The organism is Micromonospora sp. NPDC005979, from assembly GCF_040614415.1.
Classification (GTDB): domain Bacteria; phylum Actinomycetota; class Actinomycetes; order Mycobacteriales; family Micromonosporaceae; genus Micromonospora.
In genome coordinates this window covers 1-57,198 of record NZ_JBEXUR010000003.1, presented here as the reverse complement: position 1 = coordinate 57,198, position 57,198 = coordinate 1, and the positions used below count along the sequence as shown (strand labels likewise).

The 57,198-nt window shown below is 72.3% G+C and carries 52 protein-coding genes, 1 tRNA gene and 2 pseudogenes (1 of these 55 only partly in view); 37 read left to right on the top strand and 18 right to left on the bottom strand.

Features of this window, described 5'->3' with window-relative positions; translation table 11 throughout:
* Positions 1-253, top strand: partial view of an amino-acid N-acetyltransferase gene (locus ABZ272_RS06380; protein ID WP_355048847.1) — the final stretch only. 269 nt of this gene lie to the left of the window's left edge; the window shows 253 of its 522 coding nt (coding positions 270-522); its start codon lies off the left edge, out of view; the stop codon is at positions 251-253.
* A 53-nt stretch (positions 254-306) separates the two neighbouring features.
* Positions 307-1,233 carry a Ppx/GppA phosphatase family protein gene (locus tag ABZ272_RS06375; protein ID WP_355049305.1) on the top strand — a complete coding sequence of 309 codons (927 nt, stop codon included), beginning with the start codon at positions 307-309 and terminating at the stop codon, positions 1,231-1,233.
* A 97-nt stretch (positions 1,234-1,330) separates the two neighbouring features.
* Here the strand turns inward: ABZ272_RS06375 and ABZ272_RS06370 are convergent, their stop codons facing one another.
* Complete coding sequence (locus tag ABZ272_RS06370; RefSeq protein WP_355048846.1) at positions 1,331-1,522, bottom strand: hypothetical protein; 192 nt, start codon at positions 1,520-1,522, stop codon at positions 1,331-1,333.
* Positions 1,523-2,109: 587 nt separating this feature from the next.
* Between ABZ272_RS06370 and ABZ272_RS06365 the strand changes: the two genes are divergently transcribed.
* The 11 genes from ABZ272_RS06365 to ABZ272_RS06315 all read left to right on the top strand — a co-directional run bounded on the left by ABZ272_RS06365 (position 2,110) and on the right by ABZ272_RS06315 (position 11,660).
* Positions 2,110-2,442, top strand: a complete 333-nt coding sequence (locus tag ABZ272_RS06365) for a PadR family transcriptional regulator (RefSeq protein WP_007455685.1) — start codon at positions 2,110-2,112, stop codon at positions 2,440-2,442.
* Positions 2,439-3,431: a hypothetical protein gene (locus ABZ272_RS06360; protein WP_355048845.1), complete on the top strand. Its 993-nt coding sequence runs from the start codon at positions 2,439-2,441 to the stop codon at positions 3,429-3,431. Before ABZ272_RS06365 ends, ABZ272_RS06360 begins: the two co-directional genes overlap by 4 nt.
* 131 nt (positions 3,432-3,562) lie before the next feature.
* On the top strand, positions 3,563-4,090 hold the full coding sequence (locus ABZ272_RS06355; RefSeq protein ID WP_355048844.1) for a hypothetical protein: 528 nt from the start codon (positions 3,563-3,565) through the stop codon (positions 4,088-4,090).
* 201 nt (positions 4,091-4,291) lie between these two features.
* Positions 4,292-4,975, top strand: a complete 684-nt coding sequence (locus ABZ272_RS06350; RefSeq protein ID WP_355048843.1) for a dienelactone hydrolase family protein — start codon at positions 4,292-4,294, stop codon at positions 4,973-4,975.
* A complete protein-coding gene (locus ABZ272_RS06345; protein WP_355048842.1) occupies positions 4,968-5,708 on the top strand; it encodes a uracil-DNA glycosylase in 741 nt (246 codons plus the stop codon). The genes ABZ272_RS06350 and ABZ272_RS06345 overlap by 8 nt, the downstream gene beginning before the upstream one ends.
* 20 nt (positions 5,709-5,728) lie before the next feature.
* Positions 5,729-6,532, top strand: a complete 804-nt coding sequence (locus tag ABZ272_RS06340) for a DUF4129 domain-containing protein (protein WP_355048841.1) — start codon at positions 5,729-5,731, stop codon at positions 6,530-6,532.
* A complete protein-coding gene (locus ABZ272_RS06335) occupies positions 6,529-7,113 on the top strand; it encodes a hypothetical protein (protein ID WP_355048840.1) in 585 nt (194 codons plus the stop codon). Before ABZ272_RS06340 ends, ABZ272_RS06335 begins: the two co-directional genes overlap by 4 nt.
* Complete coding sequence (locus ABZ272_RS06330) at positions 7,113-8,120, top strand: MoxR family ATPase (RefSeq protein ID WP_355048839.1); 1,008 nt, start codon at positions 7,113-7,115, stop codon at positions 8,118-8,120. The genes ABZ272_RS06335 and ABZ272_RS06330 overlap by 1 nt, the downstream gene beginning before the upstream one ends.
* Complete coding sequence (locus ABZ272_RS06325; protein WP_355048838.1) at positions 8,120-9,550, top strand: DUF58 domain-containing protein; 1,431 nt, start codon at positions 8,120-8,122, stop codon at positions 9,548-9,550. The genes ABZ272_RS06330 and ABZ272_RS06325 overlap by 1 nt, the downstream gene beginning before the upstream one ends.
* A 114-nt stretch (positions 9,551-9,664) precedes the next feature.
* Positions 9,665-10,225, top strand: a complete 561-nt coding sequence (locus tag ABZ272_RS06320) for a hypothetical protein (RefSeq protein ID WP_355048837.1) — start codon at positions 9,665-9,667, stop codon at positions 10,223-10,225.
* Positions 10,226-10,328: 103 nt separating this feature from the next.
* Positions 10,329-11,660 (top strand): NAD(P)/FAD-dependent oxidoreductase, encoded by a 1,332-nt coding sequence (locus ABZ272_RS06315; RefSeq protein WP_355048836.1) that lies wholly within the window; start codon positions 10,329-10,331, stop codon positions 11,658-11,660.
* Positions 11,661-11,750: 90 nt separating this feature from the next.
* Here ABZ272_RS06315 and ABZ272_RS06310 read toward each other — a convergent pair whose 3' ends face one another.
* Positions 11,751-13,592 (bottom strand): hypothetical protein, encoded by a 1,842-nt coding sequence (locus ABZ272_RS06310; protein ID WP_355048835.1) that lies wholly within the window; start codon positions 13,590-13,592, stop codon positions 11,751-11,753.
* A 101-nt stretch (positions 13,593-13,693) separates the two neighbouring features.
* Here ABZ272_RS06310 and ABZ272_RS06305 point away from each other — a divergent pair.
* The 4 genes from ABZ272_RS06305 to ABZ272_RS06290 all read left to right on the top strand — a co-directional run bounded on the left by ABZ272_RS06305 (position 13,694) and on the right by ABZ272_RS06290 (position 15,952).
* Positions 13,694-13,777: transfer RNA gene (locus tag ABZ272_RS06305), tRNA-Leu, on the top strand.
* A gap of 107 nt (positions 13,778-13,884) precedes the next feature.
* Entirely contained in the window at positions 13,885-14,700 is an 816-nt protein-coding gene (locus ABZ272_RS06300; protein WP_355048834.1) for a Bax inhibitor-1/YccA family protein, read from the top strand.
* Between the two features lie 137 nt (positions 14,701-14,837).
* A complete protein-coding gene (locus tag ABZ272_RS06295; RefSeq protein ID WP_355048833.1) occupies positions 14,838-15,596 on the top strand; it encodes a Bax inhibitor-1/YccA family protein in 759 nt (252 codons plus the stop codon).
* Between the two features lie 35 nt (positions 15,597-15,631).
* Entirely contained in the window at positions 15,632-15,952 is a 321-nt protein-coding gene (locus ABZ272_RS06290) for a hypothetical protein (protein ID WP_355048832.1), read from the top strand.
* Positions 15,953-15,997: 45 nt separating this feature from the next.
* Here ABZ272_RS06290 and ABZ272_RS06285 read toward each other — a convergent pair whose 3' ends face one another.
* From ABZ272_RS06285 to ABZ272_RS06275, 3 genes and pseudogenes are all read right to left on the bottom strand, one after another.
* A complete protein-coding gene (locus ABZ272_RS06285; protein ID WP_355048831.1) occupies positions 15,998-17,260 on the bottom strand; it encodes an acetyl-CoA C-acetyltransferase in 1,263 nt (420 codons plus the stop codon).
* Between the two features lie 78 nt (positions 17,261-17,338).
* Entirely contained in the window at positions 17,339-18,151 is an 813-nt protein-coding gene (locus tag ABZ272_RS06280; RefSeq protein ID WP_355049304.1) for an SGNH/GDSL hydrolase family protein, read from the bottom strand.
* A pseudogene (locus ABZ272_RS06275) lies at positions 18,128-19,197 on the bottom strand (SGNH/GDSL hydrolase family protein); the annotation flags it as partial. The pseudogene ABZ272_RS06275 and the gene ABZ272_RS06280, both read right to left, overlap by 24 nt.
* A 150-nt stretch (positions 19,198-19,347) precedes the next feature.
* Here ABZ272_RS06275 and ABZ272_RS06270 point away from each other — a divergent pair.
* The 4 genes from ABZ272_RS06270 (at position 19,348) to ABZ272_RS06255 (ending at position 22,448) form a co-directional block, all read left to right on the top strand.
* A complete protein-coding gene (locus ABZ272_RS06270) occupies positions 19,348-19,704 on the top strand; it encodes a YkvA family protein (protein WP_355048830.1) in 357 nt (118 codons plus the stop codon).
* 72 nt (positions 19,705-19,776) lie between these two features.
* A complete protein-coding gene (locus ABZ272_RS06265) occupies positions 19,777-21,147 on the top strand; it encodes a cystathionine beta-synthase (protein WP_355048829.1) in 1,371 nt (456 codons plus the stop codon).
* A 51-nt stretch (positions 21,148-21,198) separates the two neighbouring features.
* Positions 21,199-22,074 (top strand): IS5 family transposase, encoded by an 876-nt coding sequence (locus tag ABZ272_RS06260; protein WP_355048828.1) that lies wholly within the window; start codon positions 21,199-21,201, stop codon positions 22,072-22,074.
* 62 nt (positions 22,075-22,136) lie between these two features.
* The gene (locus ABZ272_RS06255; protein WP_355048827.1) at positions 22,137-22,448 is read left to right on the top strand and encodes a hypothetical protein; all 312 of its coding nucleotides are present in this window, start codon (positions 22,137-22,139) and stop codon (positions 22,446-22,448) included.
* A 297-nt stretch (positions 22,449-22,745) separates the two neighbouring features.
* Here ABZ272_RS06255 and ABZ272_RS06250 read toward each other — a convergent pair whose 3' ends face one another.
* The 4 genes from ABZ272_RS06250 to ABZ272_RS06235 form a co-directional block, all read right to left on the bottom strand.
* The gene (locus tag ABZ272_RS06250; protein ID WP_355048826.1) at positions 22,746-23,255 is read right to left on the bottom strand and encodes a GNAT family N-acetyltransferase; all 510 of its coding nucleotides are present in this window, start codon (positions 23,253-23,255) and stop codon (positions 22,746-22,748) included.
* On the bottom strand, positions 23,252-24,181 hold the full coding sequence (locus tag ABZ272_RS06245) for a ribonuclease Z (protein ID WP_355048825.1): 930 nt from the start codon (positions 24,179-24,181) through the stop codon (positions 23,252-23,254). Before ABZ272_RS06245 ends, ABZ272_RS06250 begins: the two co-directional genes overlap by 4 nt.
* A gap of 323 nt (positions 24,182-24,504) precedes the next feature.
* Positions 24,505-25,164, bottom strand: coding sequence for a peptide-methionine (S)-S-oxide reductase MsrA (gene msrA / locus ABZ272_RS06240; protein ID WP_355048824.1), 660 nt, complete (start codon positions 25,162-25,164; stop codon positions 24,505-24,507).
* A gap of 74 nt (positions 25,165-25,238) precedes the next feature.
* Entirely contained in the window at positions 25,239-25,661 is a 423-nt protein-coding gene (locus tag ABZ272_RS06235; protein ID WP_355048823.1) for an HIT family protein, read from the bottom strand.
* A 103-nt stretch (positions 25,662-25,764) separates the two neighbouring features.
* Between ABZ272_RS06235 and ABZ272_RS06230 the strand changes: the two genes are divergently transcribed.
* The 5 genes from ABZ272_RS06230 (at position 25,765) to ilvA (ending at position 31,652) form a co-directional block, all read left to right on the top strand.
* The gene (locus ABZ272_RS06230) at positions 25,765-26,814 is read left to right on the top strand and encodes a hypothetical protein (protein WP_355048822.1); all 1,050 of its coding nucleotides are present in this window, start codon (positions 25,765-25,767) and stop codon (positions 26,812-26,814) included.
* A 112-nt stretch (positions 26,815-26,926) separates the two neighbouring features.
* Positions 26,927-28,069, top strand: a complete 1,143-nt coding sequence (locus ABZ272_RS06225; RefSeq protein WP_355048821.1) for a cystathionine gamma-synthase — start codon at positions 26,927-26,929, stop codon at positions 28,067-28,069.
* A 30-nt stretch (positions 28,070-28,099) separates the two neighbouring features.
* On the top strand, positions 28,100-29,491 hold the full coding sequence (locus ABZ272_RS06220; RefSeq protein WP_355049303.1) for an amidase family protein: 1,392 nt from the start codon (positions 28,100-28,102) through the stop codon (positions 29,489-29,491).
* A gap of 47 nt (positions 29,492-29,538) precedes the next feature.
* Positions 29,539-30,435 (top strand): DUF4328 domain-containing protein, encoded by an 897-nt coding sequence (locus tag ABZ272_RS06215; protein WP_355048820.1) that lies wholly within the window; start codon positions 29,539-29,541, stop codon positions 30,433-30,435.
* The gene (gene ilvA, locus ABZ272_RS06210) at positions 30,432-31,652 is read left to right on the top strand and encodes a threonine ammonia-lyase (RefSeq protein WP_355048819.1); all 1,221 of its coding nucleotides are present in this window, start codon (positions 30,432-30,434) and stop codon (positions 31,650-31,652) included. Before ABZ272_RS06215 ends, ilvA begins: the two co-directional genes overlap by 4 nt.
* Before the next feature lie 48 nt (positions 31,653-31,700).
* Here ilvA and greA read toward each other — a convergent pair whose 3' ends face one another.
* Positions 31,701-32,198: a transcription elongation factor GreA gene (gene greA / locus ABZ272_RS06205; RefSeq protein WP_355048818.1), complete on the bottom strand. Its 498-nt coding sequence runs from the start codon at positions 32,196-32,198 to the stop codon at positions 31,701-31,703.
* A gap of 157 nt (positions 32,199-32,355) precedes the next feature.
* Positions 32,356-32,796: a DUF4307 domain-containing protein gene (locus tag ABZ272_RS06200; RefSeq protein ID WP_355048817.1), complete on the bottom strand. Its 441-nt coding sequence runs from the start codon at positions 32,794-32,796 to the stop codon at positions 32,356-32,358.
* Between the two features lie 201 nt (positions 32,797-32,997).
* On the opposite strand from ABZ272_RS06200, the gene mca reads away from it, so the two are divergent.
* The 6 genes from mca to purE all read left to right on the top strand — a co-directional run bounded on the left by mca (position 32,998) and on the right by purE (position 40,734).
* Entirely contained in the window at positions 32,998-33,879 is an 882-nt protein-coding gene (gene mca / locus ABZ272_RS06195; protein WP_355048816.1) for a mycothiol conjugate amidase Mca, read from the top strand.
* A 48-nt stretch (positions 33,880-33,927) separates the two neighbouring features.
* Positions 33,928-34,221 carry a hypothetical protein gene (locus tag ABZ272_RS06190; protein WP_355048815.1) on the top strand — a complete coding sequence of 98 codons (294 nt, stop codon included), beginning with the start codon at positions 33,928-33,930 and terminating at the stop codon, positions 34,219-34,221.
* A gap of 229 nt (positions 34,222-34,450) precedes the next feature.
* Positions 34,451-36,931, top strand: a complete 2,481-nt coding sequence (locus ABZ272_RS06185; protein ID WP_355049302.1) for a bifunctional diguanylate cyclase/phosphodiesterase — start codon at positions 34,451-34,453, stop codon at positions 36,929-36,931.
* A gap of 40 nt (positions 36,932-36,971) precedes the next feature.
* Positions 36,972-39,008: a thioredoxin domain-containing protein gene (locus tag ABZ272_RS06180; RefSeq protein WP_355048814.1), complete on the top strand. Its 2,037-nt coding sequence runs from the start codon at positions 36,972-36,974 to the stop codon at positions 39,006-39,008.
* A gap of 27 nt (positions 39,009-39,035) precedes the next feature.
* The gene (locus ABZ272_RS06175; protein ID WP_355048813.1) at positions 39,036-40,211 is read left to right on the top strand and encodes a 5-(carboxyamino)imidazole ribonucleotide synthase; all 1,176 of its coding nucleotides are present in this window, start codon (positions 39,036-39,038) and stop codon (positions 40,209-40,211) included.
* Positions 40,212-40,242: 31 nt separating this feature from the next.
* Positions 40,243-40,734, top strand: coding sequence for a 5-(carboxyamino)imidazole ribonucleotide mutase (gene purE, locus ABZ272_RS06170; protein ID WP_355048812.1), 492 nt, complete (start codon positions 40,243-40,245; stop codon positions 40,732-40,734).
* A 176-nt stretch (positions 40,735-40,910) separates the two neighbouring features.
* Here the strand turns inward: purE and ABZ272_RS06165 are convergent, their stop codons facing one another.
* Together ABZ272_RS06165 and ABZ272_RS06160 are read right to left on the bottom strand one after the other, a co-directional pair.
* Complete coding sequence (locus ABZ272_RS06165; protein WP_355048811.1) at positions 40,911-45,812, bottom strand: permease; 4,902 nt, start codon at positions 45,810-45,812, stop codon at positions 40,911-40,913.
* A gap of 153 nt (positions 45,813-45,965) precedes the next feature.
* The gene (locus tag ABZ272_RS06160) at positions 45,966-47,393 is read right to left on the bottom strand and encodes a UDP-glucose/GDP-mannose dehydrogenase family protein (protein ID WP_355048810.1); all 1,428 of its coding nucleotides are present in this window, start codon (positions 47,391-47,393) and stop codon (positions 45,966-45,968) included.
* A 250-nt stretch (positions 47,394-47,643) separates the two neighbouring features.
* Between ABZ272_RS06160 and ABZ272_RS06155 the strand changes: the two genes are divergently transcribed.
* A complete protein-coding gene (locus tag ABZ272_RS06155; protein WP_355048809.1) occupies positions 47,644-48,813 on the top strand; it encodes an acyl-CoA dehydrogenase family protein in 1,170 nt (389 codons plus the stop codon).
* A 153-nt stretch (positions 48,814-48,966) separates the two neighbouring features.
* On the opposite strand, the gene ABZ272_RS06150 is transcribed toward ABZ272_RS06155, so the two are convergent.
* From ABZ272_RS06150 to ABZ272_RS06140, 3 genes are read right to left on the bottom strand one after another with little or no spacing between them, the layout of a single operon-like run.
* Positions 48,967-50,877, bottom strand: a complete 1,911-nt coding sequence (locus ABZ272_RS06150) for an EAL domain-containing protein (RefSeq protein ID WP_355048808.1) — start codon at positions 50,875-50,877, stop codon at positions 48,967-48,969.
* The gene (locus ABZ272_RS06145) at positions 50,874-51,452 is read right to left on the bottom strand and encodes an RNA polymerase sigma factor (RefSeq protein WP_355048807.1); all 579 of its coding nucleotides are present in this window, start codon (positions 51,450-51,452) and stop codon (positions 50,874-50,876) included. Before ABZ272_RS06145 ends, ABZ272_RS06150 begins: the two co-directional genes overlap by 4 nt.
* Positions 51,449-51,688 carry a hypothetical protein gene (locus ABZ272_RS06140; protein ID WP_355048806.1) on the bottom strand — a complete coding sequence of 80 codons (240 nt, stop codon included), beginning with the start codon at positions 51,686-51,688 and terminating at the stop codon, positions 51,449-51,451. Before ABZ272_RS06140 ends, ABZ272_RS06145 begins: the two co-directional genes overlap by 4 nt.
* 409 nt (positions 51,689-52,097) lie before the next feature.
* Between ABZ272_RS06140 and ABZ272_RS06135 the strand changes: the two are divergent.
* A pseudogene (locus tag ABZ272_RS06135) lies at positions 52,098-52,305 on the top strand (acyl-CoA dehydrogenase family protein); the annotation flags it as partial.
* Between the two features lie 161 nt (positions 52,306-52,466).
* Positions 52,467-52,916, top strand: a complete 450-nt coding sequence (locus tag ABZ272_RS06130; protein ID WP_355048805.1) for a hypothetical protein — start codon at positions 52,467-52,469, stop codon at positions 52,914-52,916.
* Positions 52,917-52,995: 79 nt separating this feature from the next.
* Here ABZ272_RS06130 and ABZ272_RS06125 read toward each other — a convergent pair whose 3' ends face one another.
* Entirely contained in the window at positions 52,996-54,285 is a 1,290-nt protein-coding gene (locus ABZ272_RS06125) for a helix-turn-helix domain-containing protein (RefSeq protein WP_355048804.1), read from the bottom strand.
* A 257-nt stretch (positions 54,286-54,542) separates the two neighbouring features.
* Between ABZ272_RS06125 and ABZ272_RS06120 the strand changes: the two genes are divergently transcribed.
* The gene (locus tag ABZ272_RS06120) at positions 54,543-55,808 is read left to right on the top strand and encodes a multidrug effflux MFS transporter (RefSeq protein WP_355048803.1); all 1,266 of its coding nucleotides are present in this window, start codon (positions 54,543-54,545) and stop codon (positions 55,806-55,808) included.
* A 53-nt stretch (positions 55,809-55,861) separates the two neighbouring features.
* Here ABZ272_RS06120 and ABZ272_RS06115 read toward each other — a convergent pair whose 3' ends face one another.
* Positions 55,862-56,527, bottom strand: coding sequence for a hypothetical protein (locus ABZ272_RS06115; protein ID WP_355048802.1), 666 nt, complete (start codon positions 56,525-56,527; stop codon positions 55,862-55,864).
* Positions 56,528-56,550: 23 nt separating this feature from the next.
* Here ABZ272_RS06115 and ABZ272_RS06110 point away from each other — a divergent pair, with 23 nt between their 5' ends.
* Positions 56,551-57,069 (top strand): hotdog domain-containing protein, encoded by a 519-nt coding sequence (locus ABZ272_RS06110; protein ID WP_355048801.1) that lies wholly within the window; start codon positions 56,551-56,553, stop codon positions 57,067-57,069.
* Positions 57,070-57,198: the final 129 nt, after the last annotated feature.

Genomic DNA, 57,198 nt, shown 5'->3' with positions numbered 1-57,198 from the left:
GATCGGGTACCGGCTGGTGCGCGAGCTGATCGACGCGGCTCGCGAGTTGGGCATCGCACGGATCTTCGTCCTGACCTTCGAGACCCGGTTCTTCGGCTCGTTCGGTTTCCGCGAGATCGACGGCGCGCCGGTGCCGCAGCCGGTCTACGAGCAGCTGCTGCGCTCGTACGACGAGGGCGTCGCGGAATTCCTGGACCTGGAGCGGGTCAAGCCCAACACGTTGGGCAACACCCGGATGCTGCTGCGGTTGTAGTGCTCACCGGCGTCGGTGGCGGGCTGTCGTAGGGTTGCCGGGTGACGACGCGTGTGGCGGCCATCGACTGCGGGACCAACTCGATCCGACTCCTGGTCGCCGACCTGCCGGAGGAGTCGGCCGGGCCGCAGGCCCCGCTCGTCGACGTGACCCGGCGGATGGAGATCGTCCGGCTGGGGCAGGGCGTGGACCGGACGGGCCGGCTGGCGCCGGAGGCGATCGAGCGGACCCGGGTGGCGCTGGCGTCGTACGCCGCCGACATCGAGAAGTTGGGCGCCCAGCGGGTACGGATGTGCGCGACCTCGGCCTCGCGGGACGCCGCCAACGCCGCCGACTTCACCGAGATGGTGCGGCAGACCCTCGGCGTCGCGCCCGAGGTGGTGAGCGGCGACGAGGAGGCCCGGCTGTCGTTCACCGGCGCGGTGCGCGGGCTGCCGGCCGACGCGAAGGAGCCGTTCCTCGTCGTCGACATCGGCGGCGGCTCGACCGAGTTCGTGGTCGGTGACCGGGCCGGTGTGCGGTCGGCGATCTCGGTGGACATCGGCTGCGTCCGGATGACCGAACGGCACCTGGCGGGTGATCCGCCGACGCCGGAGCAGGTCGCGGCGGCGGAGGCCGACATCGCCGCCGTCGTGGACCGGGCGCTCGCGGCGGTGCCCGGCCGCGAGGCGGCCACCCTCGTCGGCCTCGCCGGTTCGGTCACCACCGTGGTGGCCATCGCCGAGGGACTGCGGGGGTACGAGCCGGAGCGCATCCACCACGCGCGGGTGTCGTACGAGGCGGTCGCGCGGGTGACCGCGGACCTGCTGGAGCGGACCAGCGCGCAGCGGCTGGAGATCCCGGTGATGCACCCGGGGCGGGCCGACGTGATCGGCGCGGGGGCGCTGGTGCTACGCGTGATCATGGAGCGGGCCGGCATGCCGTCGGTGGTGGCGTCCGAGCACGACATCCTCGACGGCATCGCCTGGAGCCTCCGGTAGGCCGCGCCCGACCCTGATCGACACCGACATCGCCGATATCGCGGTATCCGGGCCACCTGGACACCCCGATATCAGCGATCTCGTGTTGATCTAAGGCTCAGTCCGTCGCCAGGTCCGGCCGGTGCTGCCGAATCCACTCTTCGACGTCGGTGCGTCGCCAGATCTGACCCATCCGCAACACCTGGTGGGGTGCGGGGAAGTCGCGCCGGGAGGCGACCACGGAAGCCCGAGCGCGCGAAACGCCGCCGAGCATGTCTCGTATCTCCGCGATTCCCACGAACTCGCCCATGGGTTGACGGTAGGTACCAGCGATAGTCGGACGATCGCTAACAGCGATCGGGGTTGACGATCGTATACGGAAGTAGCACGATCGAGGGATGGCGACACCTAACGTTTCCCCTGATCGCGATCGCCAGCGTCGGGCGGTGCGCCCGCACCTGCCGATGCGGCCCCTCTGGTTGTGCCGCGTCTGCGCGGCCGCCTGGCCGTGTCAGCCCGCGCGTTTGTCGTTGAGCATCGAGTACCGCCGTGACCGGGTCGGCCTGAGTGTCTACATGGCTGGCCTGTTGTTCGAGGCCACCGCGGATCTGATCAAGCTCAATCCGAACCCCGCGCCATCCCCGGCCGACCTGTTCGCCAGATTCGTGAGCTGGACCGCGAGGGGGTCCGAGTCTGACCCGACGAGCCTTGCGCGTCGTACCGCTGATCCCGCAGGCCATGACGAACCCCCGTCCCCTCGATGATCCACTCCACATCGTCGATGTCGCGGTGACCTGCTGGCCGGATGCCCCCACGTCGGCGACCCGGAGTCGATCGTCACCCCTGGTATCGGCGAGTCGTTGACGCTACTTCGCATTGCACACTAGTGTGCAGTGCGTGGACACCACACAGTTGTTGAAGGGCGTGCTCGATCTGGCCGTCCTGGCCGTCCTGCGCGAGGAGGACGGTTACGGCTACGACATCCTGCGCCGGCTCCGCGAAGCCGGCCTGGAGGAGATCGGCGACGCCTCGGTCTACGGCACGCTGCGTCGTCTCTTCGCCGCCGGCCTGCTCACCACGTACGTCGTGCCGAGCGAGACCGGCCCGCACCGCAAGTACTACTCGCTCAACGCCGCCGGGCGTGACCAGTTGACCCGCTCCGGCAAGCTCTGGCGCTCGTTCGCCACCACCATGGACACGCTGCTCGACGATCGGGGGCTGGCGGCATGACCGTCACGGAGCAGGAGATCACCGACTACGTGGCGCGGGTCCGCGCCGCCCTGGCCGACGTGCCGCCCGACCGGCGCACCGAGCTGACCGAGGACCTCGCCGACCACCTCACCGAGGTCGCTGCCGAGGGTGAGGGCACCCTCGTCGAGCGACTGGGTGAGCCGGAGACGTACGCCGCCGAGCTGCGCGCCGCTGCCGGCGTCGGTGTCGGCGGCGGTCGCAACCTGGACCACCGGGTCGCCGCCGCCGTGGTCCGGGTCCGCAGCCGCCTGCGCGCGATCGACTCCCGGCTCGGCCCACCCCTGGGGTACGCGACGGCGAGCGACTTCCTCCGTCTGCTGCGCCCCGGCTGGTGGGTGCTGCGCGGCTACCTGGCGGCCATGCTGCTCACGGTGATCAGCACCGGCGGCAGCTTCGGGGTGCTGCCCCGCTTCGGTGGGGAGTTGCTCGCCGGTCTGATCATGCTGGTGGGCTTCGTGCTCGCCTCGATCTGGCTCGGCCGCCGTTCGGCCCAGCTCACCCGCTGGCCGCGCTCGGCGGTGCAGGTCGGCAGCGCGGTGCTGGTCGTCTTCGCGCTGTCCGCCCTCGTGCAGGCGGAGGACCGGATGCGGTACGGCGACTACGGCTACAACCCGACCTCGGTGGACAACCCGTACGACCGGATCCGGGACGTCTTCGTCTACGACAGCGACGGTCGGCTGGTGGAGAACGCCCGCCTCTTCGACGAGAACGGCAACCCCATCCGGCTCGGCTACCCGGACTGTCTCGACCCCGCCGAGGCGTACAACAATCCGCTGTTGCGGCCGTACCCGTACTGCCCCGACCGGGCGCCCTTCGGGCCGCCCCGGGGCCCGGACATGCCCGGGGCGCCAGCGGTGCCGACCAGCACGCCGTCGGCAAGCGAGTCACCGACCGTGGCGACGCCGACGGCGAGTCCGAGCGCGACGTCGAGTGACGAGCCGACCCCGACTCCGACCCGGACGAGCTGAGAGGGCGATGTGAACCAGATCATGCACACGATGCTGGGAAATAGCTGAACGGACGAGGCGAGCGGGACGGCACCGGAAATCAATGATCGTTACGGTGTCGTCTGCTCATTCATCCCTCGGAAGGAACCCCCGTGTCAGAGCAGGTCGCACCGCCCCCCGCGTCCGACGAAGCGCCGGCCCAGCCGGCCGCCGAGACGCCGGCCCAGCCGGCCGTCGGCACGCCGGCCCAGCCGGCCGTCGAGACGCCGCCGCCGGCCGAGCCGGAGGGTAAGTCCGGTGGGAAGAAGGCGCTCGGCATCATCGGCGCGATCGTCATCTTCCTCGTCATCGCCGGCCTGAAGTTCGGCCTCGGCGCGGCCATCGGCAGCTTCCTGAACAAGGACGAGACCGCCGACGCGAAGGCCGGCGACTGCATCGCCGAGCTGCCCGAGATCAAGGGCGACAAGGAGGAGGAGGTCGACGGCGCCAAGGTCGTCGAGTGCACCTCCACCGACGCCGCGTACAACGTGGTCGGTCGGCTCGACGGGCAGACCGAGACGCAGGCCAAGTCCGAGACCACCTGCAACGAGTTCTTCAAGGAAGGCGAGGAGGGGTACGTCTTCTACAGCATCGAGTCGGGCAAGAAGGGCTACGTCCTCTGCCTGACCAAGAAGGCCTGATAACACGCCTGAAGCACCGATGACGGCGGCGGGGAACATTCCCCGCCGCCGTCGGCGTACCCGCGGTCACCAGCCGGCGAACGGGAGGTGAATGCCACTGTTCCGACGTCTTCCCGGCCGGGGTCACGGCGTGGCAGGCTACCGGCACGTAGGACCACTGGGCGACCAGCCAACGATGACTGACCGCTAGGAGGACGGCCGATGGGCGACATGGTGAGCTACCGCAGCAACGGGGGCACGAGCGAGGGGTATCTCGCGATACCCGCGAGCGGCACGGCCAGCCCCGCCGTCATCGTCCTGCAGGAGTCGTGGGGCCTGGTCCCGCACATCCGGTCGGTCGCGGACCGGTTCGCCGAGGCCGGCTTCGTCGCCCTCGTCCCGAACTTCCGGCACGACACGGAGACCAGCCAGGCGGCCGAGGCGCAGCACGAGTTGGCGACGCGGGTGGCCGAGGCGGCGAAGGACGTCGCGGACGCCGCCGACTACCTCGCCGGGCGTCCCGAGGTCACCGGCAAGGTCGGCGCGGTCGGGTTCGGCGCCGGTGGCAGCCTGGCTCTCAGGTCGGCGACCCGCTCCGAGCGGATCGTGGCCACCGCGGGCTTCTATCCCGCCCTGTCGTGGGAGTCGATGCGTTCCGACTGGGTCGACTACGCCGGCAAGGCGGCCATCGTCCACTGCTCCGATCAGGACGGCACCTCCACCGACGAGGGCGTGCAGGCCGTACGTCGGGCCGTCGAGGAGGCCGGCGGCACCTGCCAGCTCTACGACTACCCGGGCACCTCGCACGGGTTCTTCGACGACGACCGGCCGGAGGCGTTTGACCAGCGCGCCGCCGCCAGCGCGTGGGCGCGCACCCTCGAACTCTTCCGGGCCAAGCTTGGCTGAGTCCCGTACCCCCGATCAGGTCGTCGCCCGTGCCGAACGGGCGGCGGACCTGGCCGATCTCGACGCGGCGGTCAGCGACTGTTTCGCCTGCCCCCGACTGGTCGGATGGCGGGAGGAGGTGGCCCGCACCCGGCGGGCCGCCTTCCGCGACCAGGAGTACTGGGGTCGCCCGGTGCCCGGATTCGGGCCCGGCGACGCGCGCATCGCCATCCTGGGCCTCGCGCCCGCCGCGCACGGCGGCAACCGCACGGGCCGGATCTTCACCGGCGACCGCTCGGGCGACGTGCTCTTCGCGGCCCTGCACCGGGCCGGACTGGCCAACCAGCCGACCAGCGTCGCCGCCGACGACGGGCTCACCCTGCGGGACACCCGGATCTTCTCGGCCGTCCGCTGCGCGCCGCCGGACAACAAGCCCACCCCGGACGAACGGGACACCTGCGCGCCCTGGCTGCACCGTGAGGTCACGCTGATCCGACCCACCCTGCGCGTCGTGGTCGCGCTGGGCGCGTTCGCCTGGGCCGCGTGGTGGCCGGTGCTCCGCCACGTGTACGGGCAGCGCCCGCCCAGCCCGCGACCCGCGTTCGGCCATGGGGCACACTGGTCCGGCGCGGCCGTGCCGGAGTTGCTCGGTTGCTACCACGTCAGCCAGCAGAACACCTTCACCGGGCGGCTGACACCGGGGATGTTGGACGACGTCTTCGGCCGGGCCAAGCAGCTGGCCGAAGTGGACTGAGGACGCGTGGGGTGGTGGCGATGACGACCGGAACACGCCCGCCCGCGCCGTCGCCGCCCGCCGCGTCGGGTGTGGTCCGTCCGGTGCTCGGCCTGCTACGCCGTTGGTGGCCGGTGGGTGTGGTGGCGGCCCTGCTCGCGGCGGCCGCGCTCGCGTCCGCCCACTCGTCGATCGGCGCGAGCCGGATCCCGCCGGCCGCCGAGAACGTGCCGTGGGTACCGGAATATCCGACGGACGTGCCGTCGCCGTCGATCCCCGTCGAACCGAGGGACGCCGGCGAGGCCACCGAGGCGCACATCCCGCAGTGGATCGCGACCGTGGCGATGGTCCTGCTCGGGCTGGCGATCCTCGCCGTGCTCGGCTACCTCACCTGGATCCTGCTCCGTGGCGCGCTGCGCCGCACCTCGCGGGCCCTACCGGCGCAGCGGGCCCGGCGTACGGCCGAGGGCACGGCCCGCGAGGTGGTCGCCGCCCTGGACGCCGGCCTGGTGGAGCTGGACGACCAGTCCACCGATCCCCGGGTCGCGGTCATCGCCTGCTGGGTACGCCTGGAGGAGGCCGCCTCCGCCGCCGGTGTGCCCCGGCATCTCGGCGACACACCGACCGACCTGGTCACCCGGTTGCTGCGGGGCGACGAGTCGACAGGTGTCCCGGCGATCGTCAGCGCCGACGTGCTCGCCGAGTTCGCGCACGTCTACCGCGAGGCCCGGTACGCCACGCGTGAGGTCGGTGCGGGCACCCGCGACCAGGCCCGTGCCGCGCTACGGCGGTTGCGTGGCGAACTCACCATCGTCACGACTGGCCCGCCCGGGGTGCCGGCATGAGCGGCAGCGCCAGCATCGACGACCTGCTCACCTTCGAGGAGGAGCGGCCGAGGCACGACGACGGGCGGCCCGGTGGCCGGGCCGGGCGGGTGTTCCGGGCCCTTCTCGGCAACGCGGCCCTGGTCGCCGTACTCGTCGTCGGTCTCCGGGCGGTCGGCCTGCAGATCTCCCTGGCGATCCTGATCGCCGGGGTGTTCGCCGTGTCCGCGGTACGCCGGGTCGCCGCCGCGCTCGCCCCGCCACCCGCGGCGAGGTCCCGTACCCGGCTCGCCCAGGATGACGACGGCACCTGGAACTGGGGTGCCCGGGACGCGCTGCGCGCCGCGATCAACGGCTGGGAATTGCCGCTGGACTGGTCCACCACCCGACCCGAACGCTTCACCGGGGTGATCCTGCCCCGGCTCGCGGAACTGGCCGACGAGCGGCTTCGCCTGAAGCACTCCGTGACCCGTGAGTCGGATCCGGTCCGGGCCCGCGCCCTGCTGGGCGACCGGCTGTGGACGTTCCTGGAAACCCCGCCCCGACGCCCCCCGTCGCCGCGCGATCTCGCGGTGATCGTCGCCGAACTGGAGAAGATCTGATGAACGACGTGGACCGGAGCATGCCCGCCACCGAGGTGGGTCGCCTGGCGCGGGCCGTCCTGGACGCGGTCGGTACCGTCGTGGTCGGCAAGCGCGACGCGTTGGAGCTGGTCCTCGCCGGGATCCTGGCGGGTGGGCACGTGCTCCTGGAGGATCTGCCCGGCCTCGGCAAGACGCTCACCGCGCGCTCCTTCGCGCAGGCGCTCGGGCTGGACTTCCGCCGCCTCCAGTTCACCCCCGACCTGCTCCCCGCCGACGTCACCGGCTCCTTCCTCTACGACCAGCGCAACGGCGACTTCACCTTCCGGGCCGGGCCGGTCTTCACCAACCTGCTCCTCGCCGACGAGATCAACCGGACACCGCCGAAGACCCAGTCCGCGCTGCTCGAGGCCATGCAGGAAAAGCAGGTCTCGGTCGAGGGCGTCACGTACAAGCTGGACGAGCCGTTCCACGTGCTGGCGACCGCCAACCCCATCGAGTACGAGGGCACCTATCCGCTGCCCGAGGCGCAGCTCGACCGGTTCCTGCTGCGGGTCTCGTTCGGCTACCCCCACCAGGAGGAGGAGTGGGAGGTGCTGCGCCGCCGGATGGGCCGCCGCCGCGAGGAGGCGGACATCAAACCGGTGGTGGACGCCGCCACCCTGCGGGCCATGCAGGCCGCCCTGGAGGACGTGGTGGTGGAGGACTCGATCGGCCGGTACATCGTGGCGCTCACGGCGGCCACCCGGGAACACCCGTCGGTGCTGGTCGGCGCCTCGCCGCGCGGCTCGTTGGCGTTGCTGCTGCTGTCCCGGGTACGCGCGGTGTTCGACGGCCGGGACTACGTGGTGCCGGAGGACGTCAAGGCGGTCGCCGCCCCCGCGCTGGCCCACCGGATCACCCTGCGCCCCGAGATGTGGCTGCGCCGCGTCGACCCGGCGTTCGTGGTCGGAGAGGTGTTGGAGGGGACGCCGGCTCCGGCCAGCGGCGCCCTGCCCAGCTACGCCGCCGGCGGGCCCCGGCACTGATGACCGGTCCGACCGCGTCCGCGCCGCGATCCACCGAGCCGGAGTCGAGCGCCGGCTGGGCGCCCACCCCCGCGCTCGGCCGCGCCGTGCTGCTCGCCGGCCTGTTGCTGGTGGCGGGGGTGCTGCTCGGCCGGGTCGACCTCGTCGTGCTGGCGGCGCCGATCGCGCTGGGCACCGCGTACGCGCTGCGTCGCCGGCCCACCGCGCTGCCGCAGGTCTGGATCACCAGTGCCGAGGACGGACCGCTGGTCGAGGGCGGCGAGGTGTCGGCGGCGGTGAGTGTCGGCAACCCGGACACGGTCGACTACGACCTCGTGGTGGTGCGGTCGCGGGTCTCGCCGTGGCTGCGGATCGCCCGTGCCGGTTTCGCCGGTGTCGAACCCGTCGCCGCGCCGCCGGCCACCGCCACCTCGCCCGCCTCCGGCCGGGGACGTTCGGCCGCCGACCGGCCGTTCGTGACCTCGGTGCCCAGCGGCGCGGCGGTGGACCTGGAACTGGCCGGGCGGGCTCTGCGGTGGGGTCGGCACCCCGTCGGCCCGGCCGGGGCGCGGGTCGCCGCGGCGGGTGGCCTGCTGGTGTCCCGGGCGGTGATCACCGAACCGGTCGGGGTGCGGGTCTACCCGCGTACCGAGCCGTTCGAGGCGGTGGAGGCGATGCCCCGCGCCGCCGGTCTGGTGGGCGCACACCACTCCCGCCGTCCGGGAGAGGGCGGTGAGCTGGCCGGAGTGCGGGTCTTCGCCCCGGGCGACCGACTCCGCCGCGTCGACTGGCGGGTGTCGCTGCGCGCTCGGCAGTTGCACGTGGCGGCGACGCTGTCGGACCGTGACGCCGAGGTGGTGGTGCTGCTCGACGTGCTCGCCGAGGCGGGCCGTTCCGGCGGTGTGGACGGCGCCGCGTCCGTACTGGACACCACCGTGCGGGCCACCGCCGCGATCGCCGAGCACTACCTGCACCGGGGCGACCGGGTGTCGTTGCTGGAGTACGGGCCGGGCGCCCGCCGACTGCGGCCCGCCGCCGGCCGCCGGCAGTACCTGACGGTGCTGGAATGGCTGCTCGACGTACGCGCCGACGCGGCCCAGCACGAGCCGTACGACCAGGTCTTCGGCCCGCAGCTGCTCTCCTCGGACGCGTTGGTGGTGGTCCTCACCCCGCTGCTGGACGAACGGTCGGCGCAGATGCTGGCACGGCTGGCGCGCGCCGGCCGGTTCGTGGTGGCGGTCGACACGTTGCCGGCCGACCTGACTCCGCCGAAGGACCGGGGGTGGGCCGAGGTGGCGTACCGCCTGTGGCGACTGGACCGGGAGACGATGATCGGGCAGCTCCGGGAGCACGGCGTGCCGGTGGTGCGCTGGGCCGGCGCGGGCAGCCTGGACCAGGTGCTGCGGGACGTGGCCCGGCTGGCGACGGCCCCGCGGGTCGGTGGCCGGTGAGCGCGAGGAGTGAGCCGGGTTTGCGAGCCCCGCAGTCGCGAACGACAGGAGCACGGTGAGCGCGAGGAGTGAGCCGGGTTTGCGAGCCCCGCAGTCGCGAACGACAGGAGCACGATGAGTGCGATCGGGGAGCGGGTTCGGGCTGTTCAGGACGCCGTGACCCGGATCAGCGCCGTACCACTGCTGGTGCGGGTCGCCATCTTCGTCACGACGCTGGCCGGTTTCGCGGTGGCGTTTCCCGCCGAGGTGTTGACCGGTCGGCCGCTGCTGTTCCTGGCGGTGGCCGCGCTGCTGCCGGCCGTGGGTCCGCGCCGGTTGTGGCCGACGTTCGCGGCGCTGGTGATGGCTGGTGGCTGGCTGCTCGCGACCGACGGGTACGGCCGGCCGGTGGCGTTGTGGCGGTTGCTCGCCGTCGCCGCGCTGCTGTACCTGGGGCACTCCCTGTGCGCGCTGGCGGCGCTGCTGCCGTACGACGGGGTGGTGGACGCGGGACTGATCACCCGGTGGTTGTCGCGGGTGGCCGCGGTGCTCTTGGGTACGGCCGTGCTGGGGGTGCTGCTGTTGCGGGTGGCGGGTCTTGGTGGCGAGACCGGTCACCAGTGGGTCACCGTGCTCGGGTTGCTGGTGGCGGTGGGTGTCGCCGCGTTGCTGGGTTGGCTGCTGCGACGTCGGTGAACCCGTGATGCAAGAGGGTTACGCAGGTCACAGGGGTTGTGTTCCGTCACAGATGGGGGGCGCGAGCGGGATTACCTGAGCAGGGCGGGGAAAGATAGACGACGTGAATCCGAAGCGGATCCTTGTGGTGGGTGCCGGGCACGTCGGTCTCTACGCCGCCCTGCGCCTGTCGAAGAAGCTCAGCTCCCGTGAGGCTGAGGTCATCGTCGTGGACCCCCAGCCCCACATGACCTATCAGCCGTTCCTCCCCGAGGCCGCGGCGGGGAACATCTCCCCCCGGCACGCCGTGGTGCCGCTGCGCCGTGAGCTGCGCCGGTGCACGGTGGTGGCGGGAACTGTCACGCGGGTCGAGCACGACCGCAAGGTGGCGACCGTGCAGCCGATCGCCGGCCCGGCCCGGGAGATCGCGTACGACCACGTGATCGTGGCCCCGGGCTCGGTGTCCCGGACGCTGCCGATTCCGGGCCTGCACGAGCAGGGCATCGGGTTCAAGACGATCGGCGAGGCGATCTACCTCCGCAACCACGTGCTGGACCGGCTGGACATCGCGGCCGCGACCCCGGACGCGGAGGTCCGCCGTTCGGCGTTGACCTTCACGTTCGTCGGCGGTGGGTACGCCGGCATCGAGGCGCTCGCCGAGATGGAGGACATGGCTCGGGACGCCCTGCGCTACTACCCGGAGCTGAAGCCGGAGGACATGCGCTGGGTGCTCGTCGAGGCGACCCAGCGGGTGCTGCCCGAGGTCGACCGGGACATGGGCGCCTACACGGTGCAGCAGCTCACGAAGCGCAACATGGACATCCGGCTGGACACCCGCCTGGAGTCCTGTGTCGACGGGGTAGTGAAGCTCTCCGACGGGGACAGCTTCCGGTCCGACACGATCGTGTGGACGGCGGGTGTGAAGCCGTCGCCGATGCTGGACGCGACGGACTTCCCGCGCGACGATCGCCGGCGGGTCACCTGCATCCCCACCCTTCAGGTGGTCGACGGTGACCGGGTGATCGACGGCGCGTGGAGCGCGGGTGACTGCGCCGCCGTGCCGGACCTGACCAAGGAGCCGGGCAACTTCTGCTCGCCGAGCGCGCAGCACGCGGTGCGTCAGGCGGCGCGGATGGCCGACAACATCGTCGCGGTGATCCGGGGTCGCGAGCCGGTCGACTACAAGCACAAGCACGCCGGCAGCGTGGCCAGCCTCGGCCTGCACAAGGGCGTCGCCCAGGTGTACGGCATCAAGATGACGGGTTGGCCGGCCTGGTTCATGCACCGGACGTACCACATGAGCCGGATCCCCTCGTTCAACCGCAAGGTCCGGGTCGTGGTGGACTGGTCGCTGGCGTTCTTCCTCAAGCGTGAGGTGGTCGCGCTGGGCCAGTTGCACGACCCGCGCGAGGAGTTCGTCGAGGCCTCCCAGCCGGTCGGCGCTCCGCGCGTCTGACCCAGCCGTTAGGAAGGGCCCCTTCTTATCGTTTTCGATAAGAAGGGGCCCTTCCTAACGCCTGCCTGACGTGAGTTGAACCCGGCGGCGTCAGACCTTCCAGGTCCAGGCGTCGGCGATTCTGGTCGCCGGGCCGTAGAGCTGTTCCAGGGTGGCCTTCAGGCTCGCTGCGTGCGGGGCGTCGTCGGTCAGTGCCACGCAGGACGCGCCCCAGAAGTCCGCGTCCTTCGCGGCCTGCCGGCGCTGCTCGTCACCGATGGCCGGTTGGTCGCCGCGGCGGGCGACGTCGGCCAGCAGAGCCGAGGTGGGCTGCTTGAAGGTCCCCATGGCGGCGGTGCCACCGCGCCCGTAGGGGCCGATGAAGAACCCCTCGGGCAGGCCGAAGCCGGCGTCGGCGGCGGCCGCCCAGCGCATCGGCCACGGCTCCTTGGGGGTGGGCAGCGGCACCGGGACCAGCACACCACCGGGCTCGACGCACTGCCGCCAGTGTCCGCCGGTGACGAACTCCGGCAGAGCGGGCCGCCCGGCGGTCGGCAGCGGGGTCGGGAAGATCGGCAGGAGAGCCGCGACGACGGCCAGCGGCACCAGCCGACGCGCCCGCCCGGTGCTGCCCAGTGCCCGGTCGACGGCGAGGGTCAGCACCGTCGCGACGATCGGCAGCAGTGCCAGCCCGAACCGCATCGGCAACGCGCCGTCCACCACCGGCAGGCCGGCCAGCAGGGCGTACGGGCCGGGCAGCGCGGTGCGGGTGCCGCCGAGCACCACCTCCGGGCCGAGCGAGAGAGCGCCCATCACGAGGGCCGCCGCCACACACGCCAGGACCAGCCGACGTCGCCCGGCCCAGATCGCGCAGACGGCGGTGACGAGCAGCAGCGGCCAGCCGAGGAAGGTGTTGTACTCGGCCGGGCCGGTGGTGAGGCGCGACGCCTGGTCGCTGCCGGCCACCGACAGCGGTGAGACCGCCCACCAGCTGCTCAGGTCGGCCGAGAAGTAGGCCGGGCTGAACATCCCGTCGGCGACACCCTGCGGTCCGGCGAACTGGAACCACAGCGGGTAGCCGAGCACCAGCATCGCCAGACCAGCGGCGATCGCCAGTCCGCCCGCGAACCCGGGCAGCGCTCTCCGGGTGAGGTTCCGGTCCGTGAGGGCGTACGCGATCGCCATCACCAGCAGCGTGACGGCGCTGAGGAAGAGCACCTCCTCGCCGATGAAGACCTGTGCGGTCACGGCGACCGCCAGCCCGGCCGCGGAGCTGATCATCCGCCGTCGGTCCGGGCCGGCGGGCCGGCCGCGACCCTCGCCGGGGTCGGACGCCCGCAGCAGCCGTACCACCAGCCAGACGATCACCGGCACCAGCCACTGCGCCGTCATGTGCAGGTGGCTGTTGGTCTGCGAGACCATGCCGGGACCGAAGCCGCACAGACCTCCGCCGACCGCGGCGGCGAGCCGGCGGACGCGCATCGTCCGCTGGAACAGCAGGTACCAGGCGAGGGCGGTGCCGGCCAGGTTGGCGGCGGCGAGCAGCGCGAAGGAGGTGGGCGCACCGAACAGCAGGGTGACCGGGGCGCAGAGCACACCGAGCGCGATGATCGTGGTGTTGGCCATCAGGTTGACGCCGTCCGGAGCGTTGAGCCGGTCGGTGAGCAGGTGGAAGTCACCGAGCAGCGCCCGTGCGTCGACGGCCAGGAACCATTCGTAGAGCGTCTGGTCCTCGGGGTTGAGCGCCAAGGTGCGCCCACCCGGGTCGGGCCACAGCCCGTGGGTCAGCCAGCCGGCCAGCGCCATCCAGGCGAGGGCGACCAGTAGATCAGTCCGGTGGTGGCGGACGGCCGTGCGCAGCCGTACGGCCCCGCTCGCGCGCTCGACCGGATCGGCGAGGCGGACCGCCTGGTCAGGGGCGGCATCGGGGGCCGTGGGGGCTGCGCTGCTCACGGCATCGACCCTAATGTGGCCAAGCCGACGGGGTACGCCGGGTCGCCGCAGACCGGCTACGGTGACACTGCACCGTGCGTGTCGACGCGCGGGTGCCACCCGCCCGGGTGGTGGAACGGCAGACACGGCCGCCTTAAAAGCGGCTGCCGAAAGGCGTGCGGGTTCGACCCCCGCCCCGGGCACCATCCGCCACGGCCTCGCGTTCCCATTCGTGATCACCAGGAGTGGGCCGGGCAGTTTACTCTTGGGGGGCACGTTCACGTGCAAACGACCCCCTGAGGGAGGCCAGAAAGTGAAGACCTCGAACCCGGTGCTCGCCCGGCTCGGCCAGGCGGCCGAGCGGGAGCGCTCCGCCGGGTACGCACCGACCGGGCCGTACGGACAGCCCGGCATTCCGCAGCAGTACCCGTCCCAGACCGGCTACCCGGCCGCGCCGCCCGCCGTGGCGCCGATGACCGTCGACGACGTGGTCGTCAAGACGGTCGCCCTGCTCGGCATCCTCGGCATCACCGCCGCGGCCGCCTGGGTGCTCGTGCCCGACGCGCTTCTCGGTCTCGCCTGGGGCGCCGCGGCAGTCGTCGGCCTGGTCCTGGGCTTGATCATCTCGTTCTCCCGGATGGCCAACCCGGCGCTGGTCATCGCGTACGCGGTGGTCGAGGGCGTCTTCGTCGGCATGGTCAGCAAGGCGTTCGAGACCTTCTACGACGGCATCGTGCTCCAGGCCGCCGTGGCGAGCTTCGGCATCTTCTTCGTGATGACGATGGTCTACAAGGCGAAGATCATCCGGGCCACCCCGATGTTCGTGAAGATCGTGTCGACGGCCATCATCGGCCTCGCCGCGGTGATGCTGATCAACCTGGTGCTGGCGCTGTTCGGCGTCAACACGGGTCTGCGTGACGGCAGCCCGCTCGCGATCGGCTTCAGCCTCGTCTGCATCGTGGTCGCGTCGCTGAGCTTCGTGCTCAGCTTCAAGGAGATCGAGGACGGCGTCCGGATGGGCCTGCCCCAGCGCTACTCCTGGGTCGCCGCGTTCGGCATCCTGGTCAGCCTGGTCTGGCTCTACATCGAGATCCTGCGCCTGTTGAGCTACTTCCAGGGCGACGACTGACCTCGTCCGCCCCGCTGACCGGCGCCCGCTCCCGCTTCCTGCGGGGGCGGGCGCCGTCGTCCGTGCCGTTTCGCCGCCACCGCCGGGCCGTCCGGGGCAGAGTGAATCTCCTGGGGGTACGGGCGGAGGAGGCGACGGTGCGCAGCGACAACCCGGTGCTCAAGCGGCTGGACGAGACCGGCCGGTTGGAGTCCCGGGTGGTCAGCTCCCGCGACGTCGAGCCGATGACGGTCGACGACGTCGTGGTGCGTACCGTCGGACTGCTCCTGCTCACCGGCGCGACCGCCGCGGTGTCCTGGGCCGTGGTGCCCGACGCGGTGTGGTTGGGTGCGGCCCTGGCCGGCACCGCCCTGGCCTCGATCGTGCTGGTCCTGGTCATCTCGCTGCGGGCGATCACCAATCCGGTGCCGATCACCGGCTACGCGCTGCTCCAGGGGCTGCTGCTCGGGGTGGCCAGCCGGGCCTTCGAACAGGTCTACCCGGGGATCGTCGTGCAGGCGGTGGCCGGCACCTTCGGCGTCTTCCTCGGCATGGCCGCGCTGTACCGGGCCCGGGTGATCCGCGCGACCCCCCGACTGGCCCGGCTCGTGATCGGCACGCTCCTCGGCATCGCCGTGCTGAGCGTGGTCAACCTCGTCTCCTACCTGATCTCCGGCCGGTCGGGGTTGGCGGTCTACAGCGTCAGCGGGGAGGTCGGCTGGTTGCCGTACGCCTTCTCGGTGGTGGCGATCATCGCGGGCGCGTTCAGCTTCATCCTCGACTTCGACCTGGTCGAGCGTTCGGTGCGCGACGGCCGACCACGCCGGTACGCGTGGCTGAGCGCCTTCGGTCTGCTGACCGGCCTGGTGTTCCTCTACTGGCAGTTGCTGCGGTTGCTCAGCTACCTGCGCCGCTGACCGAACGCCCGCCGTCCGGCCGTAGACTCGGCGCGGTGAGCGTAACGGAGTTGGAGCAGGCCGTGCGGTCGCTGGTCGGCCAGGTCGGGCACTGGGAACAGCCGCGCTGGGCCGCGACCGCGACCACCGGCAACGTGCCCCGCGCCGACCTGGTGCACCGTCTGGTGCAGGAGGTCGCCAACCTCGCCGCCGACGCCGAAGGGCAACCACGTCGCACCGTGCCCCGGCTCGACAACGACCTGGCCCTGCCCGACCAACTGCGGGTGGTGACCGCCGACCTGCTCGCCGCCGGGGCCGACGCCGAGGTGCTGGCGCGGGCCGCCGCCGAGGTGACGGCGACCCGCAACGCGCTCTGAGCCGCCGGGCGCACCCGGTGCCGCGCGCCCGGCGCGCTCGAATCGTCAGCTCAGCCGTTCGAGGACCATCGCCATGCCCTGGCCGCCGCCGACGCACATGGTTTCCAGACCGATCGTCTTGTCGTGCCACTCGAGGGCGTTGAGCAGGGTGCCGGTGATCCGGGCGCCGGTCATGCCGAAGGGGTGCCCGACCGCGATCGCGCCGCCCATCACGTTCAGCTTCTCCTCCGGGATGCCCAACTGGCGGTAGGAGGGGATGACCTGCGCGGCGAACGCCTCGTTGATCTCGACCAGGTCGACGTCATCGATGGTCATGCCCGCCCGGCGTAGTGCCTGCCGGGACGCCTCGACCGGTCCGAGGCCCATGATCTCCGGCGACAGCGCGGTCACGCCGGTGGAGACGATCCGGGCCAGCGGGGTCAGACCCAGTTCCTCGGCCCGCTGGGCGCTCATCACCACGACGACGGCGGCCCCGTCGTTGAGCGGGCAGCAGTTGCCCGCGGTGATCCGGCCGTCCGGGCGGAACACCGGCTTCAGCCCGGCGACCGCGTCGAGGGTGACGCCGGCCCGGGGACCGTCGTCGGTGCTCACCACGGTGCCGTCCGGCGTGGTGACCGGGGTGATCTCCCGGGCCCAGAAACCGTCGGCGATGGCCTTCTCGGCGAGGTTCTGGCTGCGTACGCCGAACTCGTCCATGTCGGCGCGGGTCACGTCGTACACCTGGGCCAGGTTCTCCGCGGTCTGCCCCATGGTCAGGTAGATGTCCGGCAGGTCGCCGCTGTCGCGCGGGTCGGCCCACACCTCGGCGCCGCCCTGGGCGCGGCGCTTCGAGCGCTCGGCCGCGGACGCGAAGCGCGGGTTCTCCCAGCCGCCGCCGACCAGCGCCTGCGCCTCCGGCGGCAGACCGTCGGAGCTGCCGCGCGCGTACCGGGAGACCATCTCGACCCCGGCGGAGACGAACAGGTCGCCCTCCCCGGCGCGGATCGCGTGCAGGGCCATCCGGGTGGTCTGCAACGACGAGGCGCAGTAGCGGGTCAGCGTCGCGCCGGGCACGGTGTCCAGGCCGAGCAGGGTGGCCACCACCCGGGCCATGTTGAAGCCCTGTTCACCGCCGGGCAGGCCGCACCCGAGGTAGATGTCGTCGATGGTGCTCGCGTCGAGCTGGGGGATCTTGTCCAGGGCGGCCTGGACGATGGTCGCGGCGAGGTCGTCGGAGCGGACATCGCGCAGAGACCCCTTGTGGGCCCGGCCGATGGGGGAGCGGGCGGTAGCGACGATGACGGCGTCGCGGGACGACTCAATCGGCATGGGCCAACGTTAACCCGCCGGTAACATGGCGCGGAAGAAGCGGGCGCGGCGGGAAATGTCACCCTCGCCGGGCGCGCGTCACCGCCGGGAGGCGACCGCCGCGGCGGCCACGATGGCCGGTAGCAGGGCGTGCGCCCACACCCGGTAGCCGTCGGCCGACGGGTGGAAACCGTCGTGGCACAGGGTGCCCGCGTCGGCCCGGAACACCGGCCCGGTCTCGGTGGCCAGGTCGACCACCGTCCCGCCCGCCTCCAGCACCGCCGTGGTCTGCGCGCGGGCCATCCTCCGACCGGACCAGCCGACGAGCTGCCGCAGCGGCGGCGCGATGGCGCGTACGGCCCCGAGGTCGGGGCAGGTGCCCACCACCACCTCGACGCGCGCCTCCCGCAGCCGGTGCACCGCTGCCCCCAGGTACGCGGACGCGTCGCCGGGCCGGCGCAACCCGGTGGCGTCGTTCGCGCCGATCAGGATCAGCGCCACGTCGGGTCGCTCGCCGAGCAGGGCCCGGGCGACCTGGGTGGTCAGGTCGGTGGAGCGGGAGCCCGAGACGCCGACGCTGGACAGGTGTACCCGGCGGCCGGACGGTCCCTCCGCGAGCAGGTTGGCCAACTGCCCGCCGATGGTGTCGTCGAGGCGGTCGACGCCGACACCCAGCGCCGACGAGTCACCGAGCAGCACCAGGCGCAGCGGCGCGGCGTCGGCCCGGCCGATCGTGGCGCGCAGGGCCAGCCCCAGCTCCGGCTGGGCGTAGCGCCGGTGCCGCGCGACGAACGCCTCGCCGGCCAGGACGGCGGCGCCGCCCACCGTGCCGGCCAGCAGCGAGAGCACCGCCGCCCGACCCAGCCGGCCGGGGAAGCCGGCGGTCACGCCTCGCTCGCTGCGCTCGTTCATGCCAGTCCCTCCACTGTCGAGGTGTCCGCGGAACCTGCCTGCGGCACCGCGTGCACACCGAAGAACGCCCGGCGACGCAACTGCGCCCACCGGCCGGCCGGCCCCCGGTCGCGACCCCGGACCTGGGCGCCGCTGACCTCGGTGCCGGCGTGCCGGGCCGCCTCCTGTGCGGCCTCTGGCAGCGACCGTACGCCCTCGCCCCGCGCCGGTGTGACCCGTCGTTCCTGCCCCGCGCCGAGCGCGGACAGCATCGTCGGTAGCAGGGCGGCGGCGGCCATGGCGTACCCCTCGGCGGAGGGGTGGAACCGGTCCCAGGCGAACATCCGCAGCGGCTCCGCCGCGAACCGGGGGCCGAGCAGGTCGCCCAGGGACACCGTCCAGCCGCCCGCCTCGACCACGGCAACCGTCTGCGCGGCGGCGAGCTGGCGACTCCACCGGTGCGCCAGCCAGCGCAGCGGTGGCTGGATCGGCCGGATCGCGCCGAGGTCGGGGCAGGTGCCGACGACCACCTCGCAGCCGGCGGCGCGCAGCGAGCGGACCGCCTCGACCAGGTAACGCACGGCCAGGCCACGCGGAGTGCGGTTGGTGATGTCGTTGCCGCCGATGAGGATCACCGCGATGTCCGGGGAGCACTCGAGCGCCGCTTCCACCTGGTGACGCAGGGCCGCGGAGATGGCCCCGACCACCGCGAACCGGCGCAGCTGCACCGGCCGGTGCAGCCGCCGGGAGAGGCCGGTGGCGAGCAGCGCTCCGGGCGTCTCCCGGCGGCGGTGCACGCCGTAGCCGGCCGCCGACGAGTCACCGAGCACGACCATGGTGAGCGCGGGGCCGGGGAACTTCGCGCCGTACGTCCCGTCGCAGCGCGGCGGGGGCGCCTCGGCCATCGGAATGGTGCGCCGGGCCTGGCGGGCCTGGCCGAGCAGCACGCCGCCGGTCGCCATGGCGGCCGCCGCGGTGGCGCCCGTGCCGATCGCCGCCAGTCGGGCGATCCGCCAGGCCTGCCGCCAGCGCGGACCAACGGGTACGACAGAACCAGCCACCCCCATATGGCGACATTATCGCGCCGGCCCGACACACCGCTGTCGTCGTCACGGCTCGCGAATGCCTGGAAACCGACGCGACGGGGTACCTGTCCGGTGGAGGCCGGCCGACTTGCGCCGACCCGCCACGCTGATCCGGCGGAGAGGAGCGCGACGATGGGGAAGACACTGAAGCGCAGCGCGGCGTTCGCGGCCCTGGCGCGGGCACTGATGGCGGGGGCGCGGGGCGGACCGTCGCTGGGCGCCCGGCTGGCGGCGCTGCCCCGGATGATCCGTGCCACCACCAGGGGCGAGTACGACGGTGGCCTCCGGCTGGCCCTCATGACGGCGGCCACGGCGTACATCGTTTCGCCCATCGACTTCCTGCCGGAGATCCCGCTGGCGATCTTCGGGCTGGCCGACGACGCCGTCATGGTGACCTGGCTGGCGGGCAGCGTGCTCTCGGAGACCGACCGCTTCCTGGAGTGGGAGGCCCGGCGCAGCTCGGTCATCCCCGGGGGTCTGGTGCACTGACGGCACGTACGCTGGGCGGCGAGGATACGTCTGCCCGGCCGCCGTCGCCGGCGCCGCAACGAAGGGCACACCGTGCAGTACTACGACAACGTCGTCGACATGATCGGCAACACTCCGCTGGTCCGCCTGCGGAGCGTCACCGAGGGCATCCGGGCCACCGTGCTCGCCAAGGTGGAGTACGTCAACCCGGGCGGCTCGGTGAAGGACCGGATCGCCCTGCGCATGGTGGAGGACGCCGAGGCGGCCGGCCTGCTCAAGCCCGGCGGCACCATCGTCGAGCCGACCAGTGGTAACACCGGCGTCGGGCTGGCCCTGGTGGCCCAGCTCAAGGGCTACCGGTGCGTCTTCGTCTGCCCCGACAAGGTCAGCCAGGACAAGCAGGACGTGCTGCGGGCGTACGGCGCCGAGGTGGTGGTCTGCCCGACGGCGGTCGCCCCGGAGGACCCGCGCTCGTACTACAACGTGTCCGACCGGCTGACCCGCGAGATCCCCGGCGCGTGGAAGCCCGACCAGTACAGCAACCCGGCGAACCCACGCTCGCACTACGAGACCACCGGTCCGGAGCTGTGGAAGCAGACCGAGGGCGGGCTCACCCACTTCGTGGCGGGCGTCGGCACCGGCGGCACGATCTCCGGCATCGGGCGGTACCTCAAGGAGGCCTCCGACGGCCGGGTGAAGATCGTCGGCGCCGACCCGGAGGGTTCGGTCTACTCCGGCGGCACCGGCCGGCCGTACCTGGTGGAGGGCGTCGGCGAGGACTTCTGGCCCGAGACGTACGACCGGGGCGTCGCCGACGAGATCATCGAGGTGTCCGACAAGGCGTCGTTCGAGATGACCCGGCGGCTGGCCCGCGAGGAGGGGCTGCTGGTCGGTGGCTCCTGCGGGATGGCCGTGGTGGCCGCGCTGGAGGTGGCGCGCAGGGCTGCCCCGGACGACGTCGTGGTGGTGCTGCTGCCGGACGGCGGCCGGGGCTACCTCTCGAAGATCTTCAACGACTCGTGGATGGCCCGGTACGGCTTCCTCGACAATTCCGGCGCCGAACCCACCGTTGCCGACGCGCTGGCCAGCAAGCCGGGCGGCCTGCCCGAGTTGGTGCACGTGCACCCGACCGAGACGGTCCGCGACGCGATCGACTACATGCGCGAGTACGGCGTCTCGCAGTTGCCGGTGCTCAAGGCCGAGCCGCCGGTCGTGACCGGCGAGGTCGCCGGCTCGATCGCCGAGCGGGACCTGCTCGACGCGCTGTTCACCGGCCAGGCTCACCTGCACGACACCATCGAGCGGCACATGGGCGACCCGTTGCCGATGATCGGTGGCGGCCAGCCGGTCAGCGAGGCCGTGGGCCTGCTGGAGAAGTCCGACGCCGCCCTCGTCCTGGTCGACGGCAAACCCAAGGGCGTGCTGACCCGCCAGGACCTCCTCTCCCACCTGGGCGCCCACTAGGGTCTGTTTCAGAAGTTGATCCATGGGCTCGTCTCCGTCGATGATCTTGCGGTGGGTCGTGGTGATCTGACCGATGAGCAGTGGGCGGTGTTGGAGCCGCTGCTGCCCGCGTCGGTAGGGCGTGGGCGGCCAACGGTGTGGTCGCGTCGGCTGTTGATCAACGGGATCAGGTGGCGGGTGCGGACGGGGTGTCCGTGGCGTGATCTGCCGCCGGAGTACGGGCCGTGGCAGACGGTGTATGGGCTGTTCCGGCGGTGGCAGCGCTCAGGGGCGTGGGCGCGGATCCTCACGGCGTTGCAGGCCAGGGCGGACGCGGCCGGCTTGGTCTGCTGGGAGGTCAACGTCGACTCGACGATCTGCCGGGCTCATCAGCATGCCGCCGGCGCCCGACGCGACGGCGACGCGCAGCGGGAGCCAGCCGGTGGGGTCGTGTCTGAGCCTGCCGATCACGGACTCGGCCGGTCCCGCGGTGGCCTGACCACGAAGATTCACCTGGCGTGTGAGCAGGGCCAGAAGCCGCTGTCGATCCTGGTCACCGCCGGGCAGCGCGGGGATTCGCCGCAATTCGTGCCAGTACTGCAGGGCATCCGGGTGCCCCGGCTGGGACCAGGCCGACCACGGCAGCGGCCGGATCGCGTGCGCGGCGACAAGGCGTACTCGTCGCGGGCCAACCGTGAATATCTGCGCCGCCACGGGATCAAGGCCACCATCGCCGAGCCCGCCGACCAGGCCCGCAACCGTAAGAAGCGCGGAGCAGCCGGTGGCAGGCCACCAGTGTTCGACGTCGAGGACTACAAGGCCCGTCACGCCGTGGAGTGCGGCATCAATCGGCTCAAACGACACCGAGCCGTGGCCACCCGCTACGACAAACTCGCCGTCCGCTTCGAAGCTGCCGTGCACGTCGCCGCGATCAACGAGTGGCTCTGACCAGCCAGGCATGACCTCATGCGAAGCTGGGCAGGCTGACCAGCAGAGCAGGGAGACACCGGATGGCCGCCGATTACTACTACGCCGACACCGAGAACGGCGACCACATCGACGACCCCTCCGAAGACGCCCTGTTCATGCTCATCGACGAGCTGAACCGCGCTGACAACACCTTCGTCACGATCAACCCCGCCGACGACGACCCGGCCTGGTACGCCTCGATCTCACTGCTCGACGACGACACCTACGAAGTCGAACGCCGTGACGCCCACCAGCACATCCACGACCTCACCACTGAGACCGACCCCGGCCACATCGCCAAGGACCTCACCATCTGGCTGGCCGGCCGCCACTACCCCAACCGACCAGCCTGAACCTCAGTCCGTACTTCTGAAACAGGCCCTAGCTGCCTCCTGCGCCACACACCGCCCGCTCGCCCGCCCGCTCGCCCGCCCGCCCGCTCGCCCGCCCCGCCGGCGGGTGGCGGGTAGCCGGGTGGGCGCCGGACCCCCACCCCCTCGCGCCTCCTTTGCTCTGCTTCAACCCAGGCAACACAAACGCCCGGTAACTGTCGCCTCTGTTGAAGCAGAGCAAAGGGGCCGAGGTGGGGGTGGCCGCCTGCTGCCGGGTCGTGTTCAGGGGCGTTGGGCGGGCCTGCCGCCAGGACTTCGTTAGAGGGGTCGGGTGTAGCGGAGTTGGGGAGCCAGGGCGGTGCCCATGTGCTCCTCGCGTTCCGCTCCCGTCGACGTCCAGCCGCCGCGTTCGTAGAAGGAGCGGGCGTGGGCGTTGTCCCGCAGCACCCAGAGCACCGCGCGACGCCAACCACGGTCACGCATGGCGTCGAGCGCGTCCACCATCAACGCACGGCCGGTGCCCCGCCCCTGCTCGGCCGGGTCCAGGTGGATCGCGTTGAGCAGCCCGGTCGCCGGGTCGTCCTCGTCGTCCGGCCCCACGTAGCTGAACCCGACGAGCGCGCCGACGCGTTCCGCCACGGTCAGCCGGTGGGTGTCGCGCTCCCAGCTCCACCGCTCGACCCAGTACCGTCCCATCGCCTCCCCGGTCGGTTCGGCCAGCGCCTCGGCCGGCAGGAACGAGGAGTACGCGGCCACCCGGGACCGTTGGTGCAGGGCACCGACCCCCATCATGTCGTGGTCGGTGGCGGGGCGGAGCGTGACAGTCACCCGGCCGAGGCTACCCGGCGCGGCGGGACCTGGACGGTGGTCAGATCCTCGGCGACAACCAGATCGCCGTCGAAGTGCGCGCGAGCCTCGTCATGGTACCGGCGCGGGTCGGGATAGCGCTGGGAGAAGTGCGTCAGCACCAGCGTGCGTACCCCCGACTCGGTCGCCACCCGCGCGGCCTGCGCCGCGGTCAGGTGGCCGACCTCGGCGGCCAACGCGGCCTCCGACTCCAGGAACGTCGACTCGATGACCAGCAGGTCGGCGTGCTCGGCCAGGGCGTACACGCCGTCGCAGAGGCCGGTGTCCATGACGAAGGCGAACCGCTGCCCCGGTCGGGGCTCGCTCACCTCGTCCCGGGTGACGCGACGCCCGTCGAGGTCCAGGTGGCCGACGCGGATCAGCTCGCCGACAGCCGGGCCGGCGATGCCGTACGAGGCCAGCCGCTCCGGCAGCATCCGGTAGCCGTCCGGCTCGACGAGCCGATAGCCGTACGTCTCGATGGGGTGCCGCAACCGGCGGGCCTCCAGCGTCCCGCAGCGCAGGGCGATCCGCTGCCCATCGGTCTCGATCGGCGTTACCGCCAGCTCGGCGCTCTCGTAGAAGGAGGTGGCGTGCCGCAGCCGGGCGAAGTACTCGGCGCCGCCGGCGGGAAAGTGCACGGCGACCGGATGCGGGACCCGGTCCAGCGAGAGCCGCTGGATCGTGCCGGGCAGACCGAGGCAGTGGTCGCCGTGGAAGTGCGTGACGCAGATCCGGGTCAGGTCGCTGGCGGTGACGGTGGTGTGCAGGAGTTGGCGCTGACTGCCCTCGCCCGGGTCGAAGAGGATCACCTCGTCGTCCCAGCGCAGCACGTAACCGTTGTGGTTGCGCTGCCGGGTGGGGGTCTGGCTGGCCGTCCCGAGAATCACCAGCTCGCGCATCGACACGCTGATCTCCCACCGAGATAAAGCGACCCCCGGGGCGCTCCACGCTGTCGCGTGGGCCGGCTGGACTAAGCCGGCACCCCGGGGGTCGGGTGGCTGTCGTGGTTTTCGCCGCACCGCTGCCACACGGTCTCGACGGTCGTACTGGTTGCCCGCCTCGCGGCGGACGATCACTGTCGAGGACAGCGGCTAGCGGACAGCCACCTCACGAGTCCGATTGCTATACAAGTCTGGACCACCTCCTTTCACGTGTACCGCCACGCTATCGAGTCCCCGAGGGGCTCGGCAACGGATTTCGATCACAGGGCCAAACGGGAATGCTGCGGTCAGGCGGTACGGGCCACGCCGACCGGGCAGCTCATCCCGTTCGGGCCGTGGTTGCAGTACCCGTTCGGGTTCTTGGTCGGTGCCAGGTACTGCTGGTGGTAGTCCTCGGCAAAGAAGTAGCTGCCGAGCGGGGCGATCTCGGTGGTGATCTCACCCTTGCCGGCCCGGGTCACGATCGGCTGGAAGGCGTCCCGCGACGACTCCGCGATGGCCCGCTGCTCGTCGGTGGTCGTGTAGATCGCCGACCGGTACTGGGTGCCCACGTCGTTGCCCTGGCGCATGCCCTGGGTCGGGTCGTGGTTCTCCCAGAAGACCTTCAGCAGGTCCTCGTACGTGATCTTGCTGGGGTCGTACACCACCTGGACGACCTCGGCGTGCCCGGTGCGGCCGGAACACGTCTCCTCGTACGTCGGGTTGGTGGTGAAGCCGCCCGCGTAGCCGGCGGAGGTCGTGTATACGCCGGGCAGCGTCCAGAACAGCCGCTCGGCGCCCCAGAAGCAGCCCATGCCGAAGACGGCCACCTGGAGGCCCTCCGGGAACGGACCCTTCAGCGGGGTGCCCAGAACCTCGTGGCGGTCGGCGACCGGCATCGAGATCGGGCGGCCCGGCAGGGCCTGCTCGGGCGTGATCATCTCGGCGTTCATACGGCGCAGGAACACGGTGGGACTCCTCTCATGCGTCTCCCAGCGTGTAACACCGGTGGGTTCTGCTTCCTTACCCGCGCCACTGTGACTCAGGCCCCGTCGTCGAGGGCGGTGGCGATCCGGTCGGCGTAGGTCTGCGCCTCGGCGTCGTCGGCGTACCGGGTGCGCGGCCAGAAGAAGCCACGCAGCCCGTCACCCTTGGTGCGGGGGACCACGTGGGTGTGCAGATGGGGGACGGACTGGGACACCCGGTTGTTCATCGCCACGAACGTCCCACCGGCCCCCAGACCGGCCTCCACCGCCACGGCCAGCCGCTGAACCAGCGCGAAGTAGCCGGGTAGCAGGTCGGCCGGCAGTTCGGCCAGGGTCACCAGGTGCGTCCGGGGCACCACCAGCACGTGTCCCGCGAAGACCGGGCGGGTGTCCAGGAACGCCACCCCGTCCGGCTCGTCGGCGACCCGGAACGCCGGAACGTCGCCCGACACGATCCCGCAGAACACACACCCGCTCATCGCGCCAGGCTATAGCGCCCATCTGCGCTGACGTGCCCCCCACGTACGCATCGACTGTGGTACTCATTTACGAGTCTGGATCAAGAACATGGGGGGAACGCACGTGCACAGCAAGAGAGGCACGACCCTGGCACTGGCCGTACTGGCCGCCGGGTTGCTCACCGCCGGTCTGCCGGGCCCCGCCCAGGCCGCCCCCGCGCCGACGGCCACCCCGCTGTCGTTGCCGGCGGTGGCCGACGTGGTCTCGGCCGGTGACCGGGTCTTCGTCAGCGGCGGGCCGTCCTCGACCGACGTCGTGGTGGCCAGCGCGACGGGTGCGGTCGTGGGCACCCTGTCCGGCCTGCCCGGCCCGTCCGACCTGCTGCTCAGCGCCGACCGGCAGACCCTCTACGTGGCGCTGCCGACCGCCAACGCCATCGCCGCCTTCGACACCGGCACGCTCGTCGAGTCGGCCCGGTACGACACCGGCGCGGGCGAGTGCCCGTCGTCGCTGGCGCTGACCGGGCGGTACCTGTGGTTCGGGTACGGCTGCGGCGGCTGGGACGGCAACATCGGCCGGATCGACCTGGGCCGCCAGCCGGCGCGGGTGACCACGGGTCTGGACACCGGTAGCGGCTTCTACGGCGCTCCGCTGCTGACCGCGGCCAGCCAGAACCGTTCGGTGCTGCTGGCCGGGCAGCCCGGCCTGAGTCCCGCGTCGGTGTACACGTACACGATCGGCGCGGGGGGTGCGCTCAGCGCGCCGGGCACCAACGAGTTCATGGCGATCGGCAGCAACCTGCGCGACATCGCCCTCGACCCGACCGGCGCCACCGTGTTCACCGCGTCCGGCGCCCCGTACGAGGTGCAGGCGTTCCCGTTCGCCGACATCACCACCCCGTCGGCGACCTACCGCACCGGCGCGTACCCCAATGCCGTCGAGGTCTCGCGCGACGGCACCCGGATCGCCGGCGGCGCGGACGCCTCCTACGACCCGGACGTGTTCGTCTTCTCCCCGGGCGGCACCGAGCTGGCCCACTTCGAGCTGGGTGACGAGCTCAGCCCCGGCGCGCTGGCCTGGGCCCCGAACGGCGCCCGGCTCTACGCGGTCTCCTACGACTGGACCGGCGCCCACCCGGTCACCCTGCACGTCCTGCCCGTCCCGGCCGCCTGAGGGCCGTTCCCGACGCTGAGCCGGAGCGTGGGGTCGGGCCGGACGGTCCGACCCCCGCCCGGAGCGCGGGTTCCGTGCCAGGTCGCCGGGGCGGGGCACTAGCCTCACCAGAATGAGTCACGGCTTCGAGACGCTCGCCATTCACGCCGGTCAGGACCCTGAGGCCCGCACCGGTGCGGTGATCCCGCCGATCTACCAGACCAGCACGTACGCCCAGGACGCCGTCGGCGCGCCCCGGCTCGGCTACGAGTACAGCCGCTCCGGCAACCCGACCCGCGACGCCCTCCAGGAGTGCCTGGCCGCGTTGGAGGGCGGGCCGGTGGGTCTCGCCTTCGCCAGTGGCCTGGCCGCCGAGGACACCCTGCTGCGGGCGGTCTGCCAGCCGGGCGACCACGTGATCATCCCGGACGACGCGTACGGCGGCACCTACCGGCTCTTCGCCCGGGTGGCCCAGCGCTGGGGGCTGGAGTTCACGCCGGCCAAGGTCTCCGACCCGGCTGCGGTCCGGGCCGCCGTGCAGCCCGGTCGTACGAAGATCATCTGGGTGGAGACGCCGACGAACCCGCTGCTCGGCATCGCCGACATCACCGTCCTGGCCGGTGTGGCGCACGACGCCGGCGCGCTGCTGGTGGTCGACAACACCTTCGCCTCGCCGTACCTCCAGCAGCCGATCGCGTACGGCGCCGACGTGGTGGTGCACTCCACCACGAAGTACATCGGCGGGCACTCGGACGTGGTGGGCGGCGCGCTCGTCGTCGCCGACGCCACGCTCGGCGAGGAGTTGCGCTACCACCAGAACGCGATGGGCGCGATCAACGGCCCGTTCGACGCGTGGCTCACCCTGCGCGGCATCAAGACCCTCGGGGTACGCATGGACCGGCACTGCGACAACGCCGAGCGCCTCGCCGCGTACCTCGACGGGCACGCCAAGGTGTCCGAGGTGATCTACCCCGGGCTGCCCTCGCACCCTGGTCACGAGGTGGCGGCCAAGCAGATGCGCCGGTTCGGCGGCATGATCTCGTTCCGGGCCGCCGGCGGCGAGGACCACGCCGTCGAGATCTGCAACCGGGCCAAGCTCTTCGTGCTCGCCGAGTCGCTGGGCGGTGTCGAGTCGCTGATCGAACACCCGGGTCGGATGACACACGCAAGTGCTGCCGGCTCGCCGCTTGAAGTTCCCGGCGATCTCGTGCGACTGTCTGTCGGCATCGAGACGGTCGACGACCTGCTCGCCGATCTGGAGCAGGCGCTGGGCTGACCGCTGGGGAGGACGGCCGTGCAGGACATCATGGCGACCTGGGTCGGGGCGACCGCCAAACAGATCGCCCGGGGCGTACGGCGGGGTGACGTCTCGGCCACCCAGGTCGTCGCCGACCACCTCGAGTACATCGCCTCCGCCGACCGCGAACTGGCCGCGTTCCGCGCCGTTCGCGGCGGCGAGGCGATCACCGAGGCGGAGAAGGTCGACGAGCAGGAGGACCTGGCCAACCTCCCCCTGGCCGGCGTGCCGGTGGCCGTCAAGGAGAACACCCCGGTCGCCGGCCTGCCCACCTGGAACGGGTCGGCCGCCGCGCGGACGGAGGTCGCGGAGGCCGACCACGAGGTCGTCCGGCGGCTGCGTGGCGCCGGCGCGGTGATCCTCGGGGTCACCCGGATGCCCGAGCTGGGGCTCTGGGCGCTCACCGACGACGACAGCGCGGTGACGCGCAACCCGTGGGACAACACGCGTACCCCCGGCGGTTCCTCGGGCGGCGCGGCCGCCGCGGTCGCCGCCGGCCTGGTGCCGATCGCGCACGGCAACGACGGCCTCGGCTCGATCCGGATCCCGGCGGCCTGCTGCGGCCTGGTCGGCCTCAAACCCGGTCGCGGTGTGGTGCCCTGCCAGCTCGGCGCGGACGACTGGTTCGGCCTCACCGAGCACGGCATGCTCACCAGCACGGTCGCCGACGCGGCCGTCGGCTTCTCGGTGCTCGCCGGCCGACGCCCGGAGAAGCTGGTCCCGCCGCAGCGACTGCGGGTGGGCGTATCGCTGCGCTCGCCGGTGCGCGGAGTCTCGCCGGACGAGCCCAACCGGGACGCGGTGGCCGCCGCCGGTCGGCTGCTCGCCGCCGCCGGCCACGACACCGTACCGGCCGATCCGGTCTACCCCACGGCCCTGGGCCTGCAGGGCCTCGCCACCTGGTTCGCCGCGGCAGCCGCCGACGTCCGGGCCGCCGGGCTGGACCGGCGTGGTCTGCAACGCCGTACCCGGCGGCACGTCGCGCTGGGCGAGTGGGCACAGCGACGCGGCTACGTCCGGGAGGCCGACCGGGCCGCCTGGCGGCAGCGGTCCGTCGACTTCTTCACCGACCACTCCGTCGACCTGCTGCTCACGCCCGCCCTGGCGAGCGCGCCGCCGGAGGCCGGCCGCTGGTCGCAGCGGTCCTGGCGGGCGAACCTGTCGGCCAACATCAGGTACGCCCCGTACGCCGCGCCGTGGAACGTCGCCGGCCTGCCGGCGATCGTCGTGCCGGTGGGACGCCGCCCGGACGGCCTGCCGGTCGCCGTGCAGATCGTCGGTCCACCCGGCTCGGAGCTGCTGCTGCTCGGCGTGGCCGGTCAGTTCGAGATGACCGCCCCGTGGTCGCGCCACGCCCCCGGCTATCCCCTCGTCGGAACGGGGTCGCCGGCTAGCGCATGATCGTCTAGCGTGTGCGCGCACCGTCGCGCGAACCACGGGGGACACCAATGCGCTGCCAGACCTGCGGAGACGCCACGTCCTCCGAGCACAACGAATGCCCGCGTTGCTACACGCCGCTCGGCCAGCCGGCGGTCACGCCGGGGCTGGCGACCTACCGCGTACGGGGGATCGGGCTGGCGGCCAGCGTCGCCGTCGGCGCGACCGCCGTGCTCTACCTGGTGGTGGCGCTGTCCCCGCTGATCGGGATGGCGCTGGCCCGGCGGGCCATGGCCGACGACGATCCGGACCTGCTCCTCGGTGTGGTGATCATCAACGTTCTGGTGGCGCTCATCATGGCCGTGGTCTACCTCACCGCCGCCGTCCTGGTGATCATCTGGACCTGGCGGGCGCGCAAGAACACCGATGCCTTCCCCGGCGCACTGCCCACCCTCGGAGCGGGCTGGGCGATCGCCGGCTGGTTGGTGCCGTTCGCGAACTTCGTGGTGCCGGCCCGGGTCGTGGCGGGCGTCGCGCGGGACAGCCTCTGGCAGCGGTTCACGCCCACCCTCGTGAGCGTCTGGTGGTGCTCCTGGCTGGTGTTCAGCGTCGGTGAGCGGCTGAGCAGCCGCGCCGACGACAGGGCGTACGCGAAGCTGCCGGAGACCCCGTTCAACGACGTGGGCTACCAGGCGTACGTCGACCACTACCGGGACTCGCTGCTCCGCAACGCCCTGCCGGCGCTGGGCTGCGGGGTCGCGGCGGTGACCCTGATCCTGCTGATCCACCGGATCTCCGCCGCCCAGGAGGCCCGGATCGCCCGCGCCGCCCCGGCGTGGCCGACCGCCCCGGTCTGGCCAGCACAAGCATGGCCGCCCGCCCCGCCGGTGGTGCCGGCGCAGTCCTCGTCGCCTACCCCGGTGTCGCCGACGGAGCAGCCACCCTCGGGTGGCACGATCGGGGCATGACGGAACTGGTCGGCCTCGACGACGTACGGGCTGCGCGGAAACTGCTCGCCGACGTCGTTCGGACCACCCCGCTGGAGCCCTCCCGGCCGCTGAGCGCGGCGCTGGGCGGGCCGACGTGGCTCAAGTGCGAGAACGTGCAGCGCGCCGGCTCGTACAAGGTGCGCGGCGCGTACGTGCGGATCTCCCGGCTGTCGGCGGCGGAGCGTGAGCGTGGCGTGGTCGCGGCGAGCGCCGGCAACCACGCCCAGGGCGTGGCGCTCGCCGCCGGGCTGGTCGGCACGCACGCGACGGTCTTCATGCCGGTCAACGCGCCGCTGCCGAAGGTCGCGGCCACCAAGGGGTACGGCGCACAGGTCGAGCTGGCCGGCAACACCGTCGACGAGTCGCTGGTGGCCGCGCAGACGTACGCCGAGCGGACCGGCGCGGTGCTCATCCACCCGTTCGACCACCGGGACGTGATCGCCGGGCAGGGCACGGTCGCCCTGGAGATCCTCGATCAGTGCCCCGACGTACGGACGATCATCACGGGGGTGGGCGGCGGGGGCCTGATCTCGGGCATGGCCGTGGCCGCCAAGGCGCTCCGCCCGGACGTACGCATCATCGGGGTGCAGGCGGCGGGCGCGGCGGCCTTCCCGCCCTCCCTGGTGGCCGGCGAGCCGGTCCGGCTGCCGGCGTTCGCCACCATCGCGGACGGCATCGCGGTCGGACGGCCGGGGGAGATCACCTTCAACCATGTCCGCAAGCTCGTCGACGAGATCGTCACGGTCTCCGAGGAGGACATCTCGCGGGCCCTGCTGATGCTGCTGGAGCGCGGCAAGCAGGTCGTCGAACCGGCCGGGGCGGTCGGCGTGGCCGCGCTCCTGGCCGGCGTGGTGGAGGTGGAGACGCCGGTGGTCGCGGTCCTCTCCGGCGGCAACATCGATCCCCTGCTGATGATGCGGGTGATCGAGCACGGTCTCGCGGCGGCCGGCCGCTACCTGCGGGTGACCGTGCGCTGTACGGATCGGCCTGGCCAGCTCGCGTCACTGCTCAGTCAGATCGCCGAGCACCGGGCCAACGTGGTGGACGTGGAACACCAGCGGGCCAACCCGCACCTCGGTCTCGGCGAGGTGGAGGTGGCGCTGTCGGTGGAGACCCGTGGTGTGGAGCACTCCGACACGTTGATCAGCGCGCTGCGGGCCAGTGGCTACCAGGTGGTGTTCGCCGCCGAGGCGTGACAGGCGGTGCCACGCCCCGGCGGCGTTACACCGTAGGGGAGTTGCCGCTCAGCCGGAGAACGGCTCGAAGCTGACCACGGTCACCTTGATGTCGGCGCCACTCGGTGCCGTGTAGGTGCAGGTCTGCCCGGCGCGACCACCCAGGATCGCCTTGCCCAGGGCCGACTCGGGGCTGTAGACCGTCAGGTCGGTGGTGGCGGCGATCTCCCGTGAGCCGAGCAGGAAGGTCTCGGTGTCGTCGGTGTCGTCGTCGAAGTAGATCGTCACCACCATGCCGGGTGACACCGCGTCGGCCGTCGGCGCGGCGCCGACCTTGGCGGTGCGCAGCAGCTCCTGCAGGTAGCGGATGCGACCCTCGGCCTTGCCCTGCTCCTCGCGGGCGGCGTGGTAGCCGCCGTTCTCACGCAGGTCGCCCTCCTCACGGCGGGCGTTGATCTCGGCCGCGATAGCCGGGCGGTTGGCGATGTGCTCGTCGAGCTCGGCCTGGAGGCGGTCGTACGCGTCCTGCGACAGCCAGGTGGCGGGCGCCTCGTTGCCAGTGGACACAGGCGTTCTCCTCGGTTGTGCGTGGCTGGCTGACAGGTGAACTACCAAGTTACCAGTGCGGTACGACACAGCGTGTCGGCGATCACCGGCGGTGTCCGGATCCGACACCCACGGTCGATGCCCGACGACGGCCGCTACCGGGCGATGTCTCCGCAGCTCAGGACGGCGCTCGGCAGCGCAGCACCTCGCCGATGAACGGTCGGGCGCTGGTGTTCAGCCGGTGCCGGGCGCTGACGTGCCGCTCACCCGGGGCGGCGGTCACCGTGACCTCGTCGCGGGCCACCTCGACGCCGGCGCGGTCCCGGGCACGCAGGACGCAGACGGCCGAGCCGCCCTCCGGCACACGCACCCGGAAGTCGACCACCACCTGGTTGTCCGTGATGTCGGTGTACGTGATCACCTGGGCGTCGTAGACCGGGTCGCCGTACTGCCGGTAGAGCCGCAGCGAGATCAGGCTCAGCCCCACCACCAGCACCAGGAGCACCAGGGCGGCCAGCAGCGTACGACGCCGGCCTCCGCCGGGCGCCCGGCGTCGGCCGTAGCGCCCGGCCGGGAAGACCGGCGCGCCCGGTGAAATTGTGGCGTGCGTCTCGGTCACCGGCGGGTATCTCCTGGCGTTGTTGTCGGCGGCATCGGCAAGAATGGCAGGAGTCCATCCTCCCAGCCCGGCCGAATGCCAGGAACGGCAGGTCGGGTCCCGCAGGTGCCGACCGGCGGCGGGGCGGGGGAGGTTCCTGGCAGGTCAGCCGGTCGAGCCCGGCCGGGTCCACCGGCCGGCACAGACGAGGAGCGCCGAAAGTTGGCAGAGCAGCTGCGTCTCATGGCCGTCCACGCGCACCCGGACGACGAGTCGAGCAAGGGTGCGGCGACCATGGCGAAGTACGTCGCCCAGGGGGTCGACGTGCTGGTGGTGACGTGCACCGGCGGTGAGCGCGGCAGCGTGCTCAACCCCAAGCTCGACCGGCCCGATGTCTGGGCCAACATCGCGGAGATCCGGCGGGCCGAGATGGACGCCGCGCGGGCGATCCTCGGCGTCGACCAGGCCTGGCTCGGGTTCGTCGACAGCGGCCTGCCCGAGGGCGACCCGCTGCCGCCGCTCCCCGAGGGCTGCTTCGCCCTCCAGGACGTCGAGGTGGCCGCCGGCCCGCTGGTCCGGCTGATGCGGGAGTTCCGTCCGCACGTGGTGACCACGTACGACGAGGAGGGTGGCTACCCCCACCCCGACCACATCATGTGCCACAAGGTGAGCGTGGCCGCCTTCGAGGCCGCCGGTGACGCGGAGCGCTACCCCGAGCTGGGCGCCCCCTGGCAGCCGCTGAAGCTCTACTACGACATCGGCTTCTCCAAGGCCAAGATCATGGCGCTGCACGAGGCGATGCTCGCCACGGGCGCCGAGTCGCCGTACGAGGACTGGCTCAAGCGCTGGGACGAGCGTCCGGACAAGGGCCCGCGGATCACCACCCGGGTCGACTGCGCCGAATACTTCCCCGTGCGGGACGACGCGCTGCGCGCCCACGCCACCCAGGTCGACCCGGACGGCTTCTGGTTCCACGTGCCAATGGAGATGCAGCAGCGGGCCTGGCCGACGGAGGATTTCGAGCTGGTCCGCACCATGGTGGAGAGCCCGCTGCCCGAGTCCGACCTCTTCGCCGGAGTGCGGGAGACGGCGCACGCGCGCTGATTCCGGCCGGGGCTACCCTGGTAGGCAATCGCACATCGGAGGACGACCATGCTGACCGCTGCCCAGGTGCTCGCGGAGAACAACTTCGGGGACACCCGCACGGGTGGTCTGGCCGGCCCGATGGGCCTCCTCCTCATCCTGCTGCTGGCCACCGCCACCATCCTGCTGATCCGCAACATGAACGCCCGACTGCGGCGTCTGCCCGACCGGTTCCCGCAGCCGGGGCGGCCGGTCGATCCGACCAGGGCCGACGCTTCAGTCGTCGATCCGACAGACGGGACCAGCGCGCATGATTCCTCCGTGCACGCTCCCAATGGGCACCAGCAGCAGCGGAACGGGTAGTCCGCGCGTGATTCACGCCGAACCGGGTGGCGGACCCCTGTTGCGACCACCCGGTTTGGCTTAGCCTTCCGCCGGGGGACCAAAAGTCCCCGAGACGTGCGCGGGAGGGGGCGCCGATGGCCAGCACAGCACCGGCTGCCCGCCGTACCGTCGGTCGGTCGGCTGACGGGGAAGGTCGATGACCTCCGGTCCGGCCGGCGACCCGTTCGACCGGCTCGGGGTGCACGGCATGCCGGTCCGGCTGCGCGTGCTGACGTTCGCGGTGACGCTGACCGCGCTGGTCGCCGCCGCGGTCGGGTTGACGCTTCCGTCCGGGCTGCCGGCCGACGACCCGTTGGGCGGTCCGGCCCGCTTCGGCATCGCGGTCGGTGTCCTGGCCCTGGCCCAACTCGCCCGGCTCCGGTTCCGCGGCGCCGCCGGCATGGTCAGCATCACCTGGGGTGAAGCGGCCCTGATCGTCTGCCTCTATCTCGCTCCGGCCGGCTGGCTTCCGTCGGCCACGCTGATCGGCGCCGGGCTGGCCTGGACGGGATTGTCCCTGCACAGCGACCGCCGCCCGCCGCTGGAGATCGTCCGGATCGCCGCGTCGCTGGCCGCCGCGTCGGCCCTGGCCGTGTCCGTGACCACCGCGCTGGGGCACCCCCTGCTCACCCCTCCCACCCCGATGCTGGCGCTTGCCGTGATCGCCGGGTCGGTGACGTACCTGATGGTGACGGGTTGGCTCGGCGCGGTGAGCCTGAGCCTGCGGCACGGGCTGCCGATCGGCCCGCCGTTGCTGGCCGCGCTGCGCGGCAAGTTGCTGATGTTCGTCGGCAACGTGGCGGTCGGCCTGGTCGTGATCGCGCTGCTGGAGCTGGACCCGCGCTGGTTGCTGCTACTCCCGCCGCTGCTCTGGCTGCTGCAACAGACCTACCGTTACCGCCTGCGGGCGGACCAGGAACGTCGGACGTGGCGAGCCTTCGCCGAGGCCACCGCTGCTCTCAACCAGCTCGACGAGCGGGGCGTGGCCAGCGCGGCGGTGACGGGCGCGCTGGCGCTGTTCAACGCCGAGCTGGTCGATGTCGAGGTGGCCCGGCCCGACGGCAGGTGGCGTCGCTACCGGGGGGACGCCAGCGGGCAGCTGCTCGACCGGGAGGTGGGCCCGCCCGACAAGTCGGAGCCCGACGAGTACGAGTTGGTCCGCCCCCTGTCGGTGGGCGCCGCGCCGGTCGGTCGGCTCCGGGTCCGGTTCCCCCGCTCCGCCCCGCCCACGACCCGCGAACGGGACGCGGTGGCCGCGTTCGGCGACGCGCTCGCCGCCGCACTGCACGACGCCGCGACCCACCGCGAGCTGCGCCTGGTCACCGCCCGATCGTCGTACGAGGCGGTGCACGACGCGCTCACCGGGCTGGCGAACCGCACGGCGATGCTCGGCAAGGGCGACCAGTCGTTGCGGCAGCTCGCACACGACCACCCGGTGGCCCTGCTGCTGTTGGACATCAACCAGTTCAAAGAGGTCAACGACACCCTCGGGCACGCGGCCGGCGACCAGTTGCTGCGGCTGACCGCCAACCGGCTCAGCGCGTTGGCCCGCCCGGGTGACCTGCTCGGCCGGCTCGGAGGCGACGAGTTCGCGCTGCTGCTCACGTCGGTTCCCGTGCTGGGTGACCGGGCCGCGCCCATGGCACACGCGCTGCGTCAGGCCCGTGAGATCGCCGAGCGGCTGGCCGCGCCGACCGAGGTGGCCGGGGTGCGGATGTCCATCGAGGTCTCGGTGGGCGTGGTCGTGGCCGACGCCGGCACCGCCGACCTGACCGAGCTGCTGCGCCGCGCGGACATCGCCATGTACCAGGCGAAGGAGGGCGGCGGCAGCGTCGCCGCGTACGACAGCACCCGGGACGCGGCCAGCACCGACCAGCTCGCCCTGCTCGCCGAACTGCGCGAGGCGCTGAAGGTCGACGACCAGTTGGTGCTGGCGTTGCAGCCGGCGGTCGACCTGGCGACCGGCGCGCCCACCGGGGTGGAAGCGCTGATCCGCTGGCAGCACCCCCGGCGCGGCTGGTTGGGCCCGGCCGACTTCATCCGCCCGGTGGAGAACAGCGAGCAGCTCGGCACGTTCACCCGGTACGTGCTCGACAAGGCGCTCGGGGTGGCCGCCGGCTGGGCCCGCGAGGGGCTGGACGTTCCGATCTCGGTCAACCTGTCCGCGCGTAGCCTGCTCGACCCCCGCCTCCCGGCGGAGATCGGCGACGCGCTGCGCCGCCACCAGGTGCCACCCCGCCGGCTGGTCCTGGAGATCACCGAAACGGTGGTGATGAGCGAGCTGGAGATCATCGACGAGGTGCTCGCCAACCTCCGGTCGATGGGTGTGCAGCTCGCCGTGGACGACTTCGGCACCGGCTTCTCCTCGTTGACCTTCCTGACCCGGATCGCCGTGGACGAGTTGAAGGTGGACCGCTCCTTCGTGATCCGGATGGCCGACTCGCCGGAGGCCGCGGCGATCGTCCGGACCACCGTCGGGCTCGCCCACGAGTTGGGGCTGCGGGTGGTCGCCGAGGGCGTGGAGACGGCCGAACAGCGGCTGGCCCTGGCCGAGCTGGGCTGCACGTCCGCCCAGGGCTACCACTTCTTCAAGCCGATGCCGGCCGACAAGATCGGTGCGGTGCTGGGCACGCTGCGCGACTCGGCCGAGTCGAACGTCTTCCGCCTGCGCGCCGACGGCGCCTCCTGACTGCCCGGCGCGCCCCGGCGCGGGTGGTTATGGTCGTCGGGTGAATCGACTCGCCGACGCGACCTCGCCGTACCTGCTCCAGCACGCCGACAACCCGGTCGACTGGTGGCCCTGGTGCGACGAGGCGTTCGCCGAGGCGAAACGACGCGACGTACCGGTGCTCATCTCGGTGGGCTACGCGGCCTGCCACTGGTGCCACGTCATGGCGCACGAGTCGTTCGAGAACGAGCAGGTCGCTGCCCTGCTGAACGAGAACTTCGTGTCGATCAAGGTGGACCGCGAGGAGCGCCCCGACGTCGACGCCGTCTACATGACCGCCACCCAGGCGATGACCGGTCAGGGCGGCTGGCCGATGACGGTCTTCGCCACCGGAGACGGCACCCCGTTCTTCTGCGGCACCTACTTCCCGCGCGCCAACTTCACCCGCCTGCTCCAGTCGGTCACCACGGCCTGGCGGGACCAGCGGGACGAGGTGCTGCGCCAGGGCGCCGCCGTGGTCGAGGCCATCGGTGGCGCACAGGCCGTGGGCGGCCCCACCGCGCCGCTGGACGGCCCACTGCTCGACGCCGCGGCCGGCAACCTGGCCGGTGGGTACGACGAGACGAACGGCGGGTTCGGGGGCGCCCCGAAGTTCCCGCCGCACATGAACCTGCTCTTCCTGCTGCGCCACCACCAGCGCACCGGCGACCCGCGCAGCCTGGAGATCGTGCGGCACACCGCCGAGGCGATGGCCCGGGGCGGCATCTACGACCAGCTCGCCGGCGGTTTCGCCCGATACTCGGTGGACGCGCACTGGACGGTGCCGCACTTCGAGAAGATGCTCTACGACAACGCGCTGCTGCTGCGCGTCTACACGCAGCTCTGGCGGCTGACCGGTGATCCGTTGGCCCGGCGGGTCGCCCGGGACACGGCCCGGTTCCTCGCCGACGAGCTGCACCGGCCGGGGGAGGGGTTCGCGTCCGCGCTGGACGCCGACACCGAGGGCGTGGAGGGGCTCACCTACGCCTGGACGCCCGCACAGCTCGTCGAGGCGCTGGGCGAGGACGACGGCGGCTTCGCCGCCGACCTGTTCGCCGTCACCGAGGACGGCACCTTCGAACACGGCACGAGCGTGCTCAAGCTCGCGCGGGACGTCGACGACGCCGCGCCCGAGGTCCGTACCCGCTGGCAGGGGGTGGTCGGGCAACTGCTCGCGGCCCGCGACACCCGGCCCCAGCCGGCCCGCGACGACAAGGTGGTGGCCGCCTGGAACGGCCTGGCGATCACCGCGATCGTCGAATTCCTCCAGGTCGCCGCGCTGACCCTGGAGAAGCGGGACGAGGGCGCCAACCTGTTGGAGGGCGTCACCATCGTCGCCGACGGCGCGATGCGGGACGCCGCCGAGCACCTGGCCAGCGTGCACATCGTCGACGGCCGGCTGCGCCGGGTCTCCCGCGACGGCAGGGTCGGCGAGCCGGCCGGGGTGCTGGAGGACTACGGCTGTGTGGCCGAGGCGTTCTGCGCCCTGCACCAGCTCACCGGCGAGGGACGCTGGCTGACCCTGGCCGGTCAACTGCTGGACACCGCCCTGGAGCGCTTCGCCGCACCCGGCGGCGCCTACTACGACACGGCCGACGACGCGGAGCGGTTGGTCGCGCGGCCGGCCGATCCGACCGACAACGCCACCCCGTCGGGGCGGTCCGCGCTGGTCGCCGGGCTGGTCGCGTACTCCGCGCTGACCGGCCAGACCCGCTACCGCGAGGCCGCCGAGGCCGCGCTCGCCACCGTGGCGCCGATCGTCGGGCGGCACGCCCGCTTCGCCGGGTACGCGGCCACGGTCGGCGAGGCGTTGCTGTCCGGGCCGTACGAGATCGCGGTGGTGACCCACGACCCGGCCGGCGATCCGCTGGTGGCCGCCGCCCACCGGTACGCCCCGCCCGGAGCGGTGGTGGTCGCCGGCCTTCCGGACCAGCCCGGTGTGCCGTTGCTCGCCGACCGGCCGTTGGTCGACGGGCGGTCCGCCGCGTACGTCTGCCGGGGTTTCGTCTGTCAACGGCCGGTCACCTCCGTCGACGAGCTGGTCGCCGAGCTGGGCTGAGTCGGGCACCGGTAGGCTGGCCGCGCTATGGATTCCCGTACCGGTCTGCCTGTTGTCGGCATGGTGGGTGGCGGCCAGTTGGCCCGGATGACCCACCAGGCCGCGATCGCCCTCGGCCAGTCACTGCGTGTGCTCGCGAGCGCCCCCGACGACGGCGCGGCGCTCGTCGCCGCCGACGTCCAGTACGGCGACCACACCGACCTGGCCGCCCTGCGCACCTTCGCCAAGGGCTGCGACGTGGTCACCTTCGACCACGAGCACGTGCCCAACGAGCACATCCGCACGCTGGCGGCCGAAGGGGTGACCCTGTACCCGCCGGCGGACGCGCTGCTGCACGCCCAGGACAAGCAGGTCATGCGGGAACGCCTCACCGAGCTGGGTGCGCCCAACCCGCTCTGGCGGCCGGTCGGCGACCCCGCCGAGCTGGTCGAGTTCGGCGAGCAGATCGGCTGGCCGGTGGTGCTCAAGGCGGCCCGGGGCGGGTACGACGGTCGCGGCGTCTGGATGGTGGACGACGCCACCCAGGCCGCCGAGCTGGCCGCGACGCTGCTCGCCGGCGGCACCAGGCTGATCGTCGAGGAACGGGTGCCGCTGCGCCGCGAACTCGCCGTGCAGGTGGCCCGCTCGCCGTTCGGCCAGGTGGCCGCGTACCCGGTGGTCGAGACGGTGCAGCGGGACGGCATCAACGTCGAGGTGCTGGCCCCGGCGCCCGGTCTCGACGAGGAGTTGGCGGTCTCCGCCCAGCAGCTCGCCATCGACCTGGCCACCGCGCTCGGTGTGGTCGGGCTGCTCGCCGTGGAACTCTTCGAGGTGCGCGACGACGCCGGTCGACCCGCGATCGTGGTCAATGAGCTGGCGATGCGTCCGCACAACTCGGGGCACTGGACCATCGAGGGTGCCCGGACCTCGCAGTTCGAGCAGCACGTGCGGGCGGTGCTGGACTACCCGATGGGCGACACCGCGCTGACCGCGCCGGTCGTCGTGTCGGCGAACGTCCTCGGCGGAGAGCCGGACGGGATGTCGATCGACGAGCGGCTGCACCACCTCTTCGCCGCCGAGCCGGGGGCCAAGGTGCACCTCTACGGCAAGCAGGTACGCCCCGGTCGCAAGATCGGGCACGTCACCGTGCTCGGTGACGACCTGGACGACGTACGGGCACGGGCGGCGCGGGCCGTGCGCTGGCTCCAGGTGGGGCACGAGTGACCCGGGTGGCCGCGAACCAAGGAGGACTCCGGTGACCACGGTTGGGCTGATCATGGGCAGCGACTCGGACTGGCCGACCATGCGGGCCGCCGCCGAGGTGCTCGACGATTTCGAGGTGTCGTACGAGGTGCGGGTCATCTCGGCACACCGGACCCCGGTCGCGATGATCGATTACGGCCGGGACGCGGTCGACCGGGGGCTCAAGGTGATCATCGCCGGTGCCGGTGGCGCCGCCGCGCTGCCGGGCATGGTCGCCTCGGTGACCCCGTTGCCGGTGATCGGCGTGCCGGTACCGCTGAAGCACCTCGACGGGATGGACTCGCTGCTGTCCATCGTGCAGATGCCGGCGGGGATTCCGGTGGCCACCGTGTCGATCGGCAACGCCCGCAATGCCGGCCTGCTGGCCGTCCGGATCCTCGGCGCGTCCGACGAGACGCTGCGGACCCGGATGGCCACCTACCAGCAGGACCTGGAGAAGCTCATCATGACCAAGGACGCGGCCCTCCAGGCCACCCTGCCCTAACCCCGCACCCCGCGCACCCCCGCACCCTCCCGCCCCCGCGATCTTGCACTTTCGGTGGTCGCTAAGCGGCATTTGTCCAACTATGCGACGACAGAAAGTGCAAGATCGCCGCAAGCCCCGGCGGGCCCGGCACGCTCACCGTGCCCACTCACGCACGCCGCCGTGACTCTCCGGTTTCACCTCATGCCGCGGAGCGCGGTCTGGAGGCGTTCCTGGGCGCGACGACGGCGTTCGTTGCTGGCCCCGAGGACGAGCAGCAGGATCCCCACGGGGATCAGCACCAGCCACGGGCCGAGGCTGAACAGCGCGTGGATGGCGGCGATCGCGGTGACCGACGCGCCGACGATCACCGGTGCCTGCTGCCGGCTGGACGAGCCGAAGATCAGCACCGCCACCGCACCGAGCAGCAGCAGCATCTGCCGCAGCGTGCTGGACTCGGTGGCGAGCACGATCGCCAGGGTCGGCAGGAACGCGGCGACCAGCGCCGGCCCGTACGCCACCCAGCTGCTCAGGTCCGGCCGGTGGCGTAGTTCCAGCACGCCGACCAGCAGGGCCAGCGCGGCGAAGGGCAGCGTGTACGCCTCGGGCAGCGCCACGTCGGCGACGCGCATGAGGATCCACCAGGCGGTGATCTCGCAGAACACCACAGCCCAGAAGAGGATCCGGCGCTCCACGGGCCGCCGGCCGGGCCGGGTCGCCGCCACCCCGAGGACGGCGCCCCAGGCGGCCAGCAGGGCGGCGATGTGCCGTGGAGAGTCGAAGGCGAGCGCCAGCGCGATCAGGGCCGCGGCGTACCCGGTCCACTGCACGGTGGCCGCCTCGCGCTGCGCCTCGGGACGGCGCAGCTGAGGCAGGGTCGCCGCGAGCACCTGGAGGACCGCCCCGACGGCGAGCACCCCGAACGCGGACCAGACCGCTGCCAGCCCGGCGACCAGGCCGGCGGTGAGCACGAAGAGCTGGGCCATGATCGAGGCGAACAGCCAGCCGAGGATCCGGGCGCGCTGGGTGGTGCCGAACAGGGCCGCCACCGCGCCCACGCCTACCGCGCCGCCGAGGGTGAACAGGGTCAGTTGCCGCTCGGCGAGACTGCCGGCCAGGCCGGCGCCACCGGCGGCCAGACCGATGACGAACACGAGCACCCGGGCCAGCCGCAGCGAACGGGCCGGCTCGACGAGCGGCGGCGGCGGGGTCAGGGCGAGACCGAGCATGGAGATGGTGAACACGGACAGCGCGGCGAGGGTGCTCGCCCGCCACCCAAGGCCCAGCGCGATGGGCGCGATCAGCAGCGTGACGGCCGCGCCGGGAAGCACCACCGGTACGGCACGGGACCGCCGTCCGCCGCTGAAACCGGTGGCGGCCAGGGCCGCCGTCGCCGTGAGCAGCAGCGCGGTCAGCACGTGGGTCGGATTGACCAGGTCCGACGGCGGGGTGCGCAGTTCCGGCGGCGGACCCTGCCAGATCCGGTTCAACGTGCGCTGCGGCTCGACCAGGGCGAAGACCAGCGCGGGCGCGATCGAGACGAGGGCCAGGGCGGTCGGCAGGGCGGCGGCCGCGAGCGCGCCGGCGGAAGGGCTGACCCGCCACCGCCGCCGATCCGGGTCGTCCGGCAGCCGGCGCAGCGCCCCGTCCAGCAGCACCGCCCAACGGCGGACCGGCTGGGCGGCGGCGGTGGGCGGCACGGTCGCCGCGCGGATCAGCTCGGCGAGGACACCGAGCAGCGCGGCGGCGGCCGCGTAGACCCCGACGGGCAGGCCGGTCGGGATGGCGGCGACGGCGCTGATGCTCGCACCGCCGACCACGGCCACACTGACCCAGGGCAGGTACTGCGGCACGTGCCGGCGTACGGCGGCCACCCCGGCGAGACCGAGGCTCGACGCGGCCAGCGCGGCGGTCAGCACCACCTGCGCCGAGTGCTGGAACTCGACGGCCAGCGCCGCCACCGCGCCGGGCAACGCCAGCAGCGCGGCACCGGCCGCCGCGCCGCCGATCTGCGCCAGGTGCGGCGGCATGCCCTCGGTCTCCAGGTCGGTCACCCGGGGCCGGGCGAGGACGCGTGCCAGCGTGGCGACGACGACGCCGATCAGCGCGATGCTGCCCAGCGCGAGCGCGGTGGTCCACGGGCGGACCAGGCCGGCGCCGGCCCCGTGCAACGCGACCACTCCGGCCACGGTGGCCCGGGACAGCCCGGCCCGGGGCTCCTCGGTGGCCACCGCCGCCATCCCGAAGACGGTGGCGACCATGGCCCCGACCAGCACCGGCGACCACCAGGGCAGGTCGAACGCGGCCGGCGCGCCGATGGTGGCGAGCACCACGGCCACGCCGGACGCGTCCCAGCGCCAGGGCGGTGGCAGCAGGACGCCGGCGGCGACGGCCAGCAGCAGCAGCGCGATCGGCGCCTGCCAGGTCGAGCCGCCGGTCGGCGCCGCCGGCCAGTTGCTCAGGTCGCCGTTCCAGATCGGCCCGGGCGTGGCCAGCACGCCCACACCACCGCGCAGCGCCGTCCAACCGGCGAGCACCCCGATGAGTACGCCGCCGACGGCGATGCCGAGGATCGGGCCGCGTCGCCACTCCTCGGGCATGGCGCGGGCGGCCACGGCGACGACCAGGACCAGGCCGGCGGCCACCGCCAACTGCCCACCCGGGGCGAGAACCGCGGCGATCCGCACCATCGTGGCGATCAGTGCGGTGGTCACCGCCGCGGCGGCCAGGTCCGAGCCGTCCAGGGTGAGGTCGGAGCGGCGGCCGGCGTCGATCGAGGGGGCCAGGAAGAGCAGCACCGCGGCGATCAGCAGGAGCGCCCCGACCCACGCGTCGGCGACGGTGGCACCGGGCGCGCCGAAGGCGGCGGCGGTGACGACGAGCGCGCCCATCCCGGTGCCGACCGACAGGGGCACCGGGATGCGCCGCTGGGAGACCTGCACCATCGCGGCGTACCCGAGGGTCACGCAGACGGCCAGGAAGCTCGCGGCGAGCACCGGGACGGTCGCCTCGCGCAGGCTGGCCGGGGTGGGAGTCTCGTCGACGGGGACGGTGGCGGCCACGAACGCGGCCACCGCACCGGGCAGCGCGAAGGCCGCGCCTCCGGCGGCCCAGTCGGTGACCGTCTCGGCGGCGGCCGAGGCGATCCGGACCCGGGGCGCCAGCGCGACCAGCGCGCCGGCCGCGAAGAGGGCGAGCAGGACCGCGGCCGTGAGCGCGGGCCGGGACAGGCCGGCGCCCGCGCCGAACAGGCCCACCACGGCGGCGCCGACTCCGTGGGCCAGGGCGGCCCGGGAGGTACGCGCGGAGAGGCCGATGACGCCGATGCCGATCGCGGTGACCACCATCGGCCAGGGGGCGGCCGCCCAACCGAGGCCGAACGACGCCGGCACGGCGAGCGCCGTCAGCGCGGCTCCGGCGACCGCGAACTCGCGGCGGATCTCCGGTGGCAGGGCCAGCATCGCGGCGATGGTGAGCAGGAACGCGGCGGCGGCGAGCTGCCATGTGGTGGGGCCGACGGCGGCGGCCAGCTCGGCGGCGTGCCGGTCCAGGTCGGCGTCCCAGGCGGGCAGTGCCGCCCGGACGGGGGCGACGCCGGCCCGCAGGGCTCCTCCGGCGACCACCAGCCCGCTGACGGTGAGCGCTACCGCCGAGGCGATCTGTGGGCCACGGCGGGCGGCCTCGGGGATCGCGCGTACCGCGAGGCCGGTCGCCGTGATCACCGCCGCGATCAGCAGCAACGCCTGGCCGGGCAGGGCCACGGAGGCGACCCGGCCGAACGCGCCGATCACGGCCAGGGTGACGATGCCGGCCGCCACGTCGGGCAGCGGTGGGCGGCGCAGCACCAGCGCGCCGGCCAGCCCGACGGCGGCGGCCAGCAGCAGCACCAGCCCGGCGCCGGTCGCCGTCGGCACGGCCCGTGCCCGCAGCAGCGCGGTGACCGCGTACGCCAGGGCGACCGCGACGGCCACCGCGTGCAGCGACCAGGTCAGCTCGCGCAGTCCGGGCACCGGTCGGGCGGACGGGGTGTCGGCGGCGCCCGCGCCAACGTCGACCACCTCGCCGGCCTCCTCCGGGTCGCCCTCGGGTCGGGCCTCGGCGTCGCGTTGCCGGGGCGTCGTCGAGGGCGGGGCCGGCTGCGGCAGGTCCTGCCCGACGGCGCGCTCCACCACGATCGGCGAGCGGGCCAACCAGAGGTCGAGCAGGGCCACCAGGGTCAGCACCAGCGCCCAGCCACCCGGCCCGGTGATCCGGTCGTACGCGAGCAGCGGCAGGACCGGCTGCGCGGCGACCACGGTCGCGAAGCGCGGTGCGCGCAGACCCGTCCAGGCCGCGTATCCGACGGACACGGCGGCGGTGGCCGCGAAGATCAACCCGGCGAAGACCGCGCCCGAGGTGCCGCTGCCGATCCGGTCCACCGCCCAGAGCGCGTAGCCGGCCAGCGGCACGAGCAGCAGACCCACCGCCGAGATCGTCTCCGCGGTGGAGGTGAGCCCGCGTCGCACCAGCGCCGGTGGGGCGAGCAGCATCAGCGCCGTGGCGAGCAGCAGGACGCCGAGGCGGGCCAGCGCGTCCATCGAGCTGGTCGCCACCGCGGCGAAGACCACCGCGGCCACGGCGAGCAGCAGCGCGCCCAGCCCGAGCGGGATGTTCTGCACCTCCCGGCTGGACGCCTCCGGCGGGTGTTCGGGATCGTCGGCGTCCAGCCAGGACGGCCGGGGCGGGGGCGGCGGGTCCTCCGGAACGGGCGGCGTGCCCTGGCGTGGAACCCGGGGCGGCGGCGCGCCGGTGCCGGGGCTGGCCGTCGGCGGACGGCGGCCGGGCCGGCGGCGCAGCACCCGGCGGGGCCGGGTGGCCTGCTTGATCCGCTCCTCACCGGCGTGAGCGAGGATGTCCCGCTGAAAGAGCGCGGCCTGCATCTTGGCGGCGATCTGCCGCTGCTCGCTGGCGATGGCGGCGTCGCGCCTCTTCATCTCCGCGATCGAGCGCTCGATGTCCGCCAGATGTTCCACCCACTGCGGCTGTTCGGCCCCGCAGTGCGGGCAGTGCACGGCCGGTTTGATCTCCCGGCCGCACGAGGAGCACTGAAAGGTCGCCACGACACCCCTCCACCCGCCGCACTGTGGACTCCCACTGTCGCAGCATGCCCAAAGCTGGCGCGGATTTCGACACTTGACGGCGGGTCCGGGGCAAACAACATCACCGGCCGGCCGCGTGGAGCGCTTCGCGGCCGGCCGGTGAGTGGTGGATCGTCAGGGGCGGCCCATGCCCCGGTACTCCCAGCCGGCCTGGGTCCACAGTGCCGAGTCGAGGCAGTTGCGCCCGTCGACGACCTTGCGGCCGCGGACCAGCTCGCCCAGGGCGACCGGGTCGGCGTTGCGGAAGTCCGCCCACTCGGTGAGGACGCAGACCAGGTCGGCGTCGGCGACCGCCTCGTTGATCCCGGGCTCGTAGGTCAGCTCGGGCACCGCGCGGCGGGCGTTCTCGGTGCCCTGCGGGTCGTACACGTGGACGTCGGCCCCGGCCTTCTGCAGCAGCGCGGCGACGGCGAGCGCCGGGGCGTCGCGGACGTCGTCGGTGTTGGGCTTGAAGGTCGCGCCCAGCACGGCGATGCGGGTGCCGGAGAAGTCCGGACCGGCCGGCCCGGAGCGGCGGCCGAGCAGGTCCGCGGCGAGCTGGAGCACGCGGGTGCGGCGACGCAGGTTGATCAGGTCGACCTCGTGCAGGAAGCGCAGCGCCTCGCCCGCGCCCAGCTCCTGAGCGCGGGCCTGAAAGGCGCGGATGTCCTTGGGCAGGCAGGCGCCACCGAAGCCGAGGCCGGCCTGGAGGAAACGGTTGCCGATGCGGGGGTCGTACCCGATGGCGCGAGCGAGCTGGGTGACGTCGCCGCCGCTGGCCTCGCAGACCTCGGCCATGGCGTTGATGAAGGAGATCTTGGTGGCCAGGAAGGCGTTCGCCGCGACCTTGACCAGCTCGGCCGTGGCGAAGTCGGTGACCACCAGGGGCACCTCGCGGTCCTCGGTGGCGGCCAGGTCGAAGACGCCCTTGTGCGCGGCGTAGAGCATGCCGTTGGCCCACTCGCTCTTGACGCCGACCACGATCCGGTTGGGTCGCAGCACGTCGTCGACGGCGAAGCCCTCCTGGAGGAACTCGGGGCTCCACGCCACCTCGACGCCCAGGTCGTCCGGGGTGTGCTTGCCGACGAGCTGCTCGACCCATTCGGCGGTGCCCACCGGCACGGTCGACTTGCCCACGATGAGCGCCTTGCGGGTCAGGTGCTGGGCGAGGCCGGTCACCGACGCCTCGACGTACGACAGGTCGGCGCCCATTCCGTCGGCCCGCTGCGGGGTGCCGACGCAGATGAAGTGCACGTCACCGAAGTCGGCGGTCTCGGCGATGTCGGTCGAGAACCGCAGCCGGCCGGCGGCGAGGTTGCGCTTGAGCAGCTCGTCCAGGCCGGGTTCGTGGATCGGCACCTCGCCGGCGTTCAGCATCGCGATCTTGTCCGCGTCGACGTCGAAGCCGAGCACCTCGTAGCCCAGCTCGGCGTAGCAGATGGCGTACGTCGCACCGAGGTAACCGGTCCCCAGGAACGTCACCCGCGGCCGAGACGCGCCCGAGGGCGGCGTCACCGCGGCGATGGCGGGGGTCGGCTGGATGGTGGGGTAGGGGATCGTCACGCCTGTCTTCTCCGCTCGCACTGGCGGCGCGTCGTCGCGTCGCATTCTGCTGCGGCGCCTGGGCGGGCACCGGAGGGGTGGCTCACTGTCTGCCTTCCATCATCGCCCAGCGGCGCGGGTGCTCCGTCATGCCCATACCTACGCGCCGGTAACATCACCTGAACTGCAGTCGCTATCCTTCAGTCTGCGCGGTCGGCGGTCAGGGGAGGCCACAGACTGCGCATGATAGCGGTGAAGGGGAGGGGCCGACATGGCCGCAGGGGAGTCGTTCGACGTCTACCGGTTGCCGGAGGAGCACGAGGCGATCCGGGAGGCGGTCCGGGAGGTCTGCGCCGCCAAGGTGGCGCCGCACGCCGCCGAGGCCGACGAGACCGGGGAGTTCCCGAAGGCGTCCTACGACGCGCTGCGGGCCGCCGACTTCCACGCGCCGCACGTCCCCGAGGAGTACGGCGGCGCGGGCGCGGACGCCCTGGCCACCGCCATCGTGATCGAGGAGGTGGCGCGCGCCTGCGCGTCCTCGTCGCTGATCCCGGCGGTGAACAAGCTTGGCACGATGCCGCTGCTGTTGTCCGGTTCCGAGGAGATCAAGCGCCGCTACCTGACGCCGGTCGCGGCGGGCGATGCCATGTTCTCGTACTGCCTCTCCGAGCCGGAGGCCGGCAGCGACGCGGCGTCGATGACCACCCGCGCGGTGCGTGACGGGGATCACTGGGTGCTCAACGGCGTGAAGCGGTGGATCACCAACGCCGGTGTCTCCGAGTTCTACACCGTCTTCGCCGTCACCGACCCCGCTGCGCGTTCCCGAGGCATTTCGGCCTTCGTGGTCGAGAAGTCGGATCCGGGCGTGAGCTTCGGCGCGCCGGAGAAGAAGCTCGGCATCAAGGGCTCGCCGACCCGCGAGGTCTACCTCGACAACGTGCGGATCCCCGCCGATCGGATGATCGGCGCGGAGGGCACCGGCTTCGCCACCGCCATGAAGACCCTGGACCACACCCGGGTCACCATCGCCGCGCAGGCCGTCGGGATCGCGCAGGGCGCGCTCGACTACGCCAAGGGGTACGTCGCCGAGCGCCGGCAGTTCGGCAAGGCGGTCGCCGAGTTCCAGGGCATCCAGTTCATGCTCGCCGACATGGGCATGAAGCTGGAGGCAGCCCGGCAGCTCACGTACGCCGCCGCCGGCAAGTCCGAGCGGGGCGACGCCGACCTGACCTACTTCGGCGCGGCGGCCAAGTGCTTCGCCTCGGACGCCGCCATGGAGATCACCACCGACGCGGTGCAGTTGCTGGGTGGCTACGGCTACACCCGGGACTACCCGGTCGAGCGGATGATGCGGGACGCCAAGATCACCCAGATCTACGAGGGCACCAACCAGGTGCAGCGGATCGTCATGGCCCGTCAACTCCTCGCCAACGTCGTCTAGGCCCTACCTCGGGCCCCTGGCCGGCCTGTCCGCGCCTCGGCCTGTCCGCGCCTCGGCCTGTCCGCGCCCCGGCCTGTCCGCGCCCCGGCCGGGGCGGCCGGGGGCGCTGCCGATCCGTCCCGCGACGGTCGCCGGTGCGGCCGGCGCGGTCGGTCATCCGATCGCCGTTCGCAACGCGGCGCCCAGCCCGGCCGTCTCGATCCCGGCGGAGTCCAGCAGGGCCCGGTGCGGGTTGCCGACCGGGGTCGGCTTGCCGACGGCGTAGCCCTGGGCGAAGTCCACCCCGTAGTCGCGCAGCAGGCGCAGGGTGGCCTCGCTCTGGACGAACTCGGCGGCGGTCCGGATCCCCAACCCCCGGCACATGTCGACGAAGGACTGGACGATCACCTGGTCGGGACGGGACTCCTCGATCTTGCTGATGAAGTCGCCGTCGATCTTCACCAGGTCGATCGGGAAGTACTTCAGGTGGGTGAACGTGCCGTATCCGGAGCCGAAGTCGTCCAGGGCCAGCCGACAGCCGATGTCCCGGATTCCGCAGGCGAAGTCGATCGCCTGCGTCAGGTTGCCGATCAGCGCCGTCTCGGTGATCTCGAAGGTGACCTGGGAGGGGTCGATGGCGTGCCGTTTCATGACCTCGTGGACATGCTCCAACAGGTGCGGATCGCCGAGCGACCGGCCCGACACGTTCACCTGGTAGTGCGAGGTTCGTGGTCCGTGGGCGATCAGCTCCATGGTGTGGTCGATGACCCAGCGGTCTATCGGCCAGATCTCGTCGACCCGTTCGGCGACGTCCAGGAACGCCGACGGCGGTACCGGCTGGCCCGTGCCGTCGAGTACGCGGAGCAGGATCTCCTGGCGGGTGATCTGGTTGAGGCTGAGGTCGAGAATCGGCTGGGCGTAGAGCATAAAACTGTTGCCGGCGACCGCCGCCCGGATTCGGCTCCGGCAGGTCTCCTGCCGGTCCTCGGGACGGGCCGGCTGTCGCAGCACGGTCAGTGGCACCTGCTCCCGCTTGGCCTGTCGCCACGCGCTCTCCGCGTCCACCAGCAGGTCGAAGCCGCTGCTGTCGTCGCCGTCCTGGTACCGGACGAGACCGCCCCAGGCGTCGAGGCGTACCCGTTCCCGGTCCTGGCCGACGACGAACGAGTGACCGCGCAGGCTGTCGATGATGCTCTCCGCGATGGTCGTGGCCGACCTCATCGTGGTGTTCTGCAGCAGCACGCCGAACTCGCCCGGGCCGACGAGCCCGCACACGGCGGTTCGGCGGGCCACGTTCTTCACCACACCGGCTATCGCGGCGGCGAGTCGATCCTGGGTCGCGTGGTCGTGCCCGGAGGTCGGTAGGTTCAGTGGCTCGGCGGCCACCACGAGCAGGGCGCCCGACCCGCCGCGTTGGGTCCGGTCGACCTCGTCGGCGAAGCGGGGGCGGGTCAGCAGGCCGGTGGCCGGGTCGCGGCTGATCAGTTCGGTGCGTGCGGTCTCGCACCGGCGGGCGAGCCGGTCCCGCTCCTGGCGGGCCAGCTCCAGGTCGGTGACGTCCTGACCGGTGCCGATGATGCCGTGCGGCCGGTCGAACCGGTCGATCAGGACCTCGATGTAGCAGTGCACGTACCTGGTCGCTCCGTCCGGTCGGACCACCCGGTACGTCGTCTCCTTGACCGTCTGCTCCCGCCACGCCAGGTGGATGGCCCGACGAACGGCCTGCGCGTCCTCGGGATGGACCAGCTCGAAGAGCAGATCGGCGGAGGGTCGGATCGTGCCGGGGGCGCAGCCGAGGATCAGCGACATCTCGTCGGACCAGGAGATCTCTCCGGTGGCGGAGATCCAGGTGATGGTGCCCAATTTCGCCAGCTGGGCCGCGCGGGCGATCCGGGCGGCTTCGTCGGCGTCGGCGTCGGCGTTCAGCGGGTCGTGCGGGTCGACGTCCACGACGAGATCCCGCCCGGCCGTCACCGCGTGGGCGTAGGCCTGCTGGATCTGCCGGCTGGCGCGTCGGGCGCGCGCGCGTTCGAGGGGGGTGGGAGCACGTTCGGCCGCGAGTTCCAGGACGTCGTCGAGGTTCACGATGACCTCCCCGTTGGCTTGTTGAAACCGGCCTGTTCCGCGAGGCGCTGCAGATGCTGACGCGCCTGCTGCTTGTAGGCGCGAACGGTGGTGTGGGCGAGACCCAGCATCCTGGCGATGTCGAGGTCCCGCCAGCCGTCGAAGAAGAGGACGAACACCTCCGCCTGCCGGGGCGGCAGTTGCTGCAGCCACGCGACGAGCAACTCGTCCGCCTCCCGAGGGTCGGTCGGCTGGGTGAGGAACTCGGGGGGCACCTCGTCCAGGTTCGTCGTGGTCGTGCTGGTCCGGGTGCGCCGGCTCTGCTGCCCCTGGAGCTTGTGCCGCGCCGTCTTGAGCACCCAGGCGAGGGGCTTCTCGAAGGTGCGGATCTGCGCCCACTTGGCCCGAGTGGTGATGAACGTCTCCTGGACTGCCTCGTCCACCAGGTCCCGATTGGCGCAGCGGGCGCGCAGGAAGCGCTCGACCCGCAGGAAGTTGTCGTCGCAGAAGGCCGTGAAGGACGCCTCCAGCTCGGCCGGGGTGGGTTCGGGCGAGCGGGTCGCGGCGCGGGCCGCGGCAGAACTGTTCCGGTTCACGCCGCCTCCTCGTCGCTGCTCTGTCGAGGTCCACGCAGCTCCACGACGCGGTGCCCGTCACGGTCCCGCTCGTCGACCGTGATGTTCTCGTGGCGACCGCTGACCAGGGTGATCAAGCCGGCCGTCCGGGCCGCTGTCCGTGCGGACAGCTCCCGCTCCGCGTGGAGTCGGGTGCGGTGCCGGAGGTAGGCGCGGACCAGCCCGATCACCGCCCCGGCCACCAGTCCCAGAACCACTGCGGTCGAGCTGTCGGGAACAAGCCCTCGCAATTGATCGATCATTCTCGCCTCACGCATCCGTAGTGGCCATTCCGCATATAACTCTCTGTGGAGGGGCGGAATGTAGATGGGGATGCTCGTGGAATCTGCGCGCATGATCGACTCATAGCCCTGAGCTGTATCTATTCCACCGTTCGGCCACAATAGAGGGTCCGTTCGGGCACGTGACGGTGAAAACGCGAATATCGCGCTCTGTAGTCGACCTGCGGCTGATGGTGCTCGACCGAAAATGGGATTTGCATTGAGCGAAAATCGCGACTCCGTTGATCCCGATGCCTTCCCCGACTCGGGGCGACTCCGACCGGTGGGAATCGTGCGAGGCCTCAATGGCGCTGTAGCGCGAGAGGAGCACTCACGCCCGTGCCGCCTGACCCACTTCGGCGCGGCCGCCAGGTGCTTCGCGTCCGACGCCGCCATGGAGATCACCACGGAGGCGGTGCAACTCCTCGGCGGCTACGGCTGCCCGCAGGACTACCCGTCGAGCGGGTGCTGGGGACGCCAGGATCACCCAGGTCTACGAGGGCGCCAACCAGGTGCAGCGGATCGTCATGGCGCGGCAACTCCTGAAGGGCTGACAGCGCCGATCAGCCGGCCCGGCGACCCGGCACGCGGGTTGTTCGGCGTTGTGCGGGATTGATTGATCGGCGCCGTCGTCAGCGGCGATCAACTTCGCTCTTCCGTAGAAGTTGACGGCGGGACGGCTCTCAACCAACCCCGTCCCAAAGGAGTGGAAGTCATGATGCTGCGCAAGGCGTTCGGAGCGCTGCTGGCGTTGCTGACCTTCGGCACGGTCCTGGTCGGCACGGCAGCCCCGTCGCAGGCGGCGGTGGCCTGCTCGGGCACGATCACCTACAGCTACGCGTACCCGCCGAGCAAGCCCGTTGCCGAGCTGGTCATCTACTACAACAGCACCAACGGCGGCACGAACAGCGCCTGCATGTACCACCGCGGCGCGGCGTACGGCTCCTCGGCGCGGACCTCCGTGCAGATCGCCCGGTGCGCGGAGACCTCCGGCACCGGCTCGTGCACCGCCACCGCGATCTCCACCAAGGACAACGCCGACTACCTGTACTACGCCGGTCCGCGCGGGGTGACCGGCACGGCGAACAACTGCGTCGACGCGTACGGCGAGATGGACTGGGCCGGCACCACCTACTGGATCCACTCCGGTCGCCAGGGCTGTTGAGTTCGGTGACGCCGAACCGGTGGTCCGGTGGGATCCGTCCCGCCGGGCCACCGGTGGTGTCCGTCCGCGTACGCCCCCGTCAGGGGTAGAGGCAGGCGGTACGGCGGGCGGCGAGCCGCTGGTCGGCGGCGAGCGGCAGGGCCTCGGCGGCGCTGGAGCCGTCGGGGCGGGCCACCCGCACGTCGAGCACGTCGGTCGGCGCGCCACCGCCGAGACAGGCGACCGCGGCCACCGGGATTTCGGCAGTGGATCCGGGTTGCGCGGACAGGCGGTCGAGCTTCCAGACGAGGTCGAACGGCGGGGCGGCCAATCCGGTCATTCCGATCTGGTGCCAGCGGCGCTCCGCCGGCAGCGCGGGGTCGTCCGCGTAGTAGGCGGCGAAGCCGACGATCTCCACGTGCGTGCCGGTCGCGCTGAGCCGCCACCCACCCGGGCCGGTCAGATCGGGGGCGATCGCCAGGGCGATCGCGGCCGGCCCGGGTAGGTCGCCCCGGCAGCGGGACGGTTCCAGGCCCGGGGGTGGGTTGCCGTGCACCACCCCGGAGGCGATCAGCCCACCGTCGGCCAGGGTGAACCAGCGGATGTCGGGGGTCTGGGAGGTGGAGTCGGCGATCCGCTCACCCAGGCAGTAGCCGGTGAGCCCGATCACGCAGCCGGGCGGAATGGTGTAGAGGATGCCCTGGTCGCGGCGGGGCTCGCCCCGGACATGCACGCCACTGCCGTACGTGACGGCGGTGAAGGCGGCGTCCGTGGTGGTCGCCGGGCAGGCTGTGGTGGTCGTCGTGCCAGCCGCCGCCGTCGCCCCGCTGGCCGGCCATTTCAGCTGGGTCATCGGCACCACGGCGACCGTACCGGCGAGGCCGGCGACCGCCACCGCCGCCAGCACCAGTCGCCGTCGGAGTTTCCGGTGCCGCGGGGGGCTCGCGGGCCGGTTGTGGGCCGGTCCGGCTGCGCCGCTGGCACCGGTTGGCTCACCGGTAGCCGGGGCGGGTATATCCCCAGCAGTCACCGCGGATGGTGACTCCGCGAGGGGCGCGGCGATCGGTTCGGCCGGTGTTTCTGCCCTCGCCGGGTCGGCTGGTGCGCCGGCCGAACCGGCGGGCCGCAGCTCCTCGTCCAGTTCGAGCCAACGCTGCCTCCATTGGGCGGTGTCCCCGCCGCAGGCCCCGACGTACGCGAGCAGCACGTCGAGGCTGGGTTGCCGGATTCCGCTGGCCGCGGCGGAGAGGGTCGAGGCGCTGTAGCCGGCGATCTCGGCCAATCGCCGGTAGGTGGGGTTGCCGGCTTCGACGCGTAACTTTCGTAGCTCATGGGCGAAAGACGACAACGGTCCAGCGGTCGGATCTACGGGCCGCTCGTGCCGAGCCATGCCGCTCCCTTGTCTCGGTAAGTCGTCCAAAGTAGGGAATGATATTGAATTCCTCGATCGGCAGACGACGGCTACCAGTGGGCGGGGGTGGCCCGGGGACCGGGGCCTGATCGACCCGGTGCGGGCCTGCTCCCCGGGTACGTGAGCCCCGCGCGGGAATCTTGATCCACCTCCATGGCGTTGCAGCCGGGAGAGTCACCCCGCCCTGGCCTCGTCGACCTCGATGACGGCGCTTCCGCACCCGGAGAGAGATCAAGTTGGCGAAGACCACCCCCGAGCAGGACGCGCTGCCCGGCGACCTGATGACCAACCGCCAACGCGCGCAACTCGTGCTCGTGCTCGGTGCGTTGATCGCCATCGGCCCCCTGACCATCGACATGTACCTGCCGGCGCTGCCGGCCATCACGACCGGCCTGCAGACCACCGAGACCGCCGTGCAGTTGACGCTCACCGGCACGTTGGTCGGCCTCGCGCTGGGCCAGTTGCTGATCGGGCCGGTCTCCGACGTGGTCGGCCGACGCCTGCCGCTGCTCGCCGGCCTCGCCGCGCACATCGTGGCGTCCGTACTGTGCGTCGTCGCGCCCAACATCGCCGTGCTCGGCGCTCTACGCGTCCTGCAGGGCCTCGGCGTCGCCGCCGCCACCGTGGTGGCCACGGCCGTCGTCCGCGACCTGTTCAGCGGCGCGTCGTTCGCGCGGATCTTCTCCCGGTTGATGCTGGTCATGGGTCTCGCCCCGGTCCTCGCGCCGACGCTGGGCAGCGGGCTGCTGCGCTGGACCGAGTGGCGCGGCGTGTTCGCGGCGCTGGCCGTACTGGGCGCGTCGCTGATCGTCGTCGCGGCCATGAAGCTGCCGGAGACCCTCGACGTGTCACGCCGCCGGCACGGTGGTGTCGCGGCGACCCTGCGGGACTACCGAGGACTGGTGAGCGATCGGGCCTTCGTCGGTCTGGTGCTGGTCGCCGGGCTGGCCATGGCGTCGCTGTTCGCGTACGTCTCCGGGTCGTCCTTCGTCCTCCAGCGGGAGTACGGCCTCGACGAGCAGCAGTTCGGCCTGGCCTTCGGCGCCGGCGCGGTGGGCCTGATCGGGGCCACCCAGTTCAACGTCCGGCTGCTGCGGCGCTACACGCCACAGCAGATCCTCGTCCTGGCCCTCATCGCGGGGACGGCGGCCGGTCTGCTGCTGGTGCTGTTCGCCGCCACCGGCATCGGGGGCCTGGCCACCCTGCTCGCATCGCTGTGGCTGGTGCTGGCCGCGGCCGGTCTGGCCCTGCCGAACGCGCCGGCGCTGGCCATGAGCCGGCACAGCGAGGCCGCCGGTACGGCAGCGGCACTGCTCGGCGCCGTCCAGTTCGGCGTCGGCGCGCTGTCCGCGCCCCTGGCCGGCCTGTTCGGGACGGGGAGCGTACCGATGGCGATCGTCATCGCGGGCGGCATGGCCGCGGCGCTGGCGGTCATGGTCCTGGTCGTGCCCCGCGCCACCCTCGGCGCGGTCGACCCGGACCTGGCCGTCGCCGTGCACTAGGCGCGCTCGCGCGGGTCTGGTCGGGCGGGCCGGGTTTCCGGCCCGCCCGACGGTCAGCGGATCTCGGTGGTGTCCTCGGGCCGCGACTGACCGCGCGGCGGCGCGGACCACGGCGATTCGCCGCCCACCCGGCGGGGCAGCGGCTCGGTCGGCGTCGGGTCGGCCGGGTAGCCCAGGGTCAGCGGCGCGGTGTCGCGCTCCGCCGGTTCGGACGACGACCAATCGGTCAGGGTGAAGTCGTCGCCGCGTGGTGCGTCCGCCGGCGCCGGGGTGGCGGCCGGTACGGTCACCGGCTGTGGCCACCGCCGCCAGCGTTGACCGCTGAACGTCGCCATCAGCAGCAGTAGACCGATCAGGAAGAGCGTGCCGTTCTCGACCGGCAGCCGCAGCGGCAGCGGGTCACCGAACACCTTCCACTCGTGCGGGATGGCGTCGCGCACCTCGAACGGCGCAACGAACATCCCGATGTACGGGGTGACCAGCAGAAGCCCGGCCAGCAGTGGCCCCGCCGGCGAGAAACGCAGTGTGCCGAGCAGCCCGAGCAGGACACCGCCGACACCGAGGTACACGGCCGGTTCGATCAGGTTGGCGGTGTTGAAGGTGCCGATCTCCACCCAGCGGTCGACCGTCCGGCTCGACCCGTCCTGCCCGAGTGTGACAAGCACCCACGTGATGGGTGCCACCACCAACCCGGCGAGGAAGCTCCAGAGATGTCGCATCCGCGCACCGTACCGTTTCCGGCATGACCGAGCACCTCTCCGCCGCTCCGACCGGCAAGCCGACGTCGTACTCCCGCGTCACCCTCAGCAAGATCATGACTGCGGTGGACGTCAACCTCTACGGAACCGTCCACGGCGGGGTCCTGATGAAGTTCGTCGACGACGTGGCCGGCGCCGCTGCCGCCCGGCACAGCGGCGGGACGGCGGTCACCGCGGCGATCGACGAGATCGTCTTCTCCGAGGCCGTCCGGGTCGGTGACCTGGTGCACGCGCACGCCCAGGTCAACTGGACCGGGCAGACCTCGATGGAGGTGGGGGTGCGGGTGGTCGCCGAGCGGTGGGACTCGGCCGAGGACGCGCCGGTCCGGGTCGCCACGGCGTACCTGGTCTTCGTCGGGGTGGACGTCGGCGGCGCGCCGCGCACGGTCCGCCCGGTGCTGCCGGAGACGCCGGACGACGAACGCCGGTACCGGGAGGCGGAGATCCGCCGCGAGCACCGCCTGGCCCGCCGCCGGGCCATCCAGGCGCACCGGGCCGGCTGACCGTGAGCGTGAAGGAAGGGCCCCTTACTAACGCCTTGGGTTCTAGGGATCGTTGCAACGCCTGACCTGATCAGGGGTTGCAGTGTTCGAGATCCGTGGGGATCGCCGGCCGCAGGGGCCGAAGAAGCT

What these genes read in the sequence shown, in the direction of transcription:
- ABZ272_RS06370 (WP_355048846.1), bottom strand. Translation starts at nt 1,522, where the DNA reads ATGGGCGAGTTCGTGGGAATCGCGGAGATACGAGACATGCTCGGCGGC.
- ABZ272_RS06360 (WP_355048845.1), top strand. Translation starts at nt 2,439, where the DNA reads ATGACCGTCACGGAGCAGGAGATCACCGACTACGTGGCGCGGGTCCGC.
- ABZ272_RS06350 (WP_355048843.1), top strand. Translation starts at nt 4,292, where the DNA reads ATGGGCGACATGGTGAGCTACCGCAGCAACGGGGGCACGAGCGAGGGG.
- ABZ272_RS06340 (WP_355048841.1), top strand. Translation starts at nt 5,729, where the DNA reads ATGACGACCGGAACACGCCCGCCCGCGCCGTCGCCGCCCGCCGCGTCG.
- ABZ272_RS06335 (WP_355048840.1), top strand. Translation starts at nt 6,529, where the DNA reads ATGAGCGGCAGCGCCAGCATCGACGACCTGCTCACCTTCGAGGAGGAG.
- ABZ272_RS06330 (WP_355048839.1), top strand. Translation starts at nt 7,113, where the DNA reads ATGAACGACGTGGACCGGAGCATGCCCGCCACCGAGGTGGGTCGCCTG.
- ABZ272_RS06325 (WP_355048838.1), top strand. Translation starts at nt 8,120, where the DNA reads ATGACCGGTCCGACCGCGTCCGCGCCGCGATCCACCGAGCCGGAGTCG.
- ABZ272_RS06320 (WP_355048837.1), top strand. Translation starts at nt 9,665, where the DNA reads ATGAGTGCGATCGGGGAGCGGGTTCGGGCTGTTCAGGACGCCGTGACC.
- ABZ272_RS06285 (WP_355048831.1), bottom strand. Translation starts at nt 17,260, where the DNA reads ATGCCGATTGAGTCGTCCCGCGACGCCGTCATCGTCGCTACCGCCCGC.
- ABZ272_RS06280 (WP_355049304.1), bottom strand. Translation starts at nt 18,151, where the DNA reads ATGAACGAGCGCAGCGAGCGAGGCGTGACCGCCGGCTTCCCCGGCCGG.
- ABZ272_RS06270 (WP_355048830.1), top strand. Translation starts at nt 19,348, where the DNA reads ATGGGGAAGACACTGAAGCGCAGCGCGGCGTTCGCGGCCCTGGCGCGG.
- ABZ272_RS06255 (WP_355048827.1), top strand. Translation starts at nt 22,137, where the DNA reads ATGGCCGCCGATTACTACTACGCCGACACCGAGAACGGCGACCACATC.
- ABZ272_RS06235 (WP_355048823.1), bottom strand. Translation starts at nt 25,661, where the DNA reads ATGAGCGGGTGTGTGTTCTGCGGGATCGTGTCGGGCGACGTTCCGGCG.
- ABZ272_RS06225 (WP_355048821.1), top strand. Translation starts at nt 26,927, where the DNA reads ATGAGTCACGGCTTCGAGACGCTCGCCATTCACGCCGGTCAGGACCCT.
- ABZ272_RS06220 (WP_355049303.1), top strand. Translation starts at nt 28,100, where the DNA reads ATGGCGACCTGGGTCGGGGCGACCGCCAAACAGATCGCCCGGGGCGTA.
- ABZ272_RS06215 (WP_355048820.1), top strand. Translation starts at nt 29,539, where the DNA reads ATGCGCTGCCAGACCTGCGGAGACGCCACGTCCTCCGAGCACAACGAA.
- ilvA (WP_355048819.1), top strand. Translation starts at nt 30,432, where the DNA reads ATGACGGAACTGGTCGGCCTCGACGACGTACGGGCTGCGCGGAAACTG.
- ABZ272_RS06190 (WP_355048815.1), top strand. Translation starts at nt 33,928, where the DNA reads ATGCTGACCGCTGCCCAGGTGCTCGCGGAGAACAACTTCGGGGACACC.
- ABZ272_RS06185 (WP_355049302.1), top strand. Translation starts at nt 34,451, where the DNA reads ATGCCGGTCCGGCTGCGCGTGCTGACGTTCGCGGTGACGCTGACCGCG.
- ABZ272_RS06175 (WP_355048813.1), top strand. Translation starts at nt 39,036, where the DNA reads ATGGATTCCCGTACCGGTCTGCCTGTTGTCGGCATGGTGGGTGGCGGC.
- ABZ272_RS06155 (WP_355048809.1), top strand. Translation starts at nt 47,644, where the DNA reads ATGGCCGCAGGGGAGTCGTTCGACGTCTACCGGTTGCCGGAGGAGCAC.
- ABZ272_RS06130 (WP_355048805.1), top strand. Translation starts at nt 52,467, where the DNA reads ATGATGCTGCGCAAGGCGTTCGGAGCGCTGCTGGCGTTGCTGACCTTC.
- ABZ272_RS06125 (WP_355048804.1), bottom strand. Translation starts at nt 54,285, where the DNA reads ATGGCTCGGCACGAGCGGCCCGTAGATCCGACCGCTGGACCGTTGTCG.
- ABZ272_RS06115 (WP_355048802.1), bottom strand. Translation starts at nt 56,527, where the DNA reads ATGCGACATCTCTGGAGCTTCCTCGCCGGGTTGGTGGTGGCACCCATC.
- ABZ272_RS06110 (WP_355048801.1), top strand. Translation starts at nt 56,551, where the DNA reads ATGACCGAGCACCTCTCCGCCGCTCCGACCGGCAAGCCGACGTCGTAC.